Source organism: Corynebacterium sp. P3-F1 (genome assembly GCF_030503635.1).
Taxonomy (GTDB): Bacteria; Actinomycetota; Actinomycetes; order Mycobacteriales; family Mycobacteriaceae; genus Corynebacterium.
In genome coordinates this window covers 974,237-1,031,907 of sequence record NZ_CP129965.1, presented here as the reverse complement: position 1 = coordinate 1,031,907, position 57,671 = coordinate 974,237, and the positions used below count along the sequence as shown (strand labels likewise).

The window sequence follows — 57,671 nt, the reverse complement described above, 5'->3', positions numbered from 1 at the left end:
CGCCTTCGATGGTGATGTCCGTGGCGCACGCGCAATGAACAATCCGCATGGCGCTCACGCTACAAGGGCGGCCCGCGCTTTGTATATTGAGGCCCATGTCTGAAAAGCCCGCCGAACCGATCCGCGTGTGCGCTGTGGTCTTCCGCGACGACCACGGCCGCGTCTTGGCCGTGCGCAAGAAAGGCACCAGCCGTTTCATGCTGCCCGGCGGCAAACCGGAGCCAGGGGAGACCGCGCGCGAAACCGCCGTGCGCGAGGTGCGCGAAGAGATAGGAATGCTTATCCACGCCTCATCCCTCACCCCCTTAGGTACTTTCCTCGCCCCCGCCGCGAACGAGGCTGGCCGTGACGTGGAGGGCACGATCTTCACGTGCTCCGAGGCCGTCGAACCGAAGCCGGCCGCGGAAATCGTGGAAGTTCTCTGGGTTGATCCGCACGATCCTGGATCGGCGGGTGCTGATCTAGCTCCGCTCCTCGAGCAGAAGGTCTTCCCTGCGCTGGTGTAACAGGGCCGCGCGTGCGCGTTTCTTGGGGGCACGTACGTGGGAGGTACGTGCGTGCATATTGCTGATGTGGATTTAGGTCAGGAATGACCTTGCCAGCAACCTTGTGTGTTTTTACCAGGAGTTTTTCCCGTGAAGATTGAGGTCACCCATTGTGTGTGATCGGCCGCATTTGTCTCCTGAAACGACCTGATCATCTACCAACGTTTTCAAGGTCAGGGGTTATAACGAGGCAGACGCGGCCGGCGGTGGGCAAAACCAGAAGCGCATCCGCGGCCCTTTGGGTGGTGGCGGTACAATAACGCTGGACTTTTGCGGGGAAGGCGTGCCAGATGGGCTCGGTGACAGAACCCGCGGAGAACACGCACAATGCAGCTTGAAACGAAGCGTGATTAAGGGAGCGTTTTTATGGCGGCTATCATCATTGTCGGCGCCCAGTGGGGTGACGAGGGCAAGGGCAAGGCCACGGACATTCTCGGCGGCAAGGTCGACTACGTGGTCAAACCGAACGGCGGCAATAACGCCGGCCACACCGTCGTGGTGGGCGGGGAGAAATACGAGCTGAAACTCCTCCCTGCCGGCGTGCTGTCGGAGAACGCCACACCGGTGCTGGGCAATGGCGTGGTGATCAACTTGGAGGCGCTCTTCGAGGAGATCGACGGGCTGGAGGCCCGCGGCGCCAACGCCTCCCGCCTGCGCATTTCCTCCAATGCCCACCTGGTCACCCCGTACCACCAGACGCTCGACCGGGTGCAGGAGCGCTTCCTGGGCAAACGCGCTATCGGCACCACCGGACGCGGCATCGGCCCGACCTACGCGGACAAGGTCGCCCGCGTAGGCATCCGCGTCCAAGATCTTTTCGATGAATCCATCCTCCGCCAGAAGATCGAATCCGCTCTGGACGTCAAAAACCAGATGCTGGTGAAGATGTACAACCGCAAGGCGATCGAAGTGGACGAGATCATGGACTACTTCATGGGCTACGCCGACCGAGTTAAACCGATGGTCATCGACGCGGAGCAGGTGCTCAACGCCGCGCTGGACAACGGCCAGCACGTCCTCATGGAGGGTGGCCAGGCAACCATGCTGGACGTGGACCACGGCACCTACCCCTTTGTCACGTCCTCCAACCCCACCGCCGGCGGCGCCTGCGTCGGCGCCGGCATCGGCCCGACGAAGATCACGGCGTGCCTGGGCATTGTCAAGGCCTACACCACCCGCGTCGGCGCCGGTCCGTTCCCCACGGAGCTCTTTGACAAGTGGGGCGACTACCTCCAGGAAACCGGCGGTGAGGTCGGCGTGAACACCGGCCGCAAACGACGCTGCGGCTGGTTCGATTCCGTCGTCGCCCGCTACGCCGCCCGCGTCAACGGCTTCACCGACTACTTCCTGACCAAGCTTGACGTGCTTACCGGCATCGGCGAGATCCCCATCTGTGTCGCCTACGACGTCGACGGCGAGCGTTTCGACGAAATGCCGCTCACCCAGTCCCAGTTCCACCACGCCGAACCTATCTTTGAGACCATGCCTGCCTGGGACGAGGACATCACCGGTTGCACCACCTTCGAAGAGTTGCCCCAGCGCGCCCAAGACTACGTCTTGCGCCTCGAAGAGCTCTCCGGCGCCCCCATCTCCTACATCGGTGTCGGCCCCGGCCGCGACCAGACGGTCATTCGGAAAAACTTGTTGTCCTAATTGCCGTGATTGGATGGGAAGGGCTAGGGCGCTTGTGCCCTTCAGGAGATGCTGTCATGCCGTCTTTCCCTGATTTCTTCGCGGGTGCTTTGGTTGCCTTGGTCCCAGTTACCTGCAAGGGATGTGAAAGCCGCGGAGTTAACGTTCGTCCACGCTTCACCTAGTCGAGTCATTGTTGCTTCGCTGGGGGAGGTTCCCGTCTGGTCGATCGCCGCCACGACTTCGGCAGCCGCTTCGCTGAGCTCCGTAAGGGAGCCGCTGAAATCCGGATCGAATTTTAAGCTCGGGATCAGCTCGTCTGTCTGTTCAATCAACTGCGACGATATGGAGGACAACTCATCGAGCTCAGTCACGTCGGGCAAAACGCTGAAGGTCTGCGAGACTTTCTCGTACGCGTCGGCCACAGCGTTGTAGCGATCGACGGTCTCGGGTTGAGCCTTCGCATCGGAACCAAAGTCCCGGACGGCTTCGGCAGTGGCGGCCGTCGGATTGGGGGCCTTGGCGCTGAACCGGAGGTGGGTTCGCGCCTCCTCGATCTGAATTTCGCGTAGCTCGTCGCTGAGTTTCTCCATGAGGTTCTCGAACTTGTCGGCATCCCCAGGGCCGACCTGGTTAAATTGGTCCGAATAACGATCCGCGACTTCTTGAAGCGATTCGTATACGGCTGGGGAGGAACCGAGGAGATCCGCCGCATCTTGCGTGACACGGTATTCTCGTGTTCTGGGCTGATAAGGATTTTTCCAGTTCTTTAGTGCGACGGCGCTCTCTTTGGATTTCAAGGCAGTCATGTGTAGAGACTCCGAAACGAAGCTGCTCGCTGATTCGATGTCGCTCGACGCGACATCTTCGAGGATTCCCAACCGCTCCACGGACGACACCGCTGTCAGGTGCGCCTCAAACTCAATGCGCCTCAAATCAACGATCCCGTGTACCACGATGTTTTGGTCGCCCTCGTCCTGAAATTCGCTGCCCATCAGCTGAGCACAATCAGTCGAGCCCTGAATAGCTTCTGCGGTGCCCGTTGAGAAAACGGGGGCCCGGTCCTGGAGGGTCGCAAATTCCTCAATGACCCCCCCGACAATGTCGTTAACGGAGGTGAGGGCCTCGCTGGCTGCGTCATTGAGGGTCCGAGGTGCTTCATCTTTCCAGCGAGGATCCTCAATCAAGTCTTGGACTGTTGATTCCGAACGGACCAACCCGGTAATTACCGGTCCGAGAGCTCCAGCGTAGTCCGCAGTTGTTGCATTGACCGCTGTTATTTTCGGGGCCCGCGAGTTCACATCGGCAAGCTTTTTGCGCGCTGTGATCAAGTCTTTTTGGGTTAAATTCAAAGCATCACTGTACTTCTCCGCAATGGCGCCTGAGTCTTCCCCGATCGATGCCTCAGCAGCGTCGATGATGTGAGACGGAGCAGCAATCACCCTGTTGAGCTCCCCGCACACCCCGCGGTAAAAGTCGACTGCTGGGTAGGAAATGTTCTTGTCGGCCATTTCGGCGACGTCTTCGGTGACAAGAATATGGCCCGACCGTGCTGAATTGAATGCAGTGAAACCTAACAATCCTAAAATCGTGCCTGCGGCTGCTAAGCCACTGATCAAGCGCCAATCGTGGTTCAATGCGACTCCTAAGCTACGTCGGTTGCAACTCCGAGCGCTGATGCCAGGTAAAGAGCAAAGCTGGTTACGCCCAAAAGGAGAATCAGGGAAACGATGCTGGCACCCACCCAAGGTCGGTAACCCTTCTCCTGCGACTTATGGGTGAAAATCGTGTGCAGGGCAGCCGTTAGACCTCCAAAAGCCACTACGTAGGTCGCTGCCATTTTACCGGTAGGTTGAACTGACCAGCCGCCTTGTGCCACAGGTGTCAAGGCAAGTGTGGCGAACAACGTTACCGCTAGAACTGCTGTTCCGAAACTGATTGCGTACTGGCTCCAGCCGCTGCGCTCATTCGGAAGATTGGACAGCTTGTTAACGCGGTCAGCTTGATGCACCGTTGGCCGTGACCGCTCGAACCAGTGGTTGTCTTGATTCTCTTCCGCTGGAGCACCCGTCAGCAGCGAATACCACGGCCGCTTTTTACGAGTGTTTGTGATCTGCTCTTCGAGCTCCTCAACGGTCCGCTGGTGGTCGTACCAATCAACGTCTTCCGCGCGGGCCGACATCAACGATTCTGAAAGGTCACCGCCGTTGTGGAGGTAGTTTTCTTTCATTATGTGCCCCTGTCGTTCAATCCGCTGCGACCGAGATTCGTGAAAGAATCTACAGGCCGCTCCGTCCTGTCGGCGTGTGTTCGGTGTCTCCCTCAGTGGTGTTGTCTTGAGTAGAGTTGTGCTCGGGTTTTTCTGAGTTGCCCAGCAGCTCGTCATAAATGGCGTTGAACTCTGCACTGGCAGTTTCGCTGACGGCGGTTGGTCCGAGTGACACAATGGTCGCGGCGATAACCCATGCGTCGCCCTCTTCTGCCTTGGCGCGGATATCTTTCATAGCGTTGTCGTTGAAGGCCTTAGCGACTTTTTCGTACTCGCGCTGACGACTCTCGCGTTCGTAATCGTTGGATGCATTGTCGATTTCGTCGCGAAGAGTGCGAAGTTTCTGGATCTGGGACAGGCTCATAGAGGCATCGCGGCTGGTGCTACCCGTAGAATCAAAGCCAGGGAACAGCGACAGCAACATGTCGGTGAAGGCTCCTTTTTGACGAAAAGGATCACCCTGGAGGCCGAGGGGACCGGCGGGTTCTTCGTTTTTGTCAGCATTCGCCCTCCTCCACTCCTGGAGGATCGCGGGCACGGTTTTCTCTGCGCGCTTGAGCTGGGCTGCCGCGACATTCTCCTCGACCAGCGAACGGACTGCCTCAACCCCCCCAAAATCATGAAACTTGTTGTCAATGCAAGCGATATTAGCTCCGCCCGAAAAGCGTTTCGAGACGGCAAGAACATCATCGTGATTGTCGCCAAGTACCCGCTTCAAATAATCGTTTGCGTTTGTGCTGGCAGTATCGTTCTCGTCCATATTTAATCTGCGTCCATCTATTGTGACGTTGAACCTCCGTGAAACATACAATACGTCATCGCGGGAAGCATTAGAGAGAAGTCTTTCGTCGATTATGAAAGTCCTGGCACTTTCGAAGGTTTCTCACCCACTTCGGCTCAAGGAAGAGGTCATGGAAGAGTCTTTACCGATCCCGGAAGAAATCCGCTCCAGGGCGAAACAAATAGCAGCTACGCTAGCTTCTACGCGAGATTATGGCCCATTAGACAGTTCAAACGTGGGGCCCGAATTTTTCGAAGAGCTCAAGTACCGGCCAGAGCGGCCGAGAGACCGCCGGCACGCAATGGATTCACTGCATGTCTGGACTACGTCTCTGGTGTTCTACGCCCCTCAAGGCATCACCGTCTTCGAAGAAGTCGAAACCGCTTCACAAGTCGAGTCAGAAAATACAGCTGCTGACTCGTTACCAGGGGCAGAAGAAGCGATGCCGCCCAACGAACGGCAACCGGACGTGTTGCATGTGATGGTGCCTGGGCGAATCGCCGGGCAAGACATGTGGATCTCACTGAGTGTCTTTGCAGCTCCGCGCACTGAGAACCTTTGGAACAGCTCGGGTTGGGAGCACTCCTTCAGCCAGCTTACAGCTGAAAATGCCGAAATTAGCCTGCGGGAGACGCCATGGGGTATCGGCGTGAGCGCCCGGTATCCGAACCAGCAAATTGAAGTCATCGGAGTAGATGGTCCCAGGTGGACTTTGCGGGCGACAGTGAGTACGTACGGAGAGACGATGAACGATTTTAGCTTGAGGCTAGCCCAAGACATCGTTGAATCTGCTGTCGTGCACCGCGGATTCGCTCCAGTCGGGCCGGGTGAGTGTCTGCCTGTCGGGTTGATCGACCGGCGGAACAAACCGCCGCGTCCTTGTGGAGATTGAAATCGGTCCATTACAAGGTTGCGCCCAATTAGCGTAAATCTTAACGCAACATTAATAGGTGTAGCGGGAGTGTGAACCCCCGTTTACGTTGATGAATTAAGTGAGTATTTAAGTGATCAATCATTTACAAAGTGGCAGTTTCACGGTTTTATTAACGTATCCACCGTCATCTATCAGGCAGGAAAATCATGACAAAGTCCGCTTCTGCACCAACGCTGCTGTCGGCTGACCGTGCTCGTCGTTACGCTATTGCGTCTCTTGGCTTTGGTAGCGGCGCTCTGCTCTTCGCTCCGGCGGCAGACGCTGCTCCGATCGACCAACTGAACCCCGATACTGTTTTGTCCGATCTGGGACAGGCGGCTGATACGCCGGTGCCATTCTCCCCGCTGAAGTCGCTGAATGAATTCAGCCAGTCCGTTGCGGGGGTTGCACCGTCCAACCTCCTGCGTACGAACAGTGCCGGCGGTGACGACGCTACCGAGGCGCCGATCGGTGCAGTCTACACTCCGTACGCCGTGCAAAATCCGACCGCTGAGCAGGTTACCAAGGCGCTGCGAGAGTACCCGGTACAGTCCATGGAGTCTCGGTTCCTCCGTGCGAAGGATGCAGAGAACGACTGGAACACTTTGGCGCAGTTCTTCCTCGCTTACCAGGAGCCGAATGACGCCACCCGCGCGGCGGTCGATCTCGACCTCGCTACGTTAACGAATCGTGTTCAGAGCGGTGCGATCGTTGCTGATGTCGAGAAAGCAATTCAGGACACCTTGGCGTCTCCGGATTTTGCAGCGTGGCAAGGCAACAATGAGTCCATTCTCCGCATCGATCCTGCCCTCCGTGGCTCTGACCGTGCAGCCGCCGGGGTGGCTTCAGTCATCGACACATTCACAGTGAACCCAGCACGAGGTGTCGCAGACCTCGTCGAAGCTGCTGGCGGACCTATCGGCATTCTGCTCAACCCGGTGGGCGCTGTTGTCAAGGTCATGACTGCTGTTCTGGGGCGCGACGTGATGGGCGCGCTGCAGAAAGACATCAAGAAGGTTGGCAAGAAGACCGGTAAAGAACTGCTGAAGGAATTCGCGAAAGAGTTTGCGAAGAACTTTGCTAAGGAATTCGCTAAGGCTCTGCTGATTCCGATCGCCGTTGCGCCGTTGCTGATCCCGGTCGCACTGGTCCTAGCTCCGTTCGCCGCGCTAGGTGCCGCCCTTCTGGCGCTGCCAATCTCGATCGTGGCAGAAGTTTTCACCCTGGGTCTGTTCCCAACACTGCCCTTCATCATTGGTGCCGGACTGCTCGGCATGACAGTGGCACTGGCGCTTCCGGTTTTGGTTGCTGTGCTCGTACCGGTCATCTTGATTGCAAGCGGCAAGATCTTTACCGACTCGCTGAAGAACGCTGCTTCTTCGCTCCTCGAGGACAGTCCGAAGATCGCTGCAGAGGTGCTCTTCGAGCAGCTTCAGGTGCTTGTTGATGTGATCGGGACGCGTCTCACCCACGCTGCTTTCTCCGGCTGGGAGCGCTCCCTGCTCAAGGGTGCATTCGACAAACTCGGTGAGATCTTCTACGGTTCAACGCCGACCGGTGTCGCATTCGCCGACCTTGTCACGCGCTTCAACAACATTCTCTACATGATCGCGTTCATCGACGGACGTAACCTGCTGTCGATGATCGCTCGCGGTGCCATTGTCGGTGCTCTTGCAGGCGCTGCATTGTTGCCGCTCGCGCTGCCGCTGCCCGTCATTGCCTTCGCACTGCTAGGTGTTGCGTTGGGAGCTGCAGGCGGATTCGCCGCCGGAGTTTTGAGCTCCGTTCTCATCACCGTGGTTGCTCTAGTTGCCGCTGCATTCAACTTCCTGCTGATTCCAGTCGCCATCCTTGTCGCAATCGCCGCTCCGCTGCTCGCCATCCCGATTGGCATCGTCTTTGGTGCCATTTACGGTGCAGTCTTGGGCATCATCATCGGGGCACTTCTCGGTGTGGCTACGGTTCTGGCCCCGGCGCTGCTTGGAGCGGGGATTGGTGCTATTGTGGCGCTTGCTACGCACGTCCGTTACGATACCGGCGTGCGTGAGGACGGCACCAAGTGGACTAACGCCCGCATCCTTAACCGCGGTGGTTTCGCTGATTTCCTCAAGTTCATCGATGACCTTAGCGGCCGCACCGATCCGTCCCTTCTTCGCGTCGCGATCCCTAAGGCTGCCGCACCGCAAATTGTTGAGCGCCCGCGTCCTAACCGCGATCGAGCTTTGAAGAACGCTACCGCATTGCTTGACTCCTAAACCCGCGGCGTCGTCTGAGAAACGACCAACTGAAACCCCGCCCACCGATCTGAACTGGCCCCCGAAAGTTGGACTGGTTTAACTCTAGGCGGTTAGGGCTTCAAGGGTCTGATTTCGATATTGCATCGGGGTCAGGCCCTTGAGTCGTTGTTGGATGCGTTCGGTGTTGTACCACTGGATGTACTCGTCGATCGCTTGGTTGAATTCCTCGATGGTGTCGAAGATTTCTCCGTGGTACATCTCTGTTTTCAAGTGACCGAAGAAGTTCTCCATGACCGCGTTGTCGTAACAGTTGGCTTTACGCGACATCGACTGAACGCCACCGTTATCGGCGATCAGGTCACGCCAGGAGGCGTGTTGGTACTGGAAGCCTTGATCGGTGTGCATCATCCACCCGGGTTCAGGTGCACACGCCATGATCGCTTTGGTCAAAGAGTCGGTGGTAAAGGATGTCGTCGGTGATGTAGCCACGCTGTGGGCAACGATTGAGCGGTCGAACAGATCCATCACCGGGGACAGATATACCTTGCTGCCTGCGACCCTGAACTCGGTGACGTCGCTGACAAAGAAGGTGTTGGGCTTGTCCGGAGTGAACTTGCGGTCAAGTTTGTTGTCAGCGATGTGGCTGATCGTCCCAGCGTAAGAAACATAGGGCCTGCGCTGGCGGACCTTGGCTCGAAGTCCCATCTCGCGCATGAGCTTGAAGACAAGTTTGTGGTTGACCACCCAGCCCTGGTTGCGCAGGTCCAGCAGCACCCGCCGGTAACCGTAGCGATGCTTATTACGCTCGAAACTTTCCCGGATTGCTTGCTTCAGCGCAGCGTGCTTATCCGGCTCGCGCAGGCGTTTCTGGTGGTAGAAGAACGTCGACCGTGGCATACCCGCCGCATCCAAGAGGTACTCCAAGCGGTGGTGCGACTTGAGGATGACAATCGCCTGAACTTTCAGGCGCGTCCCTGGTTCCTCAAGTCCCGCAATTTTTTTAGATAAGCGTTTTCCGCTTCCAACCGTGCGATCTGGCGACGCAGCTTCTCTTCCTCCGAGAGCGGCTTCGGTGCGACCGAGCCTTTGGGCCTACCCTTCGGCTTCGGTTTTAGCGCCTCATCGCCACCTTTACGCCATTTCCACGACCACCCTTTAACTAGCTGGTCTGATGACAGGCCAAACTCACGCGCAAGATCCATCGCAGTCTCACCGGCAAGGTGGCGTTGGACAACTTCCTTCTTGATTTCGAACGAATACTGCTGCTTAGTCGGTTTCTCCACAAGACATAGCCTGCCATGCAGCTGGAACCGCCGAAAGAGACCACGCGATGCGTATATCCCAGCCCCGACAACGCTCGCAGCAGCTTGATAACCCACGCCCTGATCAAAAAGGTCTACCAACTGCTCACGCTGATGTTCGCTCAGCGAACTTCGTGCTCTCAATGAAAACTGCTCCCTACTAGTCGGTAACTGATTTCTCAGTCCAACTAATGGGGAGCAGTTCAATCCTCGGTGGGCGGGGTTAATTGCTTTGAAGAGGGGCCTTCTGTGAAGCCCGGATTCCTAAAGGTCAGGACCGATTCCAGCCCTGTGGGAAAAAAGAAAAATCCGCAGACGAAGACCCTAACTATTAAGATATGAGGAGGATATTCAGGTTAAAAATTTCGCCCGACTTTATAGGTAGCATTTAAAAAGTGTGATCCATCTGCCAGAGGAGTTTCCTTACCAAGGTTGTACGAGTTGCTAGGAATTGTCCCGGCCTGCTGTCTGCATCTAGCTCGGAAATGAAACTGCCAGAGTGCCATTGGTACGGTTTTCAATCCCAGAGTGAGACTTAGCGGCGGTTGGTCAGATCGTGCATGTTTGCGGTGTCAATGCGCTTTGCAGCAGTTTTCTAACCGGACCCGCGTTCGCCAATCTGAGTTGAGTGGCTTGGGTACCGCAGTTGGTAAGTTTTTTTAATTGGCGAGTGGGCGTCGGTGGTTGGGTAGGAGACCACCGGGGAGATGTAGAGGCAGACCGATGCAACCCGTTACATCTGGTTGTGGGCAAACAATTGAACATGGGAAACCCCCTGACACATACCTAGTGGTGTGCCAAGGGGTTATAGTGTGTGACGCTAAGAATCTAGTTAATCTTGAGGCTGCCGTTTGGGTTGATGCTACCTGCTTCGGCAGAGGCCTTAGCCAGGTTAAGGCGCTGCCAAGAGCCACCCTCACCCTGCCAGTCGAGCGGATTGCCAGCCTTGCCCGCGGTGGCGTGCAGTACACCGGCACGTTTTCCATAGTCGGATCCCGGGTAGGAGTTTGCAAGCAAAACGGGAGCCGACTGCGGGACGATCATCGCTGCGTTAGGATCGTAGATGGTGTCGAATCCATAATCCATCCATTCGGTGTACTGTTTGACCGCGTCCTGGGTGGAGATGAACGGGGTGTCACTAGCAACGAGATCTGGAATGGACTTTCCGGTGCGCCACTCGATCTCGGAACGGAGTTCGGCTGCTGCCTGATCGATAGCGTTGCGCATCTTCGGGTCGTTGAGACGGTCGGCTGCTGCGGCCTGGCCGGACATCCGCCCACCGATCACATCGAGCGGGTAATGGACTCCGAGGACAATGCGGCTATTGCCGGCAAGTGCGCCGCGGTAGTGGAGTTGCGGGGCGACCTCGGGAACCATGTAGGCCAGGATCGATGTAACCCAGGTTGCCTGGTTGGTGTGGCCGGAAGGGAATGATGGGGATCCACCGTAGAGATCGTCTTCGTACAGGTTGTATTCCTTAATGCGGTCCGGTGCGACTTTGAATGGACGCGGGTTGTGGAACAGAACCTTCTCAATGCCGGTCGAGCTGGCAATGCCGCCTGCGCGGGCGAGGAAACCATTACCGAGCAGGTATTGGGTCTTTGGGAGACGGTTCTCGTTCAGGGCATCGCGGACAGCTTGTCCAAACTCTTGTCCCAAGGCGGGCGAAAGTGTTTCAAGAAGGTCATCGGAAGCAGCAAGCGCGTCGACTTGAGCGTCGGCGATGCGTTCCGGTGAAGCATTGTTGTTGATTTCGACGACCGTGTCCAAGTTCTTCCGCATGATCTCAGGGTGGTTTCGACGCACGGAGGGGAAGAGCTGGTTCACCTGGTAATAGACTCCTCCATAGTAAGGAGAGATGTCTGAGATGTAGCCGGCGAGGTAATCGGGGCTGAACGGGGTCGGGACCGGAGCGCCTGGCCGCTGCACGGGAACACCGCCGGTGCTGGAGCCGGTGACTGGGCTCTTCAGCTGAGGGGCGGTAAGGGATGCGCCCTCGGGCAGCTGGAAGTTTAGTGCTTGAAGCGGTTGGGCTACGGCTACGGACGGCGAGACGGTGGCAATGCCCATCATTGCGGCTGCCACGGCGGTTTTAACGCGCATGTTCTTGGTCATGCATCTCAAGCTATTGGCACCTTTGGGTAATCGCAAGACCAGCTGGAAAAAGTCTAAGTGAACAATGGGCAAAGATGATCTTAAGCCTAATTTTGTTCAGGGTTTTCCGGAATCACCATGTTTATCCTTGCATGCTCGCGGTTCGGTGCGGCAGGAAACCTGCTGGTAGCTTCGCTGTTACATCGGATTGAACTCATTGTTAATAGTTAGAAATTTAGGCACTTGCACCTATGAAATGCTCTCGAGGAGTGAAAATATGGGGCTATGTCTGAATCCACCCAGAACAAGTCGCAATCGTCGGAACCAAAATCCATTTGGAGTACTCGCCGAAACTTTCTGAAAGGCGGAGCGGCCGCTATTGCCGCTTCTGCTGTCGTAACAAACGCCGCGCCTGCCTCCGGGCAGAGTTCGTGGGGGTATTTCAATAAACCTGCTCCGATTGAGCCAACCCCCCAGCCTCTGCCGTTCTGTCACGGCGTCGCCTCTGGTGACCCGTTGCCGGACTCGGTCATTTTGTGGACCCGCGTCACTCCCGATGAAACTGCGCGACCTGGATCAGGAACCGGTGAGGACACCGATGTCCGCTGGGAAGTGAGTCCGAGCGAATCGTTCGATTCCGTTGTGGCCTCCGGAACGGCTAGAACATCGCGCTCTTCCGACCATACCGTTCACGTCGATGTGAAGGGTCTTACGCCAGAGTCTGTCTACTACTACCGCTTCATCGTCGAGGGCGGCCCGCACTCTGGCGCACACTCTCCGGTGGGCCGCACCAAGACCGCACCCGCCAATAATGCGCACGTTGAGTCTTTCAAGATTGCTAGTTTCTCCTGTGCGAACTGGGAGGCGGGTTTCTACACTCCCTACCGCGATTTGGCGGAGCGAGGTCGCCGCGGTGAGCTCGATCTTGCAGTGTGCCTTGGTGATTACATCTACGAGTACGAGCAGCGCAGCAATAAGGCGATTCCCGCTGTTCGCCTATTTCAGCCTCCTCACGAGATTCTTAACCTAGAGGACTACCGAATCCGCTACGGGCAGGCGCACACCGATCTCGATCTTCAGGCAGCACATGCTGCCTTGCCGTGGGTCTCGGTGTGGGACGATCATGAGGTTGCCAATGACAACTACGACACTGGGGCTGAAAATCACACTGCACTGACCGAGGGCAGCTACCGTGCTCGCCGGTCTGCCGCATCCCAGGCCTACATCGAATGGATGCCGATTCGCTCTAAGGCACTGGGTGAAGGCGGCAAGCTGTACCGAACTTTCACCTTCGGCGATTTGATTGAGTTGACCATGATGGATTTGCGTACTTACCGAGACAAGGTCGGGCGCATCACGGGGCCGCTCACCCCGAGCGCACCACGCAGCATGTTGGGTGATGAACAGTACCAATGGCTGGTCAACACCCTGCGGAGCTCAAAGGCGAAGTGGAACGTTCTCGGCAACTCCGTGATGTTCTCCCCGCTGGCGGTTGGCGCTCTGCGCAACGATCCGAACGTGAAGCCGGTGCTCAACGCCATGGTCGAAAACCTTGGTGACAACGTTCAGCTTTTCGCAGACGTGGCTGAGTACGGTGTGCTTGTAAATTCGGATCAGTGGGACGGGTACTTGATGGAGCGTAAGCAGCTCACCATCGATATGGCTGAAGCAGGTGTCACTCCACTGTTCCTGACCGGTGACATTCACTCCGAGTGGGCGCACACGGTCTATGACGGCGATAAACCGCTTGGCTGCGAAATGGTTTGTGCTTCCATCTCCGCCACCGGTGTGGGCGACATTCTCGGCCATGCGGTCGGGCCGCACCCGACCATGAACGGTATCGCATACAACTACCTGCATAACTCTAACCCACAACTGCGTCACGTCGACTGGGATGCTCACGGCTACTGCGTTGCAACAATCCGTCCGGACGATGTGGATATGACATGGATGCGGGCAGATAACATTGCAGATCCCCTGTCCGCTGTTCGTCCAACTGTGGTGCTGAACTGGCGCAAGGGTGTCGGTTTCACCAACTAAGCCTTTCCTGGAAAGGTGGGTCTCTGTATAACTGAAAAGAAAAGGCGGGTCGAGCGCCCCGCCTTTTCTTTTCACCTCAAACTACGCTTTAGATCTGGTATTCGGGGTGAGAGGCATTGACCATGTCGTCCCACTCGACGATCTTCTTGCGTTCGCGGCCTTCGGCTTCACCGAGGGCGCGTTCGGCGGCGTCGAGGTTGTGCCAGCCGTCCCAGGTGGTCACCTTGATGCTCTTGTCCTTGAGGTGGTCGAGGATGGCCTGGTCGTCACGCTTGTCGGTGAGATCGAGCTTATTGTTGCGGAAGTCGTCGAGAAGCATGGTGGTCGTGTCTTTGGCGTCGGACTTGGTGTTGCCGATCAGTCCGATGGGGCCGCGCTTGATCCAGCCGGTGGCGTACAAGCCGGGGACGATGTCGCCGCCGGGCTCGGTGAGCACGTGGCCTTCGTCGTTGGGGATGACGGCGCGGAGCTCGTCGAAAGGCACGCCGTTGACGGCATCGGAGCGGTAGCCCACGGCGCGGTAGACGGCCTGGACGTCCCAAGTGGTGGTCTCGCCGGTGGTGGTCACACCGCCGTTACCGTCGAGTTCCGTGCGCTCAGTGACAAAACCGGTGACTTTGCCGTCCTCGCCGATGATCTCTACCGGGGACTCGAAAAAGTGAATGAACAGCTTGTGCGGGGCGCCCTTCGGGTCGCGCATCGCGTACCCTTCCAGGGTCTGGCACACGAGGTCGACGCTTTTTGCTTCTCGACGCGAGCTTTCCGACGCCTCGTCGTAGTCGATGTCCTCCGGGTCCACTATGACCTCGATGTTCTCGGAGTGGTCCAGCTCTTTGAGTTCCAGAGGGCTGAATTTGGCCTGCGCCGGGCCGCGGCGGCCGAAGACGTGGATCTCCTTCGCCGCTGACGCGTTGAGGTTGTTGTAGACGTTGTCGGGGATCTCTGTGACCTTGAGCTCGTCGGCGGTCTTGGCCAGCACGCGGGCAATGTCGAGGGCGACGTTGCCCACACCCACGATGGCGATCTTCTCGGCGGTGAGGTCCCAGTCGCGTTCGAAGTCGGGGTTGCCGTCGTAGAAGCCGACGAACTCGCCGGCACCGTAGTGGCCGTCCAGCTCCGCGCCCGGGACGTTCAGGTCGCGGTCGGCGGTCGCACCGGTGGCGAGGACGACTGCGTCGTAGTATTCCTGCAGCTCCTCAATGGTGACGTCGTTGCCCACGTCCACGTTGGCCAGCAGGCGGATCTCCGGCTTGTCCAGCACGTTGTGCAGGGACTTCACAATGCCCTTGATGCGCGGGTGGTCCGGCGCCACGCCGTAGCGGATCAGACCGAAGGGGGCTGGCATGCGCTCGAAGAGGTCGACGTGGACGTCCACGTCGGACTTGACCAGAAGATCGGAGGCGTAAATGCCGGCGGGGCCGGAGCCGACGACGGCGACGCGGAGGGTGTTGTCGGAAGCAGGAGTAGTCATGAAACTCAAACGTGTCCTTTGCGCTGTTGCTGGTGTTTCTTAACAGTTGCTAGTTATTTGTAGCGCCAGTATAGAGCATTGCCAAACCGATTCTAGACCAAGCGGTCTTTTACATTCGGACTACTTGGTTTGGGTTCGATTTGCTGTGGAGTGTGCAGTGGAGTCGCGGTGGAATTGCTGTGGGGTGTGCGGTGGAGTTGCTGTGGGGTGTGCAGTGGGTTGGCCGAGCGATTAACACGTGGTGTTAGCAACACCACCTGCGTGTGGTTCAGGTGGTGGCTAGACTTGAAAAAGGCTGGATAGAGTGCGCAGGGAAGCGCGTCAATCAGCCGCGCGGGAAGCGCCAAACTGTCGCCCGACAGGCGCGAATACCCCGCGAATACCCGCGAAACACCAGAGCAAAAGCTCGGAAAGGTTGCTCGATATGGCTGAAAACAGGTCCGTTCTGATCACCGCGCTCGGACGCGAGCTCGAAGGGGGCGCTGGTGACAGCGGCAGCGTCGATGTCGAGGCTCTGGCTGCCGAAAAGAACCTCAACGTAGTGCGGTTGGCTGACCAAGAGCGTGACCTCTCCGCGATCGTTTCTGCGGACCTGCTCGCAGGGGGCGACAGTGTGATTGTCGGCACCGGCGATTACGTCTTCGACGCTGATGCCGCCGCAGCTCTCGGCGTTCCGGTTCTCCTACTGACCGCTGAGGGTGCAGCTGAGAGCCCGGCTGCCGAGCTCGCTCTGGCTCGGGTGAAGGAGCTGGGGGCGGAAGCACGAGGCGTCGATAAGCTGGATACTGACGCTCTCGATGCTGCGCTGGGTACGGATGCGCGGCAGGTCATGTCCCCGGCGGTGTTCGAGAACTGGCTGATCAACCGCGCGAAGCAGAAGCGCACGCACATCGTACTGCCAGAAGGTGAGGACGACAGGATTCTGGAGGCCGCACACCGGCTGCTCAAGCAGGATGTGGCGGACCTGACGATCCTCGGCGTGAGCGATGACATTGTTCGCCGCGCGGATGCCAAGGGCTGGAACCTGTCCAAGGCGAACATCATCGACCACGAGAACTCCGAGCTTCTCGACGAGTTTGCGGCGGATTTCGCCGAGCTGCGCAAGAAGAAGGGCGTGACCGTTGAGGAAGCGCGCGAGACAATGAAGGATATCTCCTACTTCGCCACCATGATGGTGCACAAAGGCCTGGCTGACGGCATGGTTTCGGGTGCGGCGCACACCACTGCGCACACCATCAAGCCGTCCTTCCAGATCATCAAGACTGCACCGGGTGCCTCCGTCGTGTCCTCTGTCTTCCTGATGGTCATGCGCGACCGCCTGTGGGCCTTCGGCGACTGCGCGGTCAACCCGAACCCGACCGCCGAGCAAATCGGCGAGATCGCCGTCGTGTCCGCGAAGACCGCGGCGCAGTTCGGCATCAACCCGAAGGTGGCCATCCTGTCCTACTCCACCGGCGCCTCCGGCTCCGGCCCCGACGTTGAGCGCGCGGTGCAGGCCACGGAGAAGGCGCACGAGCTCGATCCGTCCCTGGCTGTGGACGGCCCGCTGCAGTTCGACGCCGCAGCCGTGACGAGTGTGGGCAAGAAGAAGGCCCCCGACTCACCCGTCGCCGGCCAGGCGAACGTCTTCGTCTTCCCCGACCTCGAAGCTGGCAACGCTGGGTACAAGATCGCGCAACGGACTGGCGGCGCGCTCGCCATCGGCCCGGTCCTGCAAGGCCTGAACAAGCCGGTCAACGACCTTTCCCGCGGCGCGACTGTCCCCGACATTGTCAACACCGTCGCTATCACTGCTATCCAGGCGCAAGGAGCTAACTAATGGCCTACGCACTCGTGCTCAACTCCGGTTCTTCGTCGATCAAATTCCAGATCGTCGACCCCACCGCATCCGCCTCCGACCAGCCGTTCGTCTCCGGTCTGGTGGAGCGCATCGGCGAGCCGAACGGCCGCATTTCCATCAAGATTGAAGGCCGCCAGGTCGAGTCCAACATGCCGGTCCGCGATCACCGCGGCGGCTTGATGCTGGCCATCGCCATGCTGGACGCCAACGGCGCCGGCCCGACCGCAGTCGACATCATCGCCTGCGGTCACCGCGTTGTCCACGGTGGACAAACCTTCAGCGAGCCCGCGCTTGTGAACGACGAGGTGGTCGAGCAGATCCGCGAGCTCGTCCCGCTCGCGCCGCTGCACAACCCGGCGAACGTTGACGGCATCGAGGTCGCCCGCGACCTGCTCCCGAACGTCCCGCACGTCGCCGTCTTCGACACCGGCTTTTTCAGCGACCTGCCCGCCGCGGCTGCCACCTATGCCATCGATGCTGACGTCGCCCGCGAGCACCAGATCCGCCGCTACGGTGCGCACGGCACCTCCCACGAATTCGTCGCCCGCGAAGTCGCTGAGTACCTGGGCCAGCCGATCGAAGACCTCAACCAGATCGTCCTGCACATCGGAAACGGCGCCTCCGCCTCCGCCATCCGCGGCGGCCAGCCGATCGACACCACGATGGGTCTGACCCCGCTCGAGGGCCTGGTCATGGGCACCCGGTCCGGCGACATTGACCCGGGCGTGATCTTCCATCTCAACCGCACCGCCGGTATGGACATCGACCAGATCGACGACCTGCTCAACCGCCGTTCCGGTGTCAAGGGGCTGTCCGGGGTCAACGACTTCCGTGTTCTGCACCAGCGCATCGAGGAAGGCGACGAGAAGGCCAAGCTGGCGTACGACGTGTACATTCACCGTCTCCGCCGCTACATTGGGGCCTACATGGTCACCCTGGGCCGCGTGGACACTATCACGTTCACCGCGGGTGTGGGCGAGAACGACCACACCGTGCGCACCAATGCGCTCGCGGGTCTGGAGAACTACGGCATCAAGCTCGACGAGGAGAAGAACCAGAACGGCTCCGGCGCACGCGTCATCTCCGCGGACGACTCCGCTGTGAAGGTGCTCGTCGTGCCGACGAACGAGGAGCTGGCCATCGCGCAGAAGGCTGCCGCGATCGCCGAGTCCCTCTAACTGCTAGAACCAGGTCGCCGGGCGCACCTTGTTCGCCGTGTCCACCAATGCGTAACGGTGGCGGGCAAAGGGCGCCCGGCGCGCCTGTTCCCGCAGGGTGATGGCCAACCCGCGGCGCAGATCCTTAATGGTAAAGGGGTACTCGAACAGGAACGTTTTCGCGGTAGCGGCGCTGGCTCCGGAGTCCCGCAGGAAGGTCAAGCCGGCGCGGAGCACTGCCACCTTGATCTGCAGCAGGCGCGGCTCGTTGGTCGGGACCTCCTCCAGGCGGCGGGCGGCGCGGCGGATACGGGACTCAGTGAGCTCGTCGCTGACCAGGTACAAGATGGTGGTCAGCTTTGCCATGCGCTGGTGGCGGGACTGCTGCGGCACCTTGTCCAGCGCGGCCACGGCCATTTCCACTTCGCCTTCGTACATGAGCTGGCGGGCCAGGCCGAACGCGGACGACACGGTGGTGGGGTTCGCGGCCCACACGAGAGCGTAGAGGCGCATCGCGTTCAGCCGCAGTGTCTCAGGTTGGTCGGTCACGTGCGACCAGTTCGGTGAGATGATGCCTGCTTTTTCCTGGGCGTCGAAATAGGAGTTGGGCAGCTCGCCCAAATCGGTGCGGATGGAGGCGAGGTGGCGGGCCAGTGTGTCGTCGATAAGCTTTTGCTGCTGCAGGCCCGTTTGTTGGAGAAGAAGCTCGTCGACGGCTGCGAGCGCGAGCTTGGGGGCGGCCTCGCCCGGCACGATGTCCAGCACCGCGGAGAAGTCCCGCTGCGCGGCGGCAAAATCTCCGCGGATGAGTTCGGTCAGGCCCCGGTACCAGTGGTAGCGCCAATCAGCGCGCAACGGCCCGTCGAGCTGGCTGAGCCAGTGCTGCGCCTGCGAAGTCAAGCCTAGGTCGAGCATCGCGCGCGCCACCGCGAACGGGATCTCCGCCGAGTGAGCGTACTCGGTCGCCGCGAAAGCCTGGCGCAGTGTCTCCAGCGTCTCCTGGGGCTCCGCGTAAGACGTGCCGGAGAGCAGGCCCGCGCCGACATCGGAGCGGTCGATGAGCGGAGTGGGCAAGGCAGAGACCACTTCGGAGGGAGTGATTTCGGCGGTGCGGTCGATGCCGTCGATAAGCTGGTCCGTGCGGAAGACCAGGTGTTTTGTGCCGAAGGTTGTGCGCTGCGGCGAGAACAGCGAATGCTGCGCGGGGTGCGTGATGCCGTCGCGCAGGGCGATCACTTCACGCAGCACGCCGAGCAACTGCACCTCCAGCTCCTCCACGCTGCCGAAACGCTTCCGCGGGTCCGGGTCGCAGCATTGCGCGAGCAGACGGTAGAACGAAATATAGCGTCTCAGCGTCGGCGATTCACTCGGCGTGAGCAGCCTGTGCGTGTACGCGCCGTTTTCTTTCGGCAATTCCAGAGTGAGCGTCGCGAGCGTACGGCCGACCGTGTAGATGTCGCTGGCGATGCTCGGTCCCTCGCGCGCGACCTCCGGTGCCTGGTAGCCCTTCGTCCCGTAAATGAAGCCGTACGCCCCGATGCCACTGACCGCGCCCAAGTCGATGAGCTTGACCTGGTCCTCGGTGACGATGATGTTGTCGGGTTTGAGGTCGTTGTACACCACGCCGCGGCTGTGCAGGTACCCCAGCGCCGGCAGCACTTCTAGGATGTACGCGATCGCCTGATCGATCGGCAGCAGGTGCGTGTCGTGCGCATTCTTGCGCTCGCGTAGCGACGGCCCACCCACGTACTCCATCACAATGAATCCCCCGTCAACCCTGGGGTCGTCGATGAAGTTGAAGATCTTCACAATGCCGGGGTGCGTGATGTCAGCCAGGAATTCACGTTCCGCTGCCGCGGCAGCCGCTTCGTCCTCGCTCTTCTCCGACTGCATGCCCTTCAGCACCACCACGCGGCCCGCCACGTAGTGATCCTGCGCCAGGTAGATCCAGCCCATGCCGCCGTGCGCGATCACGCCCTGGATCTCGTACTGCCCAGCGACAATATCGCCCTTGTGCAGCTGTGGCGCCGGGATCTTCTTGTGCACGATCGCGTTGGTCGGATCCTTTATCGCATCTCCCGGTTCCACCGGGTCTACCCACGGCAGCTCCACCATGCCATCCGCCACGCTGCGCGTTGCGCGCTTTACACCGCGCAGCTCGCGGAAGGTGTCCAATGCCTGCTTGCGAGCCCGCTCACTCGTGCTGGCCTGCGCCCGCGCCAGCGCCTCCTTCTGCGCACGCTCGTACGCCTCCTGCTCCGCGTGCGCCGCCTGCGCCCTTTGCACCTGGCCCGCACGCAGCTCTCCTAAGTCCTTCAGCAGCCCTGCGTATTCACCCGCGCTGCCGTACAGGTCCGCGTCAGAGTTGTCAGAGTCCGCTGCTTCCCCCGGCAGTGGTACGCGGGTGCTCTCGGTGTCGTCCTCGTCGCCCGCGAACGGGTCGAAAGCGACAGCTTCGGTGGCTTGGTGGCCCTCCGGTTCGGCGTTCCCGGTGCCTTTTTCGCCGTCGTTCGTGCCTTCATTGTTCTCGACGTCATCGTTCTCGTCGTCATCATCCGCGAACGGGTCGAACGCCACAGCCTGCGTCGCCTGAAACTCCTCAACCGGAGCGGATTCTTCGCCTTCGGGGCGTTCCGCCGCTTGCGTGTCGCCTGCGGTGTCATGCTCCTTCGGGCGGGCGTGCTCCATCACCTGGTCGATGTCGCCGTGGTCGTACCAGGAGAGCCAGTCATCCTCGGTTTCTTCGGCGCTGTCCGGGCGGCTGGTGCGGTCGGGGTCAGTCACGGGTGGTCTCCTTTCTGGATCGGGTCTTAGCCGAGATCCGGGGCAGGCTCGTCGGGGCGGTAGAGGGGGGAGGGAGCCGATCTGGCGTCGATATGCGGTCTGAGCCAGCGGTTGAACATGCCGTCCCAGGTGCCGTCGCGGCGGATGCGTTCGAGGGTGGAGTTGACCTGGCGGGTCAGGCCGTCGTAGCCCTTGGGGATGCCCACGTAGTACTGCTGGTTTGCCACCGCCTCGCCGGTGACGGTGGTGAGGGGGTCCTGGGCGGCGGCGCCGGCGAGGATGGTTTCGTCGCCGAGGATGGTGCCGGCCTGGAACTGCTGCATGGCCATGAGGCAGTCGGTCCAGGTGCGCGTGCGCAGAATTTCTTGGTCGGGAAAGGTCTGGCGGGCCATGTCGACCACGTTGGAGCCGTCGGCCACGCAGATCCGCTCGTCGGTGATATCGCTCGTGGAGGTGATGCCGGATGCGGTGGGGACGAGCATGCGCACGCTGGAGTCGAGGTACGGGGCGGAGAAGTCGATGGCCTCGAGGCGCTTCTTCGTGATCGACATGGTGCGCACCACAATGTCCACTTGCCCGGACACGATCGCTTCGGTGCGCATGGTCGAGTCGATGAAGCGGAAGTCCACCTTGTCCGGGTCGCCGAAGATATCGCGGGCGATTTCGCGGGCCAGGTCCACCTCGAAGCCTTTGAGCTCGCCCGTGGCGTTGTCGCGGAAGCTGAGCAGGTACTGGGACTGGTCCACACCCACAATGATGCGTCCACGCTTATATATGTCGGGGATGAGCTCCTCCGCCGGTTCATTCACGGGGCGTAGCGAACCGGGCCAGTCGGGGTCCTCAGCCGTTTCACCGGGAGACTCGCCGGGAGCGTCGAGGACCGCGCCGGGCGGAAGCAGCTCAGAGTGGGTGACCTTGTCGCTCTCCGGTTCCTGCGGCGGTGGGGGAGCAGGGGTGCACGCAGCCACCGGAAGAGCGGCGGCGAAGGCGAGGCAGAGGACGGGCAAGCGGTGGCGCCGGAAAGCGCTGCGTTCCATCACAGGTACTCCTGGATTCGGGGGCGGGCACCGACGAACATCATCACGATAGCCAGCAGCATCAACACCATGATGCCGGTGGACACCCCACGGGCGGTGCCCAGAGTCTCATTGATGTGGCTCCGTTGCACGAGGCGGGAGGAGGAGATGAGGTTGGCCAAGGATTCGTCGAGAAGCGAGAAAGATGTCGCCGTGGTCTCCTCCGCACTCTCCTCGCTGTCGTCGCTGGCCTCGCTGGCTTCGCTGGCCTCGCTGGCCTCGCTGGCAGCGAGCGTGACCGCGCGGTCGTACTGGCCGGTCTGGAGCGCGTTCATCATGCTCGTGTGCGCGCGGATCCAGCTGGTCAACGCGGTGCGGGCGGTTTCCACCTCGTTACTTTCCGCACTGCTGCGTACCGCATCGAGCGCATTCGACACCTCCGCCGACGTGTCGTTCATGGAGGTGTTCGCGCGCTGCGTGTTGCGGGTAAGCAGAGTGATCGTCTCAGCCGTGCGCATTTCCTGAGCAGCCGTGCGCGCGTTGGTCAGCTGCTCGTACGGACCCGCGGCACTCGAGAAATCGTTACGCCCCGCGTCCCACGCTGCAATATTGGACGCGCCCAGCCACACGATTGCAGCGAGCGTCAGCACCGTCGCCGCGAGGAAACCCTTGTTCAGGCGGCGGCGGAACATACGCCACAACGCCCACTGCGCCGCCGCCAACGCGATCAACGCGGCGAGCAGGCCCGACAGAGGCACGAGCTGCGGGCGGGACAGACGCTGCATCTCTTCTTCCACCTGGTCGCGCGTGATATCCAGGATCACCTGCGCTTTCAACAGCATCGTCTCGTGCATGAGCCCGCTCGCCTGCGACATGTACGCCACACCGAGCGGGTTGCCCACGCGCTGATTCGCCTGCGCGCGTTCCATCAAGCCCGTGTACTGCGGAATCAGCCGCTGAATCTCCCGCACGAGGTCCTGGACCTTCTCCGTGTCCTCCGCCCGCGTTTCCACACTGCCCCGCAGCACCTCATCCGCCGCGACCACCGCCGCGTCGATCGCATCGAGATACTCGCGGTGCGACGCCGCCGTTTGCAGGCCCGGCTGCACAAACGACGTCGTGGCCAACGTGTCAGCCTGACTCATGCTCATATACAGCGTGTGCGCCGAATTACTCATCGGCTCCGTCGCATTCAATAACGTCTGCAAACCCGCCTCACGGTTCGCACCCGCCTGCGACGCCGCCGACGCCCCAGCAAACAGCAGAAGCGTCAACGCCAACATCATTAGCAAGAGCTTGCCGACGGTCGTCCTCACAAACCCCCACGCATCCCCCACCCAACGACTCGTGCCGCCCAAGGAATTCGCGAACCACTCACGCACGCCCCGTAGACCCTTCTGCTGGGGCGTTTCCTCCAGCAGATCAAGCCACGCATCCTCGCTCTCCGCCACATCCGGGCGGGCCTTGGACTTCCGGGGTGTGAAGCGGGGCAGTTTCACTCGGGTGCTGTTACCCTCGACGGAGCTCTCAACGGGTCTGGCAGCGCCCGCATTTTCAGCCGGGACGACCCCGCGCGCGGAGGCTTCAGCGCGGACCTTTAGCGCGCGGTCCTTTGGAGCGTCCGCGGCTGCTACCGCCTTCTCCCGCTCCTGTTCCCGCGTCATTGCCCCAGAATAGCGCACCGCCTGACCACCACTGGCTGGTTCCGCCTGCGAGCTGGGGCCGCCCCACGCTGCCCAGTGCTTTCCCGCGCCGCCCCACGCTGCTCAGCGCTGTCCCGCGCGATGGTTCACACGGCCGTTAGACTGGTGCCCATGGAAGGTGACGGCAACGGCTGGGTCGACGGCCCCGGCGGCAAGCGGGTGTGGGGCAAATACGGTGCGGCGGGATTGTTCCTCCGCGCCGGGGACACGGTGCTGCTGCAACACCGGGCGCACTGGGTTGCCGATGGCGGAACCTGGGCGCTGCCCGGCGGCGCACGCGATTCGCACGAAACAGCCGTGGAGGCCGCCCTTCGGGAGACGGTGGAGGAGTGCGGGATCGACACCTCCCTCGTCGAGGTGGAAAAGGAGCTGATCACCGCCGGTGAGGAACCCGGCTGGACCTACACCACCGTCATGGCGCACACCACCACAGACCAACCCATTGATCTTGAACCCAATGCCGAATCTATGGAGCTTCTGTGGGTTCCCCTGGGGGAAATCAGGGAGTATGAGCTGCACCGGGGGTTTGAGTCGTCGTTAAGCGTGCTTTTGTGGCACGCTAAGGCGCATGATTGAGGTACAGAACCTGACCAAACAATATGGCCAGGTCCGGGCGGTCGACGACCTCACGTTCCGGGTGGAGCCCGGCGTGGTCACCGGCTTCCTCGGGCCGAACGGCGCTGGCAAATCAACAACAATGCGCATGATCCTCGGCCTAGACACGCCCACCGCGGGCACCGCGCTTATCGACGGCGCACCCTACCGCTCCCTCCCCCAACCCCTCCGCAAAATCGGTGCGCTCCTGGATGCTAAAGCAATCCACCCGAACCGCTCCGCCCGCAACGCTCTGCTGTGGCAGGCGCAGGCCTCGGGCATCGAGACCTCGCGTGTCGACGAAGTTCTCGACCTCGTCGGCCTCACCTCCGTAGCCAACAAGAAAGCCGGCGGATTCTCCCTCGGCATGGGCCAACGCCTCGGCATCGCGGCCGCCATGCTCGGCGACCCCGAATACCTAATCCTCGACGAGCCCGTCAACGGCCTCGACCCCGAAGGCATCCGCTGGGTCCGCGAGCTCCTGCGTCGCTTCGCCTCCGAAGGCCGGACCGTCCTGGTGTCCTCGCACCTGCTCGCCGAGATGGCGCAGACCGCCGACCGCCTCGTCGTTATCGGCAAAGGCCGCCTCGTCGCCGAGGGCTCGGTTCATGACTTCATCAAACAGAACTCCGCCGTCACCACCATCGTGCGCACCCCGCACCTGGACCAGTTCGCTGCTGCCCTGGGCTCCGAAGGCATTGACTTCACCCGCGCCAACGACCCCGACGGCCGCCCCGTGCTCGAGATCCCCAGCCACTCCTCCGAAGACATCGGGCCCCTCGCCTTCTCCACTGGCGTCATGCTCACCGAACTTTCCGAGCGCCGCGCCTCCCTCGAAGACGCCTACATCCGCCGCACCGAGGGCGCTGTCGAGTACCAGACCGGCCCTGCCTCTGCTGCGCCCGCCGGCCCCTCGGCACCCACTGCCGGTTCCAACGCGTCGTCCACGAACGCGCCGGGTAGCTTCACGCCCGCCACGCGCCCCGCTTCCGGTTCCTCCGATTCCATGACGGGAGATCACCGTGCTTAATACAATGCTTTCCGAATGGACGAAACTCCGCACCACCAGTTCATTCTGGTGGACATCCGTGCTCGCTTTTGTGTTCTCCATCGGGTCCACGATCTTGATGGCAGCGCTGGATGATCCGGCCTTTCCCACGTACGGCGGGGCGATGGCCATCGCCGGCTTCACCACCTTCGGGCTGATGACGTTGATCATCCAATCAGTCATGATGGTCACCACTGAATACCGTTTCAAGGTGAACTCGACGAACTTCGCTCTGACACCGAACCGTTGGCAGGTCGCTCTGTCGAAGTTGCTGGTCTACGGTCTCTACGCCGCTGTGTTCTCTTTCGTGACCATCTTGGTGTGCTTCATCGTCGGTGACCTCATTGCCGCGAACCCCATTGAATGGACGGACAATCCCTTCGTCACTCGTTCCCTCTGGGCGATTCCGCTGAGCACGTTCTTGGCGGTAATGTTCGCTCAGGGTATTGGCTGGATTGTGCGCGCAACTGCTGGTGCCATCGCGATCTATCTGGGTTGGCAATTGGTTCTCGAGCCTTCGCTCGCATTGATTCCTCGCATCGGCCGCGACATCCAGACCTACGCGCCGTTCACCAACCTGACGTCCTTCATGCAGAACTTCCAGAACCCGGGTGTCGAACCCGGCGTCAGCGAGCCCTTGTCCCTCTGGGCTTCGTTCGGACTTTTCGCGGTGTGGGCGGTTGTGCTGTACATCATCGGGGTGATGCTGCTGGAGCGCCGCGATACCTAAGCTGGGCCCGCGAGCTGACACCCGCTGACCTCGCTTGCTCGGCTGAGCAGATTCACCTGCGGATGGGATGATCCCTCCGCAGGTTTTCCTTTTTTTTGAGGGGCCATTCCTCGCTGGTATCAGCTCCACGCGTGTTCCGAGGGTCGTCCGGTGAATTTGTTTACATCGACGGCACTAAAGGACCGAGACCAAAACCTTTCTAGCTGGTGTTATAAGCGCTCATGTATGTGGGAAATGTAAACAAATTCACCGGCTGGTCCGCACCAACGATCGAGGGGGAGGTCCGCGGCGAGTCGGTTGCGGGCTGGCGCCGGAAAAGCGGGCTGAGCTATTGCAGCGCGGACGTTAGCTTCAAGACGTTGTCGATGTAGCGGCGCACCCAGGAGCGCTGGCTCCACTCCTCGAGAGTCAGCTCATGAGAGACGGATAGGTACGCGGCGGCGAGATCGCACAGGTCGGTGATGAGCGGGCCGTCGAGGATGAAGAGGCTGTTCTCGTAATTGAGGGAGAACGACCGCATGTCCATGTTGGAGCTGCCCATGATGGCGATCTCGTGCATCTCATCGTAGGTAGCGGGGGAGGAGATGGTGGACTCGGGAAGGTCAGATGAGGGGGAGTGGGAAGGGGAAGAGGTAGAGGGAGAGGAAGGGGAAGGTGAGGAGGGGGAAGCGGGCGAGGAAGGGGCGGACCAGGCGACGGGGTCGGCGATGGCGAACTTGGAGTGGAGGACGTAGGGGGCGGGGAACTGCCAGATGTGGACGCCGGCCTCGAGAAGCTGCTGGTAGTAGGCGGATTGGGCGTGCTGGACCATGAACTGGTCGGCTTTCTCGCCGACGAGCAGGTCGACGCGGACTCCCCGGTAGCAGGCGGTGGTGATGGCCTCGAGCATGGAGTCGTCGGGGACGAAGTACGGGCTGCACAGCACGAGTCGTTCGCGGGCGTGGTGGATGAGGGTGTTGAACATCCGCAGGTTGGGCTCGGTGGTGTAGCCGGGGCCGGAGGGAATGAGTTGGCAGATGTTGGGGTCGTCCAAGGGTTGGGGGGATGAACCGTAGGGCGGGGTGATGTCGATGAGTTCGCCGGATTCGGTGTACCAGTCGACGGCGAACATGGACTCCAGCGAGGCGACGATGGGGCCGGTGAGTTCGACGAAGGAGTCGACCCACTGGCGACCCTTCTTGACGTGGCTGCGCATGAGATAGGACCGGTCGATGAGGTTGAAGGAGCCCATCAGGGCGACACGGTCGTCGATGACGATGAGTTTGCGGTGGTTGCGCAGGTCGGGCCGGCGGAAGCGCCACTGCAATGGGAGCAAGGGGAGCATGAGGTGCCATTGGATTCCGGCGGCGGTGAGCTTGCGTTTGAAGCGGCGGAAGCCGGGGTATTTCTGGGAGCCGATGTGATCAAAAAGCACACGGACATCCACGCCGCGGGCGACGGCGCGTTCCATCGCTTCGAAGACGGGTGCGGTGGTGTCGTCCCAGGCCTGGGCGTAGATTTCGATGTGGACGTGGGAGGTGGAGGCGTCGATAAGCTCGGCGATGCGGAGCATCGTTTTCTGGTAGTCGCTCCACAGTGCCTTGGCGCGGCCCTCGAGCGCGGGGAAGCCGGTAAGTGTGCGGTTGAGGTGCGCCATGGACACCACGTCGCGGCTGAAGCGCACGCCGTCGGGGACGTCGGGAATGCCGGCGTGGACGTCGTTGATCTCGTCGTTCGCTCCTCTTTGGATGCGGTGGCGCCGCCGCGACAGGTAGGTGGAGCCGAAGAAGAAGTACAGCGGCAGGCCCAGAAATGGGATGAGGAGGATGATCAGCAGCCACGCGTTGGCGCTGGATGGTTTGCGGTTTTCGGGGATGACACCGATCACAGCGAATTTGATCGTGTAGTCCACGACCATGAGGATCAGTTGCCAGGTGGAGAGGTCGGGGATCATCGGACGTCGTCGATAAGCATGCGCGTCACGTCGTAGTCCGCGACGACGGGTGCGTGGTCAGATGCGCCCTTGCCCTCGCGCTCTTGCTTATCGACGAACCCCCTCCCCTCAAGCCCCGACAACTGGAAATCGATGAGCATGCCTTCATTCTTTTGAAAGCGCATCGCCTTGTAGTCCCAGTAGGAGTAGGGCTCCTCGTGTTCTGCGGGGGTGAGACCGGACTCGAGGAGGTTGTCGAAGGCCGCGCGCTCTGGCTCCGTCACGTGCGTCTTGCCTTCGAAGAACGCGCGGTTCCACACGTCTTTGTCGGTGGGGGCGATGTTGTAGTCGCCGCAGAAGACCTGCGGGGTGCCCGGCTCGACAGCGTCGGCGAGCCGCCACAAGAATTCGAGTTTGTAGTCGTAGTGGCGGTCGCCGATCTCCCGGCCGTTCGGGATGTAGAGGCTCCAAATGTCCACCCCGCCGCAGGCCGCACCCACCGCGCGGGCTTCACGTTTTTGTGGAGCGTCGGGGTCTTTGTCGAAGCCGGGCTGGTTAGGGAAGTGGTCCCGCACATTGTCCAGTCCCACCCGCGAGATCAGCGCGACCCCGTTCCACTGGTGGTAGCCCACGTGAGCGACCTCGTAGCCTGCAGCCTCGAAGACAGAGTAGGGGAATTTATCGTCCGAGCACTTCGTTTCCTGCATGGCCAGAACGTCGATGTCGTTGCGTTCCAGAAACGCGACGGCGCGGTCTGTGCGGGTCCGCACCGAGTTGATGTTCCACGTGGCAATCCGCATGCGCTCTACCCTAGATCACCCGGGGCACTCAGTCTTTGAGAGTGGCGTAGCGGTGGCGGTGGTGCTCCACGAACCCGAGCTTGTCGTACAGCCCGATCCCGGCATCGTTGCTGGCCAGGACCTGCAGGTATGCATCCGTGGCGCCGTGGGACGCGCCCCAGTGCAGCATCCGTCTGCCCAGCTTCGTGCCGAGCCCTTTGCGACGGTATCCCGGCGCCACCTCCACCGCCGAGTAGCCCAGCCACACACGGCCGTCGTCGGAGGAGGTGATGGTGCCGCGGGTGATGGCGACGGTGCGGCCGGCGTGTTCTCCGGTTTCCGCGAGCAGCCGGCCGAAGCCGAGCTCCCCGTCGATCTCTTCCGCCAGTTCTTCCAGGGCTTCCGGGGGCAAGGGTTTGCCCCGGAAGTGGTACATGGCCAGCCAGTCGTCGTCGGGGATGGTGTCGAGGCGGAAAGTGAAAGTCGGGGTGGGGTGGTCTGGGTTTGCGGGATCAGTGGGATTGGCCAGGTCGGGGAGGTCGGTCAGGGACCGGGTCATGGTGATGATCTCCGGACCCAACTCCCACGCGTCGGGGTTACGTTCCACCAGGTGGAGGGCAGGTTTACCGATGCGCTCCGGGATCAACAACTGCACCGGCATCCCGCGGGAGCGGTAGAACTCGGTGATCGCATCGATCGGAACCGGCTGTAGACCTGCAGAGTGGCCGATTGGGGTGGCGCTGTTGGACCGCTCGGTGATGGAGGAGCCGGAGCGGGCAAGCCAGGCGTCGATAAGCGAATGCTCCTGGCCGGGGAACGCGCGGGCCGTGGCGGTCTCGACGGCGCGGATGTCGCTGTTGCGGATGCGGCGCGGGCTGAGGCGGCGTATGACTTGGATGTCGCTCGCGGGGATGGTCAGTGCGGGCGCGTCCGATGGGAGGCCGCCGACCTTCTGCGGGCGGATGACCAGCGGGTCGAGTGCGACGACGTGCCCGATGACGTCCGTGGCGTGGTTGCCGTAGCGGCGGCGCACCACCACCCGGTCGCCCGGCGAGATCGGCTCGGTGCGGAACACTAGTGGCCGAACGGGTCCGCGTCCACGCCGGGCATCCAGGTGTTGCCCGCGTGATCCCAGCCGTTGCGTTTGATGGCGCGCTTGGCTTCGCGCTTGTAGCGGCCTGTGAGAACATCCAGGTAGACGTAGCCATTTAGGTGGCCAACCTCGTGCTGCAGGCAGCGCGCGAAGAAACCGGTGCCTTCGACCTCGATCTCATTGCCGTTTTCGTCCAAACCCGTCACCTTCGCCCAGTCCGCGCGGCCGGTAGGGAAAGACTCGCCCGGAACAGACAGGCAGCCTTCCTCGTCGTCGCCGTCGTCCTTCGGCATGGTCCTCGGGATCTCCGACGTCTCCAGCACCGGGTTGATCACCGTGCCCCGGCGCATCGTGTCCCCGTCCGGGCAGTGGTACACGAACAGGCGCTTATTGATGCCAATTTGGTTCGCCGCCAGCCCCACCCCGTTTGCGGCATCCATCGTCTCGTGCATATCCGCAATCAGGTCTTGCAGTTCCTCCACCGGCTCCGTCACCGGTTCCGTGGGCGTATGCAGGACGGGGTCGCCGTAAATGACAATCGGTCGGATCATTACCTCAGTATAGGATCGACCCGTGGATTCCTTTGACTTAGCCGTTCTCGACTTCGCCGGCCGCGCGCCCCGCAGTCTCGGCGCCCGCGAAGACGCAATCCGCACTGAGCTGGGGATTTCGCCCTTCCGGTACTACCAGCGCCTGAATGCGCTGATCGATTCTCCCGAAGCGCTCGCCGAGCGGCCGCAGCTCGTGCGCCGGCTGCAGCGCATCCGCGAGCAGCGCGTGCTCGGGGGATAGGTGTGGTTCTGTTTCGGTTTCGCGTGGCGCTGGCACCGAAAAAACGCGAACGGTAACAAACAAGCGGTAACAATGCTTCCGCGCTGGCTTTTATATCCTAGAGCGTATACGTAAAAGGTCGGGGTTACCGTTTGATAGTTACCGTTCAGTAGCTACCGTTTGCGGTTCCCCGGCACCTGGACTGTTCGCCGCCACTGCCTTAATGCCTTTACTTAATGCCTTTAGCCGCGCGGGGTGCCCGGAAATCGCAGCAACTATGCAGCGCATAGTTACAGTCAAACTGTCGTGTGGCCGCGTGAAAACCCAGCAGCTATGCAGCGCATAGTTGCCGCAGGCTCGGGATTCCCGGCGCGTCGTGCGAAGAATCGCCACTCGGGCACATTAGGGTGACGGCTGTGACTAATGTGAATCCTGGTAACCGTGACCCGCGTAAAGGCCGTCTCGGCGGCTCCCGCAAGTTCTTCAGCCGCGACAAGAGCGACGACCTACTGCAGGACCGCGACGACTTGGCGGATAACCTTGCACAGGACCCAGCGGCGGAACGCTACGAAACCGCCGGCGACGGCACTTTCGATGAGGCTCTCGACGAATACTACGACTCCCGCAGTGAGGGCGACTTTGTGCAGGAGGAGACAGCACCCCTCGGCAAGCACCACCGCCGTGAGAATGAGGTGGCTGGACTCGCCGACGACGACTATGTCGAGGTGGTTGACGCGGATCCGGCTGAGACCAAGTACCGCGATTTCGACGCTCCCGCCGGCACCTCGGACGCCTACTACGCCGAGGGGTACGGATCCGATCCCGGAGCCTACGAAAACTACGAACACTACGAAAACAATGAGGCCTATGGCGGCGGCGAAGGCGATTACCGCGACTACGAGGGCTACGACGACCGCGCTGCGGTAGTTGCCCCAGCAGCGGCAACAGCCAAAGAAACCGGGGCAGCATCTACAAGGACCAGTGCAACTGCCGGCGGCTCCAGCTCTGCGGCTGCTGCAGGCGGCGTGCCCAAGCGGGGACTGGCCATGATCCTCATCGCTGTTGCACTTCTTCTTGCTCTGTGGGGCGTATACGCCATGACCAAGGGCAGCTCAGATAATCAGGCGGCCAACGACCCGGCGAACCAGTCCGCGCAAGACGCGAATACCCCGAACGGCCAGGGGCAGAACGGGCAAGGCCAGGTCGGCCAGAACCCGAACGACCCCAACGCGCAGGGGCAGCAAGCTAGCGGCCAGAACCCGAACGACCCCAACGCGCAGGGTCAGCAAGCTAGCGGCCAGAACCCGAACGGTCAGAGCGGCGCGGCCCCGGCGGGGGCGAATAGGCCGATGACACCCGAGAACCAGACGGTCAACGTCTACAACAACTCGGCGATCAACGGCTTCGCCGACCAGGTTGCTGGCCAGGTGGGGGCGAAGGGTACGAAAGTCGGTGAGGTGGGAAACATCCCAGGCGAGGCTGTGACCTTCGAGCAGAACACTGTGCTTTATGACCCAGCGACGCCGGATGCGGAGCGATACGCACGTGAGCTGGCGGACAAGGTCGGAGGCGTCGCTGTGCCGGCGGACGACCGCATTCCGGCTGCGGCTCGCAAGCCGGGCTCCCTGACACTGGTGCTGGCGGAGAACCGTCCGGTGAATATTTAAGGCACACCGGCCGACACGTACGAGGCAACAGGCGCTGAAACTAAACCATGGACCGTCCCCGCACTGATTTGCGCGGGGGCGGTCCATGCCGTATTCAGAAGTAATGACTCAGCCAGCAAACCAGGCAGTGATGGACCCGTTCAGGGACTTCGCCCGTTCGGAGGGCCCTAGCCTGGGCGTGGAGTGGGAGATCGCTCTTGTTGACCCGGAGACGCGGGATTTGGTGCCGTGCGCGGCAGACGTCATCGAGGCGGTGGAGCAGCGGTGGCCGGAGACGCATCTGGAGAAAGAGTTCCTGAAGAACACCATTGAGCTGGTCACGCCGGTGTGCCGCACGACGGGTGAGGCGATGGCGTACCTGGGGGAGACGAAAGACAAGATCCAGCAGGTTGCCGATGAGAAGGGTCTGCAGCTGTGGGCGGGCGGGGGCCACCCGTTTGCGGACTTCCGCACGCAGCCGGTGGGGGATAAGCCGACGTACACGGAGATCATCAACCGCACTCAGTACTGGGGGCAGCAGATGCTTCTGTGGGGCACGCATGTGCACGTGGGCATCCGGCACGAGGACCGGGTGTGGCCGATCATCAACGCGGTGATGACGAAGTACCCGCACCTGCTGGCTATTTCGGCGTCCAGCCCGGCATGGGAGGGTTTGGACACCGGTTATGCGTCGAATCGCACGATGCTCTACCAGCAGCTTCCTACCGCAGGCATGCCGTACCAATTCGGTAGCTGGCAAGAGTGGGTGCAGTTCATGCGGGACCAGACAACGTCCGGCGTGACGTCGCACACGGGCAGTATGCATTTCGACGTCCGCCCCGCCGCCAAATGGGGCACCGTCGAGGTGCGCATTTCAGACGCAGCCACGAACCTGGAGGAGCTCGCGGCCGTCGTCGCGCTGACACACTGCCTCGTCGTGCATTACGACGAAATGATCGACCGTGGTGAGGAACTCCCCACCCTTCAGCCGTGGCACGTGGCGGAGAATAAGTGGCGCGGCGCCAGGTACGGTCTCGAGGCCGAGGTGATCACCAGCCGGGAGACAGATGAGCGCCTGGTTACGGATGAGCTGAGAGACATGGTGGGGGAGCTGCGGCCCGTCGCTAAGCGTCTCGGCTGTGTTGAAGAGCTGGAGTTAGTGAACAAGATCGTGGACAACGGCGCGGCATACCAGCGGCAACGTGCGGTGCACGAGGCGACGGGTAGCTGGGTTGGTGCGGTGGACCAGGCGGTGGCGGAGCTGCGCGCCGGGCACCCGAGCGCCTAAAACCCGGCCGTGAAAGACCCGGGCGCAGACAGCGCGTAAACCTACGAGTTCCGGTGCAGGTCGCCGGGGTGCTCGTTGACGGACATTTCGTCCTCGTCTCCGTAGAGGCCCTCGCGGCGGGAGACGCGGCCGAGACGCTGCGCGGTGACGGGGTTGGTCATCAGCGCGAAGAGGACGAGCAGGAAGAGCATGCCCACGTCGCCACGCTGGCCCACGTCGAAGTGCTCGGAGCCGGTGAGGCGGAAGATCACGCCGAGGATCACCATGATGAGGCCAACGGTCTGCGGCTTTGTCACGGCGTGGATGCGTGAGAGGGTGGTGCGGAATCGCGCGATACCCACCGACGCGAAGAAGACTTGTAGCGCGCCGATGACGATGAAGATTAGTGACAGGACGTCGGAGATGTATTCCCAAGTCAGAGACATCACAGACTACCGTCCTTCTTGCGGAAGCGCGCGACGGACAGGGAGCCGATGAAGCCGAGCATGGCCACCACGACCATTGCGTTGACCACGGTGGTGTCGAGCGTCCAGCAGATGTAAGTGGCTAGCGCGCATTGGATAGAGGCAACGATGCCGTCCATGGCCACGACGCGGTCGAGGGAGTTCGGCCCGATGACCAACCGCCAGGTCGTGATGAAAAACCCGGTGACGAGCAGCACAGCCGCTACCGCGAGCACAGAGTTATAGATCGCGTCATCCATGTTTGGGGGCCTTCCTCTTTTCAAAAATAGCGATCATCGAGCGCTCAAGCCTATCGACGTCCGCCAGCGCCTTCTCCACATCCTGCTGCGTCCCCGCGGACAGAACGTGGATGGTCCACGTGCGGTTTGCCAGATCGATGTCGGTGACACATCCACCGGGCTGGAGGTTGTACGCACATGTGGCAAAGTACAGGGCCAGTTCGGAGTTGAGGCGCATCGGTACTTTGAAGATGGCACTCTTTGGTGGGTCCGCGGGGCGGACCGCGAGCCACGACACTTGAACCGCCGCGACGAGCAGCTCACCCACCCAACTGACCAGGAACACGAACAGTTTGGGCAGGTCGACGTCTACGCCGCCGGTGGGCAGCTTCGGCAGCGGGAGCAAGAATGTGATGACCAGCCCGAGGACGAGTCCACCGGCCACGTTGGCCCAGGTGAGTTCGCCCATGAGCAGGATCCACATCACGGCGAGCCAGAAGGTGAACCAGGGGCGGAAGCGGTCAGCGAGGTGCCGGCCGAAGGTGCGGCGGGGAGTGGGGCTCATCGGTTCGCCTCCTCGGGGTTAGCAGGTTCGTCCGCATCCACCGGATCACCGTCGACTTCGGGGCCGGGGGAGGGGACCGGGACCGTTGTCACGCCGGCGCTGGGTTCCTCGACGTCGTGGATGCGGTTGGGGAGGGCATCGGAGTCGTCGTCAAGCGTCTGCCCGTCGAGAGTGCGGGAGGGGTTCGACCAGTCGGTGCCTAGGACCGCGGTGCGGTAGAGGTCCGTGTCCAGCGCGGAGTCGGCGGCGCGGCCGGTGATTGCGGAAATGGGGCCGGCGAGGAAGGTGATGGCCACGGACGCAGCGACGAGGGTGGCGGTGGATGCGACCATGCCGGCCGGGACGCGGCCGGCGTCGTGGCTGTCGTCGCGCTCAACGGTGTCGGAGACGTCGCCGAGCGGGCTCAGGCGGACGGAGACGACGTTGCCTTCGGGTGCGTCGGAGCGGTCGCGGAGGAAGGCCTTGGACCAGACGATCATCATGGCGTACAGGGTGAGCAGCGAGGTGACCACCGCGCCGACGATGAGGACCCAGGACAGCCAGGAGCCTTCCTCCGCACCCGCCTGGATGAGAAGGACTTTGCCGATGAAGCCGGAGAACGGCGGGATGCCGCCCAGGTTGATCGCCGGGATGAAGTACAGCAGCGCGATGACGGGCGCGGTGTACATCAGGGAGCCCAGGCGGCGCAGCTGGGAGGAGCCCATCTGGCGCTCGATGAGGCTGACCACGAGGAACAGGGAAGTCTGCACCAGAATGTGGTGGACGGCGTAGAAGATCGCGCCGGACAAGCCGTGGGCGGTGCCCAGGGCAATGCCGAAGATCATGTAGCCGATGTGGCTGACCAGGGTGAAGGAGAGCAGACGCTTGATGTCGTTTTGCGCCAGTGCGCCCATCACGCCCACGACCATGGTGGCCAGGGCGACCCACATGAGCAGGTGGCTCAGCGGGCCGTCCGGGAACAAGGTGACGCGGACACGGATGATGGAGTACACGCCCACCTTGGTGAGCAAGCCGGCGAACACTGCGGTGACCAGGGACGCGGCGGTGGGGTAGGAGTCCGGCAGCCACGCGTCGAGCGGGAAGATCGCCGCCTTGATGCCGAAGGCCACGAGCAAGGTGGCAAAGATCGCGGTGCGCGTGCCGTCGGGGATTTCCTCTAAACGCATGCCGGCCTGGGCCATATTCACCGTGCCCACCGACGCGTAGACCAGTGCAAGGGCGAACAGGAAGATCATCGAGGACGCCATGGACACCATCACGTAACCGATGCCCGCGCGCACGCGCTGCGGTGAGGCACCCATGGTGAGCAGGATGTAGGAGGCGACGAGGAAGATCTCAAACCCCACGTACAGGTTGAACAGGTCACCCGCCAGGAACGACAGGTTCACGCCCATAGACAGCAGCATGTAGATGGGCAGGAAGACTTCCACTGGGTCGTTCTCGTTCCCGTCGCGGATACCCTGGCTGATTGCGAACCACATGACGCAGAACAACACGATCGCGGACACGAACAGCATCACACCGGAGAGGCGGTCCGCCACGAACGTGATGCCGATCGGGGCGTCCCACCCGCCTAATTGGAGGGTCTGGATGCCGGAGATATCCGCTACCAGAATCATTGATGCCGCGACGACCGCCAGCGCCAGGAATGTGAAGAACGCGATATTGCGCTGCAGTGTGCGGTGCTTGCCCGCCAGCAGGATCAGAGCGGCGGCCAGCGCCGGCAGCAGCACCGGCAGGGGGATCAAATACGGCATCGCAGGCAGCAGGACGTCGACGTACGCCTCATAGAACGTCGGGTCGGTGAACGTGGGGTTAGTCATCGTCGACCTCCTTCACCGGCTCCTCAAAGGAACGCGGACCGAATGCGTCGCCGCCACTGCGCAGCCGGCCGGTCTCCGGGTCATCGGACGCATCCGCATCCGGCGCCGCCGAAGGGGTGGCCGGACGCGCGGCGATGGCCTGGTCCTCTGCGTCGTGTTCGATGACATCGTCGGTGCGGTAACGGTACTGCCTGTACAGCAGTGCCAGGATGAAGGACACCATCGCCATCGAGATGACAATTGCGGTGAGGATCATCGCCTGCGCCAGAGGGTCCGCTGACTGCTGGGTAGCCACGGAATCGCGGTCCAAGATCGGCGGCGCGCCCGCCTGCCCGCCCGATTGGAGCAGCAGTAGGTTCGCTCCGTTGCCGATCAGCATCACGCCGAGCAGCATCCGCGTCATTGCGCGGTCCAGCATCAGGTACACGCCCGCGGCGATGAGAACACCGGAGCCGATGAGCAAGAACAAATTGGCTTCCATTACTGCACCTCCCCAGTTCGAGTTGTCGAGATTCCGCGTTCAGCTTGGGCACGCTTATCGACGCGCTCCCGCACCGCCTGCCCCGCCTTGCCCGCACGCTCAGCGATGCGGGCGGAGGGGCGCTCGCCGGAGCGCCGCCCTTCGCGTTCAAGGCGCTGCCGCGCCCTCTCCTCCCGGGCGCGCTGGCGTTCCTCGTTCTTGCGCTGCAGAGCACGGGCGCGGTCGCGTGCGCGCTCCTTACGCTCGTCTTCCTCGCGGTCGATTTGAGCGCCCAGGGAGGTGAGAATGTGCATGACCAGACCGACGACGATGGTGTACACGCCGGCGTCGAAAAGCAGGGCCGAAGGAACCGTGACGGTCCCGATGAGCGGAAGCTCCGGCTCGATGTAGCTGCTGGTTAGCGGCGGATAGCCCAGGAACATCGGGATGACAGCGGCCGCGCCGGAGAGCAGCAAGCCGGTGCCGAGTAGCTTAGACGGGTCGACGGGCAAGGCCTCCTCAAGCTCTTCGCGGCCGCCCGCCAAGTAGCGCAATGTGAGCGCCAATCCCATGACCAGGCCGCCGGCGAAACCGCCGCCTGGGGCGTTGTGGCCCGAGAAGAAGAAGTACGCCGACAGCAGCACCATCGCCGGAAAGAGGAGGCGGGTGACCACGTCGACCATGATCGAACGGTTCTGGGCCTTCTCGCCCTCCACACCCGCAGCGAGCCAGCGGGGGCGGCGCGTGGACAGGGTCGGGCGGCGCGACTCGCGGGTGAAGGATTCGGTGCGGTAGATCAGGCTGGCCACACCGGTCGCGGCGATGACCAAGACCGAGATCTCGCCCAGCGTGTCGCCTGCGCGCAGGTCCACGAGAAGCACGTTGACCGTGTTGCGGCCGTGGCCGATCTCGTAGGCGAGGTCCGGCATGAGCACCGAGATCGGCTCGTGGATCCGCGCGGACATCGCCGCCATGGCCACCACGACGACGGAAAGGCCCGTGCCCACCGACAGCCACGCGCGCAGGCGGTTATCCGTGTCCTTATTCGCATCTACCTCGGTGGGCAGTTTGCGCAGAACCAGCATGAACACGACCATGACTAAGGTCTCCACCAGCACCTGCGTCAGCGCGAGGTCCGGGGCACCGTGCAGCGCGAAAATCAGCGCAGAGCCGTAGCCGGTCAGGCCGACGAGAATCACCATGGACAGGCGGTTGCGGATCACCGTCGCGGCCACCGCGGCGCTGATCATCACCAGCACCATCATGCCCTGCCACGGGTTGTCCCACAGGATCATCTGCGTGCTCGTGCGCTCGCCGAGGATCAGCGCACCAAGCGGCACAATCATGAGCACGCTGAAAATCACGGCGAGGTTGATGGTCAACGAACCGCGCTGCGTCGATGCCGTCAGGCGTAGCGACGCCTGCCGTAGCACCTTCAAAATGTTGTCCCACAGCACATTCGCGTCGCCCAGGGCAGGCCGCTCGAACTGCGCCTTCTTGACCAGCTCGCGCTGCCAGAACATCACCGCGCCGCAGGCGATGATGACCGCGCTCAAACCGAGCGGGATGGTGATGCCGTGCCACAGCGCCAAGTCCTGGCGCTCCGCGTCAGGGAAGCGCACGTTCAGGTACTGGTTGAACAGGTTCGACAGCGGCGCCGGGATGAGCCCGAAAATGACCGTGAGCAGGACAAGCAAGGCAGGGGGAGCCCACTGCAGGAATTCGATGGGCTCCATGTCGCGGACGGCGGGGGAGGTGCCGCGATCCAGCTCAACGCGCACATCGTCGTCGGACTTGCGCGCGAACGCCCCCCACAGGAAGTACAGCGAGTACGCCATGGTGAGAATGGAGCCGAGCACGAAGCCGACAAGCAGCATGTGGCGCGGCATGCCCACCAGCAGCTCCTCGTGGAGCGTGGCTTCAAGCGTGGCTTCCTTGGCCACGAAGCCCCACAGCGGCGGGATGCCCGCCATCGACGCCGCCGCGACCGTGGCCAGCACTGCCACCAGCGGCTCCTTGCGTCCCAGCCCGGACAGCTCGCGGATATCGCGTGTGCCCGAGGTGTGGTCGATCGCGCCGACGATCATGAACAGACCCGCCTTGAACAGCGAGTGCGCGAACACCAGCGCCAGCCCGGCCATCGCCGCCTCGCGCGAGCCGATACCCACCACCGCCGTCATGAACCCCAGCTGCGAGACCGTGCCGTACGCCAAGATCAGCTTCAAATCGCGCTGCTTCAGCGCCATCCAGCCGCCCAGCAGCATCGTGAACACGCCCACGGGAAGGACAACAACGTGCCACGCGCTTATTGACGCAAAATCCGGCGCCAACCTCCCCACCAAATACACCCCTGCCTTCACCATGGCAGCGGAGTGCAGGTACGCCGACACCGGTGTCGGCGCCGCCATCGCCCCGGGGAGCCAGAAGTGGAACGGGGCCTGCGCCGATTTAGTCAGCGCGCCGAGCAGGATCAAAACCACGGCAGCCGTGATGCCCGTGACCTGGTCCAGGTCCTGCATCCCGGACAGCTCCGAGAACTTCCACACGCCGGTCTCGGTGCCGAAGAGGATGATGCCCACCAGCATGGCCAACCCGCCGAACGTGGTGACCAGGAGCGCCTGCGTTGCCGCTCTCCGCGACGACGCCCTTTCCCCGTAGTAGGAGACCAGCAGGAACGACAGCACCGAGGTGATCTCCCAGAAGATGTACATCATCAGGAAGTTGTCGGAGATGACCAGCCCGTACATGGCCATCGCGAACATGGTCAGTTCAGCACCGAAGACGCTCAGGCGCCGCGGGTTGGAATCGAAATACCCCCAGCAGTACAGCAGCACCAGCGCCCCGACACCCAAGATGATCAGGCTGAACAGCCCGGCGTAGACATCGAGTCGGAACTCGATATTCAAGTGCATCCCCGGCATCCACGGATACGCCGCCAGGATCTCGCCCCCGTTCTTGAACGTCCCGTTCGCGAACTGGTACACCAGCCAGGCGAACCCCGCCCCCGGCACCAACGCCAGGACACCGAACGCCGGCCTGCCCATCGTGCGGAGCAGAACAGGTGCCGCGGCAGTGGCGGCGATCAGTGCCACGAGCAAAGTGATCATGGTGTCACGGCCCTCCCAAGTTCAAATCCCAGCCACGAGTCCGACAGTGCTCTACGACAGTGTTTTCCAACAGTGTGGAAAGCCACCGTGTGAAGCCCCGTAGACAGCAGGGTCAAAAAATATGCCAGCCCACCGGCGAACCGAACGTGATCCGAGTGTGATCCGACCGGAACGAGCATGGGCCGACAGCGCGCGGGCGAGAAAACACCCTGCCAACTTGGGAAAACGTAAAACCAAATTAAAAAGGCGCGTCATCGCAGGCGCAGCCAACGTTTGCAGTCTACCTATTTAGTTCGACCTACGTGCAGTCGCATGCGATTTGGTTTCCGAGTCAGCATTCCCCGGTAACCTCAGCCCTTCAGGCCCAGCAGTCTCAACCTCTCAGGCCACGCATCATTGCGGACTGCGCTTAGCCGTAGATACGCTGTGCGCCCGACGCCATTGCCGCGGCGATGGAGGTTTCGCTCGTCGCACCGAATCCGACCGCCCATGCGGTGCAGCGCTCGTTGATCTGGTGTGCGGCCTTGATGGCGGTGAAGGTGGCCTCGTGCAGCTGGAACTGGTGGAATTCGAGGATCTCGATGTAACGGCCCTCGTCAGCCAGCATCGCCGCGAACGCGTGCGCCGGGCCAGAGGCCGTGACCTCGTGGTGAGTGGTCTGAGGAGGGAAAGTCTTCGACGTGCGGGTGATATCCGCGGTGTAAGTAGTGTAGCACCAATTATCCCGGCGCGACTCGATTCCGGAGATCTTGACCGGCGGGGTCGGAGCGTACGTGGCGCTGAACAGAGACCAGCTCATGCCCATTGCTTCCTCGCGCAGCTCGCGCGGCAAGCGGCGCGGTGAGTCGAAGCGGATCTGGAACGGGTCGCGCTCGACGGTCTGGATCGGCGTCTGGGCAATCGGAGCCGACATCTGCTCGACATCGGTGGGCTGGTCAGCGGTGTGGGTGAAGCGGGTGGAGGTGGTGTCGGTCGTGTTGGTCGTGTTCTGAGTCGAGGTGGAAAACACGTCGGTGTCCTTCTACGTTTCGCGGAGTGTGTGGGGTTGTACCGACTCGCTGTACTGGGTGGTTAACGACCACTGCCCCACGCCGCGGGGAGTCGGTTACTCCGCGTTGGGGTCGGTGGCCTGTAGTACCACCTTGAGTACTAGGGCTCGTAGAAGAATCGGCTTACGCATGACTGAGACATTAACGGCACCGAAGGTGACGCGCAACACATTTCGGAGATCATATTTTCCGTATCTCCCCGAGTTTCTGCATATGTGCTGCTCAGTGCGGCAAAACCAATCTCGAAGAAAAACTCTCACTTTCCCGGTATGTGGAACGGATTGGGATGCGCCCCAACGCGGCCGACCGAGTCTCAAGCGCGCCCTAAACACCAAATGCAGCTACCACCTTGCAGCTAAGCGGCTCAAAAGGGGCTTTAGCTGCAAGGTGGTAGCTGCATTTGGATTGTTGTTCGTCGACGGGCCGTCTGGGGCGCCGATCGGGCGGCGCCAGCGTGGAAGGGTGCGGCGCGGGCGTGGAGGTGCGGTCCCGGCAGGCAGGCCCACCGGGGCAGGCTGCGGGAAGCTACAGCGAGGTCACGCGCTGCAGGAACTTTGCCTCGGCGACGGCGACACGCTCGATCTCGAACGGATGGACTGACTCGTCGACGGAGTGGATGCCAGCGTTGTTGTCTTCTACGCCGTACATGGCGATGGCAGCGTCCGGGAAGTGCTTCTGCAGGGTCGCGGTCAGCGGGATGGAACCGCCGGAGCCGACGGTGACCAGGTCGGAGGACGCGGAGGCGGCGGGTTCGGAGGCAGCGGGCGCGGAGTCGGAGGTGGAGGCCTCCTTGTACGACTCCTCGAGGCACTCGCCGAGCAGGGCGATGGCGGGGCGGGAGGGGTCGGTGGCGAAGCCGTGGTTGATGTCGAAGATCTCTACCTCGACCTTGGCGCCCCATGGGGTGTGGTCGATGAGGTGCTGCTTCAGGGCATCGGCGGCTGCGGCGGGGTCCATGCCGGCGGGGACACGGAGGTTCAGCTGGGCTTCGGCGCGCGGGATGATGGCGTTGACGGCCTCGCTGACCGGGGTGGATGTGAAGCCGATAACGGTGACGGCTGGGCGGGCCCAGACCATGTCGGAGGCGTTCTCGCCTCCGTTGTCGATGTCGCCCATGAGGGAGACACCGTCGAGTACGCCGGCATCCTTGCGGAACGCATCGGCGGTGTAGGGCTCGCCAGGCCATGTGGCGGACAAGGCGTCGCCGAGGCCGTCGATGGTGGTGCGGCCGGAGTCGTCGCGAAGCGAATCGAGAGTGCGGATGAGCGCCGCGACCGGGTCCGGGGCGGGGCCGCCGAAGGTGCCGGAGTGGATGGCGCCGCGGAGGGTTTCCACCGTGACCTTGAGCTGGGCGCCTCCGCGCAGGGCGGTGGTCAGAGTCGGCGTGCCCACGGCCACGTTGCCGGAATCCGCGATGAGGATGATGTCGGCCGCGAAGAGTTCCGGTTTCTCCTCGATCAGCTTTTCCAGGCCACCGCCGCCGAGCTCCTCGGAGCCTTCGACGAGGAGGACGAGGTTGGCGTCGGTGCCGCCGGAAGCGTCGATAAGCCGTAGTGCCTCGAGGTGCATTGCGACGTTGCCCTTGCAGTCTGCGGCACCGCGTCCGTACCAGCGGCCGTCGCGCTCGGTGAGGGTGAAGGGGTCGGCTGTCCATGCGGATGGGTCGCCGGCCGGGACGACGTCGTAGTGGGAGTAGAGCAGGACGGTCGGCGCGTCGTCGCTGACGTGCTTGCGGGCGATGATGGCGTCGGCGTTGTCCACCGTTGCGTGGCGCTCCACCTCGAGTCCCCGTTCGGCGAGCGCGCTGGCCACCCAGTCGGCGGCGGCCGCGTGCTGGTCGGCGAGTTCCGGCACCGAGTGGGGCGAGTTGAAGGACACGAGTGCGGAAAGGTCGTTGAAGATCCGTTCGCGGTTCGGTTCGAAAGTGCTCATGACCTCGAACGTACCAGCGCCTGGAAAAGCGGCGTATGCACGGTTGGGGTGAAGTTCCCGCAGGAAGTAATATTCCTGCAAACACACCGTTAGAAAGGTTCGACATGGATAATCGGACGGAACTGCGCGAGCTCACGCTGCGCGGAATCATCATCGGCGGCTTGATCACGCTCGTGTTCACCGCGGCGAACGTCTATCTGGGCCTGAAGGTGGGCTTGACGTTTGCCACGTCCATCCCTGCGGCGGTCATCTCCATGGCTGTCCTGCGCAAATTCGCCGGGCACAATGTGAAGGAGAACAACATTGTGCAGACGATCGCGTCGGCGGCGGGAACCTTGTCCGCGATCATCTTTGTGCTGCCGGGTCTGGTGATGATCGGCTATTGGCAGGGCTTCCCGTTCTGGACGACTGCGTTGGTGTGCGCCCTCGGCGGAATCTTGGGCGTGATGTTCTCGGTCCCGCTACGCCGCGCGCTGGTCACGGGCTCGGACCTGCCCTACCCCGAGGGCGTGGCCGCGGCTGAGGTGCTGCGGGTCGGCGACGGTGACCCGCATAACGAGGAGAATATCAAGGGCCTCCGCATCATCGTCATCGGCGGCATCGTCTCTGCACTCTACGGTCTGCTCGCAGCGATGAAGGCCGCGGCCAGCGAGATCGCGGGAACATTCAAATTCGCCAAGGGCGCGACCATGCTGGGCGGATCGCTCTCCCTCGCGCTGATCGGCGTGGGCCACCTCGTGGGCATGACGGTCGGTATCGCAATGCTCGTCGGCGTGGTCATCTCCTTCTTCGTGTTGCTTCCGTGGCGCACATCCGCGCTTATCGACGGCTCCGTGACCGACCTCTCCGAGATCGTATCCACCACCTTCGCCTCGGAGATCCGTTTCATCGGCGTGGGCACCATGGCGGTCGCGGCGCTGTGGACCCTGGTGAAGATCGCGGGCCCCGTGGTCAAAGGCGTGAGCGCCTCCCTGTCCAGCTCGCGCAAGCGCGCGGCCGGCACGGAGGTGGATGTCACGGAGAAGGACATCCCGTTCCCGATCGTCGTCGGTGTGATCTTGCTGTCCATGTTCCCGATCGGCTTCTTGCTGTGGGATTTCCAGCGCGGCACCGATATTCACGAGCACGCGTTCGGCCTGACCGCGATCTCCGTGATCTTCATTCTGGTTGTCGGTCTGGTCATCGCTTCGGTCTGCGGTTACATGGCCGGCTTGATCGGTGCGTCGAACTCGCCGATCTCTTCGGTGGGCATCATCGCCGTGATCACGTCCGCTCTGGTCATCGCCGCGTTCATGGCTGGCACCGACGCGAGTGCGACCTCCCTGGTGGCCTACACACTTTTCACTGCGGCGATCGTCTTCGGCATCGCGACCATTTCCAACGACAACCTGCAGGATCTCAAGACCGGTCAGCTCGTCGGCGCGACCCCCTGGAAACAGCAGGTCGCTTTGGTCATTGGTGTGCTCTTCGGTTCCGTGGTCATCCCGCCGGTGCTGCACCTCATGCTGACCGGCTTCGGTTTCCAGGGCATGGAGGGGGCCGGCCCCGATGCGCTGGCCGCGCCGCAGGCCGCCTTGATGTCGTCGGTGGCCACCGGCATTTTCGACGATTCCCTCAACTGGAATCTGATCTTCCTCGGCGCCGCCATCGGCACTGCGGTGATCATCGTCGATGAGATTCTCACTGCCACCACGGACAAGAAGTACTCCCTGCCTCCGCTGGCCGTGGGCATGGGCATGTACCTGCCCGTCAGCGTCACCGTGATGGTGCCGTTGGGCGCGATCATCGGCCACTTCTACAACCGCTGGGCATCCCACCAGCGCAACCCGGAGTCCGCGATCCGCATGGGCACTCTCGGTGCTACCGGCCTCATCGTCGGTGAGTCGCTTTTCGGTGTGGTCAACGCGGGCATCATTGCCGCCGCCCAGGGTGACAGCCCGCTGGAGATCTTCGAGGAGAACGCCTGGACCAGCCTGGTCGGTGGCGTCCTCTTCACGGCCGCAATCGTGTTCATCTACAGCCGCACTGCCAAGGCTGCGAAGGACCTGCCTATCATTGCGCCAGCCGATGCGGTTGCCGCGGAGAAAATGGCAGCTGTCGACCGGTCGAAGTGACCTGAGTCCCCGTACGGACTCGAGGCGCTGTACGAGGGCATGAAATGAACGAGGCACGGCATCATCGCCGTGCCTCGCCGCGTTCCAGGCGGTACCCGCCCGGGTCGATGCCCGCACTGGGCCGGTACCCGATCTGGGGCGGTGCTAACGCATGATTTGCTGCAGGAACGGAACGGAGTGCTGGGTCGAGGCATTGACCGTTCCGTCATGGTCGGTCGGGTACCAACGAACCTCCACCTTGCTGTTCTTCTCTGCGCCGATGAATTGGCGCAGCCACATGTCCGAGTTCAAGGCCATGCCGATGGGGGCCGGCATGTCGACATCCTTGAGTCCGTGGGCGATGAACACCGGTTTGTCGTAACCCGAGACAGGGGTCGCCATGAATTCGCGGATGGCGCGGTCTGCGCCGGGGACGTCGCTAAGCGGCTTCTTGAAAGCGCGGGTGAGATTGACATTCCGGACCGCGTCTTCGACTTCGTAGTAACAGCCGTGCTGCGCCGCGGCGATCATCCGCCGGCCTTCGTCGGTGAGAGCTGAATCGAAGTCGATGTCTGGGTAGGCTTCGCGCACCGCGCCCAGGATGTACAGGCCGTACACCTGCATTCCGGCGGGCAGAGGAACTGGCGGGAAGGAGGGGCCGAGCTTGGTGATGAACTCTTCGATGTAGGCGGGCGCTCCTGTCACCACCGCACCGCGGTAGTCCAGGCCGAGTTTCTGGCTGAGCTCGGTTGCGCGGTGGGCGACGTGTAGGGCGACGCCTCCGCCCTGGGATTGACCGATGACCGCCCATTTCTTGTCCAGGACCGGCCCGTTCTTGTCTTTGGTGGCCTTCATATTGTGCAGGGCAGCTACGGAGTCGACGGATTCAACCGCGGACTGCTTACCGTTGAGGTAGCTGTGGAGCCCGGGGGTGTCGAGGCCGACGTAGTCCGGCGCTACGATCGCGTATCCGAGGTCGAGCCACCTGCCCAGGTACTCCACGTCCCGTGGAATGCGCGGGTTGATGGACGGGGCGCATTCGTCGCCCAGTCCGACTGTTCCGTGGGTCCAGGCGACAACTGGCCAGCCGCTGTCTGGGCGCTCGCCGCGGGGCAGGAAAACCGCGGCGGTGGCGACTGCGGGCTTTCCCAGTTTGTCTGTGGTCGTGTACGCGATGCGGTACTGCTCGGCGGCATTGGGGAGCCCGACCTTTGGGTCCAGGGGTACTTCGGCCAGAACGGTGCCGGGCTCGCCTGACGGTTCAACATGGGGCAGGTCACTGCGGTAGAGCGTGCCGTCGTACGGGGCAACAGGCCGCATGGGGTCTCCGTTGTCGACGAAGCGCTGCGCCAGCTGCGATGAAGACTGAGATGACTGCGCGTGGGCTGGAGCGGCGGCTACTGCGCCGACCATTCCAACCGTAAGGGCGGCTGCCGCGCAGGCGGTCACCTGAGTTTTGGACCTGAGGGTCATGAGTGAACTCCCACTAGTGGTACGTGTGCTTCTTGTTCCTTTATAGCCAATTGTGCCCCTCTGCTTGGCGGAGGCTGCTGTTGGTCTGGAAATTCCTGCTCCAGGAGATGACCGCTAATGGAAAATCTGTGCGGGTTGCCAGGTGCGGCCCTGCAGGGCTGCGGCGGTGAGCTCTCAGCTCTTCATTCCGACCTTGCACTCGTAGCCTCGCACTGCTAAAACTGGCTCTAGCACTCCCGCCAAGTGAGTGCTAAAAGTCAATTTCGAGCGGGTGAGGCTGAATTGCGCTCACCAGCCGTGCCGTCGCGGGCGCCCGCTTGGACCTTGTAGACGTGAGAGTGGCGTCGCCTTTCCCTATATAGAGGAGCAACAAACTCACATGGCAAAGATGATCGCATTCGACGAGGAAGCACGCCGCAGCCTCGAGCAGGGCCTGAACACCCTGGCTGACGCTGTGAAGGTCACACTCGGCCCCAAGGGCCGCAACGTCGTCCTGGAGAAGTCCTGGGGCGCGCCGGCGATTACGAATGACGGCGTGACCATCGCCAAGGACATCGAGCTCGAGGACCCGTACGAGAAGATCGGTGCCGAACTGGTCAAGGAAGTGGCCAAGAAGACTGACGATGTCGCTGGTGACGGAACGACCACCGCGACTGTCCTGGCTCAGGCACTGGTGCGCGAGGGTCTGCGCAACGTCGCTGCCGGTTCTAACCCGATGGGTATCAAGCGCGGTATTCAGGCCGCCACCGACAAGGTGTCTCAGGTACTGCTCGACTCTGCGAAGGAGGTCGAGACCGAGGAGGAGATCGCTTCCACCGCCGGTATCTCGGCTTCTGACCCGGAGATCGGCAAGAAGATCGCCGAGGCTATGTACGCCGTCGGCAACGGCTCCGTGAACAAGGAGTCCGTGATTACGGTCGAGGAGTCCAACACTTTCGGCGTCGACCTCGAGGTCACCGAGGGCATGCGCTTTGACAAGGGCTACATCTCCGCGTACTTCGCCACCGACATGGAGCGTGGCGAGGCTGTGCTGGAGGACCCGTACATCCTGCTGGTCTCCGGCAAGATCTCCAACGTCAAGGAGCTTGTCCCGGTCCTGGAGCAGGTTATGCAGTCGGGCAAGCCGCTGTTGATCATCGCCGAGGATGTCGAGGGTGAGGCCCTGTCCACTCTCGTGGTGAACAAGATCCGCGGCACGTTCAAGTCGGTGGCTGTGAAGGCTCCGGGCTTCGGCGACCGTCGTAAAGCAATGCTGCAGGACATCGCTATCCTGACTGGCGGCCAGGTCATCTCTGAGGAAGTCGGCCTGACGCTCGATGGTGCTGACCTTTCGCTGCTTGGCCAGGCACGCAAGGCCGTGATCACAAAGGACGACACCACGATTGTCCAGGGTGCTGGCGACCAGGCTCAAATTGAGGGCCGTGTGAAGCAGATCCGCGCCGAGATCGAGAACTCCGATTCTGATTACGACCGCGAGAAGCTCCAGGAGCGCCTGGCTAAGCTCGCTGGCGGTGTCGCCGTGCTCAAGGTCGGCGCGGCTACCGAGGTGGAGCTCAAGGAGCGCAAGCTGCGCATCGAGGATGCTGTCCGCAATGCGAAGGCTGCGGTCGAGGAGGGCATCGTCGCCGGCGGTGGTGTCGCTCTCCTGCAGGCAGCCAAGGAGCTCGAGGACGACCTCGGCTTCGAGGGCGATGAGGCCACGGGCGTGAAGATCGTCCGCGAGGCCCTGTCCGCTCCGCTCAAGCAGATCGCCCTCAACGCTGGACTGGAGCCGGGCGTTGTCGCGGACAAGGTTGTTAACCTCCCGGCCGGCCAGGGCCTCAACGCCGCCACCGGCGAGTACGTTGAGATGCTCGCCGAGGGCATTGCCGACCCGGCCAAGGTCACCCGCTCTGCACTGCAGAACGCCGCTTCCATCGCGGCTCTGTTCCTCACCACCGAGGCAGTCGTCGCCCAGAAGCCGGAGCCGGCAACTCCCGCTATGGACCCGGAGGCCATGGGCGGCATGATGTAAGCATTCGCTTATCGACGAATCCTTGCCCCTCCAGTTCCTTTCGAACTGGAGGGGCTGCTTCGCGTTTGTGCGTGGGGCCGATGGGGCCGTAAGCCGCAACCGCGTGGCTGGTCTACCCCATACGGGAGGCAAGAGAGGGGGGCTTAAGTCGGCCGGGCTGTCACTGAATTTTGAAACTCATCCGGCTTCACTACCTGAGGGGCCGGAGGCGGGATTTCTCCATTCCGCGGCTCGGTCTGATGCTGGGCATGGAGGAGCGCCGAAACCTCGATGAAGTGGCTGCGTTAGGCCAAGCGGTGGGGCGCGACCCCCGCTAAACTAGCGGGCATGGCAAATGACGATGACATGCCCTTGATCGATCTGACGGAAACCGAAGGCTACTACGTCGATGACACGGACGAGGACGACCCGACGCTGCTGATGCCGGACGGCACTCCGATCCAGACGTGGCGTGAGAACTACCCGTATGACGAGCGCATGACGCGCGACGAGTACGAGAAGGTGAAGCGTGCGCTGCAGATTGAGCTGCTGAAGTGGCAGAACTGGACGAAGGACACGGGTCAGCGTCACATCATTATCTTTGAGGGCCGCGATGCCGCAGGTAAGGGCGGTACCATCAAGCGTTTCAACGAGCACTTGAACCCGCGCGGTGCGCGGACGGTGGCGCTGGAAAAGCCGAGCCCGCGTGAGTCCACGAGCTGGTATTTCCAGCGCTATATCGAGCACTTCCCGGCTGGTGGCGAGATCGTTTTCTTTGACCGTTCCTGGTACAACCGCTCTGGTGTGGAGCGTGTGATGGGCTTCTGCACCGAGTCGCAGCACGCGGAGTTCCTGCGTGAGGTGCCCATGCTGGAGAACATGATTCTCGGCTCGGGCATTTCTTTGACCAAGTTCTGGTTCTCCGTGACGCGCAAGGAGCAGCGCACCCGCTTTGCCATCCGCCAGGTGGACCCGGTGCGCCAGTGGAAGCTGTCGCCGATGGACCTCGCCTCCCTGGACAAGTGGGACGACTACACCCGCGCGAAGGAGGAGCAGTTCCGCTACACGGACACAGACGAATCCCCGTGGGTGACCATCAAGTCTAACGACAAGAAGCGTGCCCGCATCAACGCGATGCGTTACATCTTGTCCAAGTTCGAGTACACGAACAAGGACCACGACGTGGTGGGGGAGCCGGACCCGCTGATTGTCAAGCGCGGCCGCGACCAGATCGGGGACTAGTCGCCGCAGCCTGAGAATGCGCCTAGGAGCAGTTGCTTGCTCCTAGGCGTTCTTCTTTGGTGCCAACGTTTTCGTCCCGGCCCCTCCGCGCGAAATCTCGCGTTACCGTTGTGCGCCCTATCCGGGGGGCCTAGTGTCAACACTGTGCTGATCAACGTCACCCGCCCCGCCGACGGCATCGTCGCGCTGACTCTCAGCCGCGATGAAAAACGTAACGCGCTGAGCGAAGAATTGCTCGTTGCGCTCGAGGGGGAGCTGGAGCGCGCGCTTATCGACGCCTCCTCTGTCCTCCTTACCGGAGCCGGCTCCGCCTTTTCTGCTGGTGCTGATCTATCGGCCGGTGATCCCGCCGGGATCTACCCGTCGCTCAAGCGCGTGGTGGACATGATCCGCGGCGCTGAGAAAGCCGTGGTGGCGTACGTGAATGGCCCTGCGATCGGTGCCGGCGCGATGTTGGCGGGGGCGTGCGATATCCGCGTGGTGGCGCCGTCTGCGCGGTTCGCCATTCCAGTGGCGAAGATGGGCGTTCCCGTTCCGCCTGGCCTGGCGGCCGAACTTGCTGGTCTCGTGGGTGGTGCTCGGGCCCGGACGATGCTCATGACGGGCATGCCGCTCAATGCTGCAGTGGCTGTCGACTCTGGTTTCGCTGCACTCCGTGGCATGTACGACGATGCAGTCGAAGTTGCGAAAGTCTGTGCAGCGGGCAATCCGGCGACGATAGCGTCGATCAAAAGTACTTATTTCAGTGAATAATTGGACCTAATTCCGCGCCCGATACGACAAGCAAGGGCGCGCATGCATATATCTGCTGGTTCGTTGACACCGGAAATGGGAAGGAGAACCTGCAGAAGGATATGGGTGGGTGGGGATGCGATGAGCAAGGGCCCGTCGATAAGCGCAATGCTTAAGGCGGGCCCTTTTCGCGTACCTGAAAGCGTTTAGGGCTGGGGCGCGGACGGAGCCATGATGGCCTTGGACAGCTTGCGCAACTGTTTGAGCTGCTTCGTCGTCGTGGCGTCGAGGGCGCGGTTCTCCGCGTCGGCCACCACTTGAGCGAGCCGTGTGTGCATCTTCGCGCCCTTCTTTGTGGGCACGACAATCTGGCGCCGGCGATCCTTCGCATCACGTTCACGGGCGACCCAACCGTGCGTCTCCAGCGAATCGATCAGGCGAACCATGTCGGAAGCATCGACCGCGAGAAGCTCCGAGAGCTGAGTCTGGCTCGCGGCATGCTCAAGCGTGCACGTGAGCACCCAGAACTCGCGCATGGTGGTGCTGAACTCCGCCAAGGCCTTCTCCACTTCTTCCCGTGTCGCGCGGCGAATGCGCTCGATCTGGAAAGAAGGGGACTGGACCAGTAAAAGCGGGTGCGCGAGAGTTTCAGCCATGAACCCAATCTAGCATCCGTTGGTCACGCCCATGGTTGGTGGAGTATCACGGTTTGCTGGATGGTTCTAGGCGCGGTTAACCAGGTCGTCGAAGGGCCATTTTCCAGTATGAAAAGCGGTTGTGATAGATGCCGTGGTCGGCTGGCAGCTGCGGGGCGTTGTACCGGCCGAAGAGGCGCAGCTGAATAGCTAGCGTCCCGCTGCCGGATCCAACCTCTCGCGGACCCGGCTCATGCCCGTGTCTTTTGGTGCTTACCTGTGGTTACTGCGCCGTGGGCAGCCCCGCGCTGACCCACGCCTGGGTCCCGCCGAGCACATTGATCGCCTCCGTGCCGAGGACTTCCTCGATGTACTGCGACGCCTCTACGGACCGGCCGCCGGACTTGCAAATAACATAAACCGGCTGCTCCAGATCGATCTGGCCCGCCAGTGCGACGAAATTGGACAGAGGGAGATTCACGGCGCCTTCGGCGTGGACATCGGAGAACTCGTCGGGTTCGCGGACGTCGATAAGCTGGGCGTTTTCTGGCACTTCGGTGACTTGTACTGACTGCATGGCGCCAGTGTAGATGAACTATTGTCGTTGCTATGGCTGGCGATGACGTGCGTGGATACCCTCCGCGGAGAACCCCGCCGGCCCGTGTCCACCCCGCCGCGCCCCCGCGGCGCTTCGCACCCCAACCCCCGCACGTGTACAGGAGACGTCGCCGGGTCGCCGTCCTGCTGCTGATCCTGCTCGTCCTCCTGTTCATCCGCGCCTGCGTGCCCAGCGAGCACGACCGCGAAATGAAGGCGTGGAAGGAACAAGCCAACCTCGCGACCCAGCAACCTCTCGACGTGGGGGAGGAGATCCCACCGTCGCGCCCCGTGGAGATGCAGATCCCGGGACTGGACATGACCGCGGAATTCGAGGACAAGGACTGCCGACTTATCGAGGGCGCCATCGTGTCTTCCAGCGCCGATCGTGCCTGCGCGTTCACCGTCGACAACCGGCCCTACGTGCTTCCTGGCACCTCCTCCAGCGACATCGTGGTTCTGGCCGGCGACGCTGCCGACACGGGGGCCTTTCGGCTGCTCGGTGGAGATCAGTCATTGTCACCGGGCGACTCCATGTATCTGGAGACCCGTGAATCCGGTGGCCGGTGGCTGAAGTACCAGGTCACTGATCTGCACAAACCCTACGTGGGTGCTCTCCCCCAAACCACCGAGATCTGGGGCAATGTTCCCATGCCTGGGCGGTTGCTCACTATTGCTCGTATCGGGGACACTGGCAGTTCTGATGCCGAAGTGAGCTTTGCAGTAGTGGGGTGGCAGTTGCAGGAGGTTGTGGATCAGCCTGAGTAAGGGGGAGAAACACCGACGCCCCGCGGCACCGTTGTGTGGGGTGCGCACGGGGCGTCGATAAGCGCGAATACTTTAGTTCTTGGTCTGGGCGTCCTTGGTCTCCTCAAGGTTCTCTCGGGAGTTCTCCTCGCCCTGGGCCTTGAAGTTCTGCAGGGACTCCTCAAGGATCTTCTCTGCCTCGGCCTTGTTGCCCCAGCCGGAACCGGTGACTTCCTTGTTGGGTTCGAGGTCCTTGTAGTGGACGAAGAAGTGCTCGATCTCGTCCTTGACAAAGTCGGAGACGTCGTCGATGTCCTGGTAGGACTCGTAACGCACATCGTCGATGACGCAGAGGAGCTTGTCGTCGCCGCCGGCCTCGTCCGTCATCTTGAACACGCCGATCGGGCGGGCGATCACCGTGACACCCGGGAAGACCGGCTCCGGGGTGATCACGAGGGCATCCAGCGGGTCGCCGTCGTCCGCGAGGGTGTTGTCGATGAAGCCGTAATCCGCCGGGTACGCCATCGGTGTGAACAGGTAACGGTCCAGGAAGACGCGGCCGGACTCGTGGTCGACCTCGTACTTGTTGCGGGAACCCTTGGGGATCTCAATGATGACTTCAATGGCCATGGTTGCTCCTTTACGTAGAGGGGGCTTTTGTCTGGGCACCATCGTAGCCTGCGGGGTGTGCGTGGCGTGCTGTTCAGTCCAGCGTAGGTGCGCGAATCGTGTGCACGATATGTACATGAATGGGGGACGGGGTTTGAAGAATATTGAACTGAAACGGACTGACCTCAAATGAAGCGCACATCGCACGGCACGGGGTGCACTTGAAGAGGTGGAAGAAGTCCTGTTGTTCTTCGCCGTTTCATTGAAGCCGGTGTTGCTGAGGCAGTGGCCAATGATGTCGTTATTCAGGTCAGAGATGCCCGCTGACTGATCGCTGGAGCTCGAGGCGCTTGAACCGCCCACCGGGCAGACACAGCGCCAGCCTGCACTACGCTTGTCCCCGATGATGAAACGAGTGTGGCCGTGGGTCGTGGGCGCTGCAGCGGTGTTTGCTGTCGGTGGGGCAGTGGGCACCGGCGTGTGGGTGCAGCAGGAGCTGCGTGATCTCAACCATGCGCCGGCGTATTCGATGGCGGAGCCGGAGGCGTTTCCGGTTGAGCCGGCGTCGGCGGAGCCCGTCGATGAAGCGAAGTTGCGCGCGGAGCTGTCGGCGCAGGCGGCTAACCCGCAGTTGGGCACACTGCACGTGCGGGTGAGCAACGGCACGACGGGAGCCACGGTCTTTGAGCAGGACTCCAATGACCCGCTGCAACCGGCGAGCTCCACGAAGGTGCTCACCGCGGCGGCTGCGCTGTACACGCTTGAACCGGACGCGACGATCACAACGGATGTTGTGCGCGCAGGTGACGCGGTGACCATCAAAGCTGCAGGTGACGTGTGGTTGACGCCTGCAAAACTCGATAATCTCGCCGCAAAGATCGATACCGCTTCCGCCGTGTTCATCGACACGTCAGCCTGGCCCGAAGAAACGGTGATGCCGGGTTGGGACCTGCAGGACATCGACGGCGGCTTCGTCGCCCCGATGGAGCCCGCGATGATTCACGGTGCGCGCCTCGGCGGCGAGGAAAGCGGCGACGTGCCGCGTTCCCATACGCCAGCGCGGGATGTGGCTCAGGCGCTCGCGGACCGTGTGGGTGCGCAGACTGTCGGTTTCGGTCCCGCGCCCGCCGACGGCCAGGTGGTGGCTAGCGTGGAGTCCCCGCCGCTCTCGCAGCGTCTGCCGGAAATGATGAAGCACTCCGACAACGTCATGGCGGAAGCGATCGGCCGGGAGGTCGCCCGCGCACGCGGGGGAACATCGCCGCAGGCCACGCTGGATACGCTGACCGAGCACGGTTTCGACATCGCCGGCGTGACGTTGGCGGACAGCAGCGGCCTGTCGCGCTTCGACCTCATCCCGCCGCGCTTGCTTGACGATGTCATGCTCCGCGCCACCTCCACCGACGAGCTCCGCGAACTGCTCCCAGCTCTCGCTATCGCCGGCGGCGACGGCACGCTCTACGAGCGCTACAGCGACCTCCCCGGCAAGGGCTGGGTCCGTGCCAAGACAGGCACGCTGACGGGCACATCCGCGCTCGTGGGCACCGTCACGTCCGAAGTTGGTAACGTGTACACGTTCGCGATGATCAGCAACGGCAGCGACATCCTCACCGCACGCCGCCTCATGGACGAATTCGCGTCCACGCTCCGCCGGTACTAGCCGCCATGCCGCAGACTCCGTTCTGGCCGCGCCAATCGCCGCACTTTCTCGCTTGCCGACGCGCCGTCCGCCCCTTTCCTCGCCCCGCCCTTATCGGGCTCTCCGGCGGCCCCGACTCCTTGGCCCTGGTTGCTGCCGCAGCCGCCGAAGGCAAGGATGTCCGTGCTGTAGTGGTGGACCACGGTCTGCAACCCGGTTCCGCCGATGTGGCCGCCCGCGCCGCCGCCCAGTCGGAGAGGTTCGGTGTCCCCGCCGATGTTGTCCGCGTGACCGTCGATACCGCGCCGGGGGAGAGCCTCGAAGCTGCCGCCCGCACCGCGCGGTACGCCGCCATCGCCGGCGCCGCCGCCCAAGACGGCCGCGAGATCTGGGTCGCCCACACCCTCGACGACCAAGCGGAGACCCTGCTGCTCGGAGCCCTGCGCGGCAACCCGGCGGGCATGGCGCCCGTGTCCTCATTTGAGACCGGTGCCCACGCGTTCCGCCTCTCCCGCCCGTTCCTGGGTATCCGCCGCGCAGACACCGTCGGCGCATGCAATGAGCTGGGGTTGGAGCCGTGGCACGACCCGATGAATGATGACCGCGCGTACCGGCGCGTCGCCGTCCGCCACGACATCATTCCCGCCCTGAGCAACCTCATTGGCGGGGATGCGGTGCCGGCACTCGCGCGGACAGCGGAGCGGATCGCGGCGGACCAGGCACTCCTTGCAGCACGTACGGATCTCAGTCCCACAGACGACTGCGATGCCCTTGCCGCGGACCCCTCGCCCGTCCGGCAGCGTCGCATCCTCGCGTGGCTGCGTAAGGAGGGGGTGCGTGTGGCCGGGGAGCCGCTGACAGCAAGCAGCGCCCAGCTCACCGACATCGAGCGCCTGTGCAGGCACTGGCATGGTCAAGGGCCGGTCACGATTGGTGGCGGTTTCAGCGTCGCTCGAGCCGGCGGAACTCTCAAGCTCACCAGCGCGTCTTAGGCTGTCCGGGCTTTCCCGCGGACGCCACCCCTCCCCGCCGGTCCGTCAAGATGTGACGCGCATCGGTCCCATGCTCGGAATGGTGCCGCCGGACCTCATGGCGGAAATAGACGAGACTCTTAAACTTCAGCTTGGACTGGGGTGATGGTGGGGGCGGGGGCATCGCACACAACCGAACTCGTGGCAAGATAGCCGGTATGGCTGATGGAACGAGGCTGAGCGAAAGCAAAAATTTCGATGTCCCGGCGCACCGCTACGGCGATGACGTCGAAGCGATCCTCATCCCGGAGGATGAGCTGAAAGAGCGCATCCAGGAGATGGCGGACAAGGTCTCCGAGCTCTACCGCGATGCGGAAGACGACCTCGTCTTGGTGTGCGTGCTCAAGGGCGCGGTGTACTTCCTCACCGATTTCGCTCGTGCTCTGTCCATCCCGTCCGAGGTGGAGTTCATGGCCGTGTCCAGCTACGGCAACTCGACGACCAGCTCGGGCGTCGTGCGTATCATGAAGGATCTGGACAAGGAGATTTCCGGCCGCGATGTGCTCGTGGTGGAGGACATTATCGATTCGGGCCTGACGCTGTCCTGGCTGCTGAAGAACCTGTCGGGCCGCCAGCCGAAGAGCCTCAACGTGATCACCCTGCTGCGTAAGCCGGAGGTGCAGACGGCGAAAATCGACCTGCTCGACGTGGGCTTCGACATCCCCAACGAGTTCGTCATCGGCTACGGCCTCGACTATGCCGAGCGCTACCGCGACCTGCCGTATGTGGGCACCTTGCACCCGCGCGTGTACTCCGAAACCGGGGAGGAGCCGGTGCCGTCGCGGAACGAGGGCCCGGAGAGCGTCGAGATCTAGGTCCCCGCGGCGCCACGGCAGCGCCAAAGGGCCACGCGACGGGGACGGTGCACCACCGCGGGGCCCGAATTTGCCACGGTGAGTAGGCTGTAAGAACTACAACTTCCGGCTAATCACCCACAACAGGACTAGATGAATAACAAAACTGTCGCGCGCTACGGCATCATCGGCGCCACCCTTTTGATTCTGCTGTACCTGGTCACCCTGATCGGGGACGATTCGCGCAATTACGCCGAGGTGGATACTTCGGTGGCCCTGCAACAGCTCGCCGACAAGAACGTCGAGGAAGCGCAGATCGATGACCGCGAGCAGCGGGTCCGTCTGACTCTGCGTGAGCCGATTACCGTCGAGGAGCGCGAGGGGATCGAGGATATCCAGGCGCAGTACCCCGCGCGAACCACCCCGGACATCTTCAATGCGGTGAAGGGCGCGGAGGCGGATTCCTACACCACGAATGTGACGCAGGAGTCCTTCCTGCTGTCCATGCTCGGGTTCATGCTGCCGATGGTGCTGATCTTCGGTCTTATCTTCTTCTTCATGTCCCGCATGCAGTCGGGCGGCGGCATGTTCGGCATCGGCGGTTCGCGCGCGAAGAAGCTGACCAAGGACATGCCAACGAACACCTTCGCGGATGTCGCCGGCGCGGACGAGGCGGTGGATGAGCTGCAGGAGATCAAAGACTTCCTGCAGGATCCGGAGATCTACGAGCAGCTGGGGGCGAAGATTCCGCGCGGCGTGCTGCTCTATGGTCCGCCGGGTACCGGTAAAACGCTGCTCGCCCGCGCCGTCGCAGGTGAGGCGGG

General features: G+C 62.3%; 47 protein-coding genes and 1 pseudogene (2 of these 48 running past the window's edge). 22 read left to right on the top strand and 26 right to left on the bottom strand.

Going from position 1 to position 57,671, the window contains the following annotated elements:
• A protein-coding gene (locus tag QYQ98_RS04875; RefSeq protein WP_302007630.1) for a hypothetical protein crosses the window boundary here: on the bottom strand, positions 1-49 show its 5' end (the start). The gene continues 740 nt to the left of window position 1, outside the view; only the first 49 of its 789 coding nucleotides appear in the window; its start codon is at positions 47-49; its stop codon lies beyond the left edge, outside the window.
• Positions 50-95: 46 nt separating this feature from the next.
• On the opposite strand from QYQ98_RS04875, the gene QYQ98_RS04870 reads away from it, so the two are divergent.
• Both QYQ98_RS04870 and QYQ98_RS04865 read left to right on the top strand, forming a co-directional pair.
• Complete coding sequence (locus tag QYQ98_RS04870; RefSeq protein ID WP_302007629.1) at positions 96-506, top strand: NUDIX domain-containing protein; 411 nt, start codon at positions 96-98, stop codon at positions 504-506.
• Positions 507-911: 405 nt separating this feature from the next.
• Positions 912-2,198, top strand: coding sequence for an adenylosuccinate synthase (locus QYQ98_RS04865; RefSeq protein WP_302007628.1), 1,287 nt, complete (start codon positions 912-914; stop codon positions 2,196-2,198).
• 41 nt (positions 2,199-2,239) lie between these two features.
• On the opposite strand, the gene QYQ98_RS04860 is transcribed toward QYQ98_RS04865, so the two are convergent.
• From QYQ98_RS04860 to QYQ98_RS04850, 3 genes are read right to left on the bottom strand one after another with little or no spacing between them, the layout of a single operon-like run.
• Positions 2,240-3,814 (bottom strand): hypothetical protein, encoded by a 1,575-nt coding sequence (locus tag QYQ98_RS04860; RefSeq protein WP_302007627.1) that lies wholly within the window; start codon positions 3,812-3,814, stop codon positions 2,240-2,242.
• A gap of 8 nt (positions 3,815-3,822) precedes the next feature.
• On the bottom strand, positions 3,823-4,407 hold the full coding sequence (locus QYQ98_RS04855; RefSeq protein WP_302007626.1) for a hypothetical protein: 585 nt from the start codon (positions 4,405-4,407) through the stop codon (positions 3,823-3,825).
• A gap of 49 nt (positions 4,408-4,456) precedes the next feature.
• Positions 4,457-5,206, bottom strand: a complete 750-nt coding sequence (locus QYQ98_RS04850; protein ID WP_302007625.1) for a hypothetical protein — start codon at positions 5,204-5,206, stop codon at positions 4,457-4,459.
• A 22-nt stretch (positions 5,207-5,228) separates the two neighbouring features.
• Here QYQ98_RS04850 and QYQ98_RS04845 point away from each other — a divergent pair, with 22 nt between their 5' ends.
• Together QYQ98_RS04845 and QYQ98_RS04840 are read left to right on the top strand one after the other, a co-directional pair.
• Positions 5,229-6,119 carry a DUF3710 domain-containing protein gene (locus QYQ98_RS04845; protein ID WP_302007624.1) on the top strand — a complete coding sequence of 297 codons (891 nt, stop codon included), beginning with the start codon at positions 5,229-5,231 and terminating at the stop codon, positions 6,117-6,119.
• Positions 6,120-6,307: 188 nt separating this feature from the next.
• Complete coding sequence (locus QYQ98_RS04840) at positions 6,308-8,395, top strand: hypothetical protein (RefSeq protein WP_302007623.1); 2,088 nt, start codon at positions 6,308-6,310, stop codon at positions 8,393-8,395.
• 84 nt (positions 8,396-8,479) lie between these two features.
• Here QYQ98_RS04840 and QYQ98_RS04835 read toward each other — a convergent pair.
• Positions 8,480-9,686: pseudogene (locus QYQ98_RS04835) on the bottom strand (IS3 family transposase); the annotation flags it as partial.
• Between the two features lie 820 nt (positions 9,687-10,506).
• Positions 10,507-11,793: a phosphatase PAP2 family protein gene (locus tag QYQ98_RS04830; protein ID WP_302007622.1), complete on the bottom strand. Its 1,287-nt coding sequence runs from the start codon at positions 11,791-11,793 to the stop codon at positions 10,507-10,509.
• A gap of 264 nt (positions 11,794-12,057) precedes the next feature.
• On the opposite strand from QYQ98_RS04830, the gene QYQ98_RS04825 reads away from it, so the two are divergent.
• Entirely contained in the window at positions 12,058-13,812 is a 1,755-nt protein-coding gene (locus tag QYQ98_RS04825; RefSeq protein ID WP_302007621.1) for an alkaline phosphatase, read from the top strand.
• A gap of 88 nt (positions 13,813-13,900) precedes the next feature.
• Here QYQ98_RS04825 and QYQ98_RS04820 read toward each other — a convergent pair whose 3' ends face one another.
• Positions 13,901-15,283 carry an FAD-dependent oxidoreductase gene (locus tag QYQ98_RS04820; RefSeq protein WP_302007620.1) on the bottom strand — a complete coding sequence of 461 codons (1,383 nt, stop codon included), beginning with the start codon at positions 15,281-15,283 and terminating at the stop codon, positions 13,901-13,903.
• 424 nt (positions 15,284-15,707) lie between these two features.
• On the opposite strand from QYQ98_RS04820, the gene pta reads away from it, so the two are divergent.
• Together pta and QYQ98_RS04810 are read left to right on the top strand one after the other, a co-directional pair.
• The gene (gene pta, locus QYQ98_RS04815) at positions 15,708-17,102 is read left to right on the top strand and encodes a phosphate acetyltransferase (protein WP_302007619.1); all 1,395 of its coding nucleotides are present in this window, start codon (positions 15,708-15,710) and stop codon (positions 17,100-17,102) included.
• The gene (locus QYQ98_RS04810; RefSeq protein WP_302007618.1) at positions 17,102-18,301 is read left to right on the top strand and encodes an acetate kinase; all 1,200 of its coding nucleotides are present in this window, start codon (positions 17,102-17,104) and stop codon (positions 18,299-18,301) included. Before pta ends, QYQ98_RS04810 begins: the two co-directional genes overlap by 1 nt.
• 3 nt (positions 18,302-18,304) lie before the next feature.
• On the opposite strand, the gene QYQ98_RS04805 is transcribed toward QYQ98_RS04810, so the two are convergent.
• The 3 genes from QYQ98_RS04805 to QYQ98_RS04795 form a co-directional block, all read right to left on the bottom strand.
• Positions 18,305-20,968 carry a serine/threonine protein kinase gene (locus tag QYQ98_RS04805; protein ID WP_302007678.1) on the bottom strand — a complete coding sequence of 888 codons (2,664 nt, stop codon included), beginning with the start codon at positions 20,966-20,968 and terminating at the stop codon, positions 18,305-18,307.
• 122 nt (positions 20,969-21,090) lie between these two features.
• Positions 21,091-22,101, bottom strand: a complete 1,011-nt coding sequence (locus QYQ98_RS04800) for a glutamate ABC transporter substrate-binding protein (protein ID WP_302007617.1) — start codon at positions 22,099-22,101, stop codon at positions 21,091-21,093.
• The gene (locus tag QYQ98_RS04795) at positions 22,101-23,744 is read right to left on the bottom strand and encodes a hypothetical protein (protein ID WP_302007616.1); all 1,644 of its coding nucleotides are present in this window, start codon (positions 23,742-23,744) and stop codon (positions 22,101-22,103) included. The genes QYQ98_RS04800 and QYQ98_RS04795 overlap by 1 nt, the downstream gene beginning before the upstream one ends.
• Positions 23,745-23,894: 150 nt before the next feature.
• On the opposite strand from QYQ98_RS04795, the gene QYQ98_RS04790 reads away from it, so the two are divergent.
• From QYQ98_RS04790 to QYQ98_RS04780, 3 genes are read left to right on the top strand one after another with little or no spacing between them, the layout of a single operon-like run.
• On the top strand, positions 23,895-24,359 hold the full coding sequence (locus QYQ98_RS04790) for an NUDIX domain-containing protein (protein ID WP_302007615.1): 465 nt from the start codon (positions 23,895-23,897) through the stop codon (positions 24,357-24,359).
• The gene (locus tag QYQ98_RS04785; protein ID WP_302007614.1) at positions 24,352-25,407 is read left to right on the top strand and encodes an ABC transporter ATP-binding protein; all 1,056 of its coding nucleotides are present in this window, start codon (positions 24,352-24,354) and stop codon (positions 25,405-25,407) included. Before QYQ98_RS04790 ends, QYQ98_RS04785 begins: the two co-directional genes overlap by 8 nt.
• Positions 25,400-26,155, top strand: a complete 756-nt coding sequence (locus QYQ98_RS04780; protein ID WP_302007613.1) for an ABC transporter permease — start codon at positions 25,400-25,402, stop codon at positions 26,153-26,155. Before QYQ98_RS04785 ends, QYQ98_RS04780 begins: the two co-directional genes overlap by 8 nt.
• A 328-nt stretch (positions 26,156-26,483) precedes the next feature.
• On the opposite strand, the gene QYQ98_RS04775 is transcribed toward QYQ98_RS04780, so the two are convergent.
• The 4 genes from QYQ98_RS04775 to QYQ98_RS04760 are packed head-to-tail and all read right to left on the bottom strand — an operon-like array spanning position 26,484 to position 30,490.
• A complete protein-coding gene (locus QYQ98_RS04775; RefSeq protein ID WP_302007612.1) occupies positions 26,484-28,088 on the bottom strand; it encodes a phosphatidylserine/phosphatidylglycerophosphate/cardiolipin synthase family protein in 1,605 nt (534 codons plus the stop codon).
• Positions 28,085-28,867, bottom strand: coding sequence for an exodeoxyribonuclease III (locus QYQ98_RS04770; RefSeq protein WP_302007611.1), 783 nt, complete (start codon positions 28,865-28,867; stop codon positions 28,085-28,087). The genes QYQ98_RS04775 and QYQ98_RS04770 overlap by 4 nt, the downstream gene beginning before the upstream one ends.
• Before the next feature lie 28 nt (positions 28,868-28,895).
• Entirely contained in the window at positions 28,896-29,921 is a 1,026-nt protein-coding gene (locus QYQ98_RS04765) for an N-acetyltransferase (protein WP_302007609.1), read from the bottom strand.
• Complete coding sequence (locus QYQ98_RS04760) at positions 29,921-30,490, bottom strand: peptide deformylase (protein WP_302007608.1); 570 nt, start codon at positions 30,488-30,490, stop codon at positions 29,921-29,923. Before QYQ98_RS04760 ends, QYQ98_RS04765 begins: the two co-directional genes overlap by 1 nt.
• A gap of 22 nt (positions 30,491-30,512) precedes the next feature.
• Between QYQ98_RS04760 and QYQ98_RS04755 the strand changes: the two genes are divergently transcribed.
• The 3 genes from QYQ98_RS04755 (at position 30,513) to QYQ98_RS04745 (ending at position 33,644) form a co-directional block, all read left to right on the top strand.
• Complete coding sequence (locus QYQ98_RS04755) at positions 30,513-30,731, top strand: DUF3263 domain-containing protein (protein WP_302007606.1); 219 nt, start codon at positions 30,513-30,515, stop codon at positions 30,729-30,731.
• A gap of 395 nt (positions 30,732-31,126) precedes the next feature.
• Positions 31,127-32,377 (top strand): LytR C-terminal domain-containing protein, encoded by a 1,251-nt coding sequence (locus QYQ98_RS04750; protein ID WP_302007605.1) that lies wholly within the window; start codon positions 31,127-31,129, stop codon positions 32,375-32,377.
• Positions 32,378-32,507: 130 nt separating this feature from the next.
• Positions 32,508-33,644, top strand: a complete 1,137-nt coding sequence (locus tag QYQ98_RS04745) for a glutamate--cysteine ligase (protein WP_302007677.1) — start codon at positions 32,508-32,510, stop codon at positions 33,642-33,644.
• Between the two features lie 41 nt (positions 33,645-33,685).
• Here QYQ98_RS04745 and mnhG read toward each other — a convergent pair whose 3' ends face one another.
• The 8 genes from mnhG to QYQ98_RS04705 form a co-directional block, all read right to left on the bottom strand.
• Positions 33,686-34,063 (bottom strand): monovalent cation/H(+) antiporter subunit G, encoded by a 378-nt coding sequence (mnhG, locus tag QYQ98_RS04740; protein ID WP_302007676.1) that lies wholly within the window; start codon positions 34,061-34,063, stop codon positions 33,686-33,688.
• Between the two features lie 5 nt (positions 34,064-34,068).
• The gene (locus QYQ98_RS04735; RefSeq protein ID WP_302007604.1) at positions 34,069-34,347 is read right to left on the bottom strand and encodes a monovalent cation/H+ antiporter complex subunit F; all 279 of its coding nucleotides are present in this window, start codon (positions 34,345-34,347) and stop codon (positions 34,069-34,071) included.
• A complete protein-coding gene (locus QYQ98_RS04730; RefSeq protein WP_302007603.1) occupies positions 34,340-34,891 on the bottom strand; it encodes a Na+/H+ antiporter subunit E in 552 nt (183 codons plus the stop codon). The genes QYQ98_RS04735 and QYQ98_RS04730 overlap by 8 nt, the downstream gene beginning before the upstream one ends.
• A complete protein-coding gene (locus tag QYQ98_RS04725; RefSeq protein ID WP_302007602.1) occupies positions 34,888-36,714 on the bottom strand; it encodes a Na+/H+ antiporter subunit D in 1,827 nt (608 codons plus the stop codon). Before QYQ98_RS04725 ends, QYQ98_RS04730 begins: the two co-directional genes overlap by 4 nt.
• Entirely contained in the window at positions 36,707-37,195 is a 489-nt protein-coding gene (locus tag QYQ98_RS04720) for a Na(+)/H(+) antiporter subunit C (RefSeq protein WP_302007601.1), read from the bottom strand. The genes QYQ98_RS04725 and QYQ98_RS04720 overlap by 8 nt, the downstream gene beginning before the upstream one ends.
• Positions 37,195-40,281 (bottom strand): Na+/H+ antiporter subunit A, encoded by a 3,087-nt coding sequence (locus tag QYQ98_RS04715; RefSeq protein WP_302007600.1) that lies wholly within the window; start codon positions 40,279-40,281, stop codon positions 37,195-37,197. Before QYQ98_RS04715 ends, QYQ98_RS04720 begins: the two co-directional genes overlap by 1 nt.
• A 409-nt stretch (positions 40,282-40,690) precedes the next feature.
• Positions 40,691-41,290, bottom strand: a complete 600-nt coding sequence (locus QYQ98_RS04710) for an acetyl-CoA acetyltransferase (protein WP_302007598.1) — start codon at positions 41,288-41,290, stop codon at positions 40,691-40,693.
• Between the two features lie 565 nt (positions 41,291-41,855).
• Positions 41,856-43,262 carry a M20/M25/M40 family metallo-hydrolase gene (locus tag QYQ98_RS04705; protein WP_302007597.1) on the bottom strand — a complete coding sequence of 469 codons (1,407 nt, stop codon included), beginning with the start codon at positions 43,260-43,262 and terminating at the stop codon, positions 41,856-41,858.
• A gap of 104 nt (positions 43,263-43,366) precedes the next feature.
• Between QYQ98_RS04705 and QYQ98_RS04700 the strand changes: the two genes are divergently transcribed.
• Positions 43,367-45,376, top strand: coding sequence for an OPT family oligopeptide transporter (locus QYQ98_RS04700; RefSeq protein WP_302007596.1), 2,010 nt, complete (start codon positions 43,367-43,369; stop codon positions 45,374-45,376).
• Between the two features lie 144 nt (positions 45,377-45,520).
• Here the strand turns inward: QYQ98_RS04700 and QYQ98_RS04695 are convergent, their stop codons facing one another.
• Positions 45,521-46,828 (bottom strand): lipase family protein, encoded by a 1,308-nt coding sequence (locus tag QYQ98_RS04695; RefSeq protein ID WP_302007595.1) that lies wholly within the window; start codon positions 46,826-46,828, stop codon positions 45,521-45,523.
• 379 nt (positions 46,829-47,207) lie between these two features.
• Between QYQ98_RS04695 and groL the strand changes: the two genes are divergently transcribed.
• From groL to QYQ98_RS04680, 3 genes are all read left to right on the top strand, one after another.
• Positions 47,208-48,842 (top strand): chaperonin GroEL, encoded by a 1,635-nt coding sequence (groL, locus tag QYQ98_RS04690; protein WP_302007594.1) that lies wholly within the window; start codon positions 47,208-47,210, stop codon positions 48,840-48,842.
• 327 nt (positions 48,843-49,169) lie between these two features.
• Positions 49,170-50,063 carry a polyphosphate kinase 2 gene (ppk2, locus tag QYQ98_RS04685; RefSeq protein ID WP_302007593.1) on the top strand — a complete coding sequence of 298 codons (894 nt, stop codon included), beginning with the start codon at positions 49,170-49,172 and terminating at the stop codon, positions 50,061-50,063.
• 144 nt (positions 50,064-50,207) lie between these two features.
• Positions 50,208-50,816, top strand: a complete 609-nt coding sequence (locus QYQ98_RS04680; protein ID WP_302007592.1) for an enoyl-CoA hydratase-related protein — start codon at positions 50,208-50,210, stop codon at positions 50,814-50,816.
• A gap of 185 nt (positions 50,817-51,001) precedes the next feature.
• Here QYQ98_RS04680 and QYQ98_RS04675 read toward each other — a convergent pair whose 3' ends face one another.
• Complete coding sequence (locus QYQ98_RS04675; protein WP_302007590.1) at positions 51,002-51,451, bottom strand: MarR family winged helix-turn-helix transcriptional regulator; 450 nt, start codon at positions 51,449-51,451, stop codon at positions 51,002-51,004.
• Between the two features lie 262 nt (positions 51,452-51,713).
• The gene (locus QYQ98_RS04670) at positions 51,714-52,007 is read right to left on the bottom strand and encodes a rhodanese-like domain-containing protein (RefSeq protein ID WP_302007589.1); all 294 of its coding nucleotides are present in this window, start codon (positions 52,005-52,007) and stop codon (positions 51,714-51,716) included.
• A gap of 32 nt (positions 52,008-52,039) precedes the next feature.
• On the opposite strand from QYQ98_RS04670, the gene QYQ98_RS04665 reads away from it, so the two are divergent.
• Positions 52,040-52,795, top strand: a complete 756-nt coding sequence (locus tag QYQ98_RS04665; RefSeq protein WP_302007588.1) for a hypothetical protein — start codon at positions 52,040-52,042, stop codon at positions 52,793-52,795.
• A 72-nt stretch (positions 52,796-52,867) separates the two neighbouring features.
• Here the strand turns inward: QYQ98_RS04665 and QYQ98_RS04660 are convergent, their stop codons facing one another.
• Positions 52,868-53,404, bottom strand: coding sequence for an inorganic diphosphatase (locus QYQ98_RS04660; protein WP_302007587.1), 537 nt, complete (start codon positions 53,402-53,404; stop codon positions 52,868-52,870).
• 385 nt (positions 53,405-53,789) lie between these two features.
• Here QYQ98_RS04660 and dacB point away from each other — a divergent pair, with 385 nt between their 5' ends.
• From dacB to ftsH, 4 genes are all read left to right on the top strand, one after another.
• On the top strand, positions 53,790-55,043 hold the full coding sequence (gene dacB / locus QYQ98_RS04655; protein ID WP_302007675.1) for a D-alanyl-D-alanine carboxypeptidase/D-alanyl-D-alanine-endopeptidase: 1,254 nt from the start codon (positions 53,790-53,792) through the stop codon (positions 55,041-55,043).
• Between the two features lie 5 nt (positions 55,044-55,048).
• Entirely contained in the window at positions 55,049-56,014 is a 966-nt protein-coding gene (gene tilS / locus QYQ98_RS04650; RefSeq protein WP_302007586.1) for a tRNA lysidine(34) synthetase TilS, read from the top strand.
• Positions 56,015-56,211: 197 nt separating this feature from the next.
• Complete coding sequence (gene hpt / locus QYQ98_RS04645; protein ID WP_302007585.1) at positions 56,212-56,868, top strand: hypoxanthine phosphoribosyltransferase; 657 nt, start codon at positions 56,212-56,214, stop codon at positions 56,866-56,868.
• Between the two features lie 132 nt (positions 56,869-57,000).
• Positions 57,001-57,671: the 5' end (the start) of an ATP-dependent zinc metalloprotease FtsH gene (ftsH, locus tag QYQ98_RS04640; RefSeq protein WP_302007584.1), read on the top strand. 1,960 nt of this gene lie beyond the right edge of the window; only the first 671 of its 2,631 coding nucleotides appear in the window; its start codon is at positions 57,001-57,003; its stop codon lies off the right edge, out of view.

Bases quoted from the DNA above. Each gene is read 5' to 3' on its own strand.
- QYQ98_RS04840 (WP_302007623.1), top strand. From the start codon at position 6,308: ATGACAAAGTCCGCTTCTGCACCAACGCTGCTGTCGGCTGACCGTGCT.
- QYQ98_RS04830 (WP_302007622.1), bottom strand. From the start codon at position 11,793: ATGACCAAGAACATGCGCGTTAAAACCGCCGTGGCAGCCGCAATGATG.
- QYQ98_RS04670 (WP_302007589.1), bottom strand. From the start codon at position 52,007: ATGCAGTCAGTACAAGTCACCGAAGTGCCAGAAAACGCCCAGCTTATC.
- QYQ98_RS04855 (WP_302007626.1), bottom strand. From the start codon at position 4,407: ATGAAAGAAAACTACCTCCACAACGGCGGTGACCTTTCAGAATCGTTG.
- QYQ98_RS04695 (WP_302007595.1), bottom strand. From the start codon at position 46,828: ATGACCCTCAGGTCCAAAACTCAGGTGACCGCCTGCGCGGCAGCCGCC.
- QYQ98_RS04820 (WP_302007620.1), bottom strand. From the start codon at position 15,283: ATGACTACTCCTGCTTCCGACAACACCCTCCGCGTCGCCGTCGTCGGC.
- QYQ98_RS04790 (WP_302007615.1), top strand. From the start codon at position 23,895: ATGGAAGGTGACGGCAACGGCTGGGTCGACGGCCCCGGCGGCAAGCGG.
- QYQ98_RS04870 (WP_302007629.1), top strand. From the start codon at position 96: ATGTCTGAAAAGCCCGCCGAACCGATCCGCGTGTGCGCTGTGGTCTTC.
- QYQ98_RS04810 (WP_302007618.1), top strand. From the start codon at position 17,102: ATGGCCTACGCACTCGTGCTCAACTCCGGTTCTTCGTCGATCAAATTC.
- QYQ98_RS04735 (WP_302007604.1), bottom strand. From the start codon at position 34,347: ATGGATGACGCGATCTATAACTCTGTGCTCGCGGTAGCGGCTGTGCTG.
- QYQ98_RS04730 (WP_302007603.1), bottom strand. From the start codon at position 34,891: ATGAGCCCCACTCCCCGCCGCACCTTCGGCCGGCACCTCGCTGACCGC.
- QYQ98_RS04675 (WP_302007590.1), bottom strand. From the start codon at position 51,451: ATGGCTGAAACTCTCGCGCACCCGCTTTTACTGGTCCAGTCCCCTTCT.
- QYQ98_RS04800 (WP_302007617.1), bottom strand. From the start codon at position 22,101: ATGGAACGCAGCGCTTTCCGGCGCCACCGCTTGCCCGTCCTCTGCCTC.
- QYQ98_RS04705 (WP_302007597.1), bottom strand. From the start codon at position 43,262: ATGAGCACTTTCGAACCGAACCGCGAACGGATCTTCAACGACCTTTCC.
- ppk2 (WP_302007593.1), top strand. From the start codon at position 49,170: ATGGCAAATGACGATGACATGCCCTTGATCGATCTGACGGAAACCGAA.
- dacB (WP_302007675.1), top strand. From the start codon at position 53,790: ATGAAACGAGTGTGGCCGTGGGTCGTGGGCGCTGCAGCGGTGTTTGCT.
- QYQ98_RS04865 (WP_302007628.1), top strand. From the start codon at position 912: ATGGCGGCTATCATCATTGTCGGCGCCCAGTGGGGTGACGAGGGCAAG.
- QYQ98_RS04700 (WP_302007596.1), top strand. From the start codon at position 43,367: ATGGATAATCGGACGGAACTGCGCGAGCTCACGCTGCGCGGAATCATC.
- QYQ98_RS04785 (WP_302007614.1), top strand. From the start codon at position 24,352: ATGATTGAGGTACAGAACCTGACCAAACAATATGGCCAGGTCCGGGCG.
- QYQ98_RS04775 (WP_302007612.1), bottom strand. From the start codon at position 28,088: ATGATCCCCGACCTCTCCACCTGGCAACTGATCCTCATGGTCGTGGAC.
- QYQ98_RS04745 (WP_302007677.1), top strand. From the start codon at position 32,508: ATGGACCCGTTCAGGGACTTCGCCCGTTCGGAGGGCCCTAGCCTGGGC.
- QYQ98_RS04715 (WP_302007600.1), bottom strand. From the start codon at position 40,281: ATGATCACTTTGCTCGTGGCACTGATCGCCGCCACTGCCGCGGCACCT.
- tilS (WP_302007586.1), top strand. From the start codon at position 55,049: ATGCCGCAGACTCCGTTCTGGCCGCGCCAATCGCCGCACTTTCTCGCT.
- QYQ98_RS04660 (WP_302007587.1), bottom strand. From the start codon at position 53,404: ATGGCCATTGAAGTCATCATTGAGATCCCCAAGGGTTCCCGCAACAAG.
- QYQ98_RS04760 (WP_302007608.1), bottom strand. From the start codon at position 30,490: ATGATCCGACCGATTGTCATTTACGGCGACCCCGTCCTGCATACGCCC.
- pta (WP_302007619.1), top strand. From the start codon at position 15,708: ATGGCTGAAAACAGGTCCGTTCTGATCACCGCGCTCGGACGCGAGCTC.
- groL (WP_302007594.1), top strand. From the start codon at position 47,208: ATGGCAAAGATGATCGCATTCGACGAGGAAGCACGCCGCAGCCTCGAG.
- hpt (WP_302007585.1), top strand. From the start codon at position 56,212: ATGGCTGATGGAACGAGGCTGAGCGAAAGCAAAAATTTCGATGTCCCG.
- QYQ98_RS04825 (WP_302007621.1), top strand. From the start codon at position 12,058: ATGTCTGAATCCACCCAGAACAAGTCGCAATCGTCGGAACCAAAATCC.
- QYQ98_RS04850 (WP_302007625.1), bottom strand. From the start codon at position 5,206: ATGGACGAGAACGATACTGCCAGCACAAACGCAAACGATTATTTGAAG.
- QYQ98_RS04805 (WP_302007678.1), bottom strand. From the start codon at position 20,968: ATGGAGCACGCCCGCCCGAAGGAGCATGACACCGCAGGCGACACGCAA.
- QYQ98_RS04770 (WP_302007611.1), bottom strand. From the start codon at position 28,867: ATGCGGATTGCCACGTGGAACATCAACTCGGTGCGGACCCGCACAGAC.
- QYQ98_RS04720 (WP_302007601.1), bottom strand. From the start codon at position 37,195: ATGGAAGCCAATTTGTTCTTGCTCATCGGCTCCGGTGTTCTCATCGCC.
- QYQ98_RS04665 (WP_302007588.1), top strand. From the start codon at position 52,040: ATGGCTGGCGATGACGTGCGTGGATACCCTCCGCGGAGAACCCCGCCG.
- QYQ98_RS04725 (WP_302007602.1), bottom strand. From the start codon at position 36,714: ATGACTAACCCCACGTTCACCGACCCGACGTTCTATGAGGCGTACGTC.
- QYQ98_RS04795 (WP_302007616.1), bottom strand. From the start codon at position 23,744: ATGACGCGGGAACAGGAGCGGGAGAAGGCGGTAGCAGCCGCGGACGCT.